Consider the following 40,412-nt stretch of genomic DNA (forward strand, 5'->3'; position numbering starts at 1 on the left):
ATCTCGGCCCGCATCTGAGTGGTCAGCGCGTTCATCTTGTCAGGACGGTTCAATGTCAGAACTGCCAACCCATCCGTGATGTCCAACAGGATCGTTTCGTATTCCATGGAAAGCCTCCCTCGCGCCGTGTTTTGCCGAACCCTGACGCATTCGCGCGTCAAGGAAAAGCGGAACCACGCGTCAGTCTTCGAGAATTTGGCGCAGGTGCTCTTTTTCCTCGTCACTCAGCGCGTCGTTATCACCAAGCTCATGGGCTTTGGATCGATTGCGCAGGAAGGTCCACCCCACGCCTGCCGCGATGAACAACATGATTGGCCCTGCCAGCCACAAAAACACGTTCGATCCGGACGTTGTTGGCTTCAACAACACATACTCACCGTAGCGGTCCACGATGAATGCAATCGCTTCCTCATCCGAGTCACCAGCCACCAGGCGTTCGCGCACCAACAGCCGCAGGTCTCGGGCAAGATCGGCGTTGCTTTCGTCGATGCTCTCGTTCCGGCACACAAGACACCGCAATCCGGTGCTCAGGTCGCGGGCCCGCTGCTCCAACACCGGGTCCTCAAGAACTTCGTCGGGCTGCACGGCAAAAAGTGGCGAGGCCATCAGCAGAAAGATCAGGACAAGACGCTTCATTCGGCAGGCACTCCGCCTGGCGCGGTTTTACGCGCCCCGGCTGCCACGCGGAAACGGCGGTCACACAAGCTGAAGACACCACCCAGTGCCATCATCAAGCACCCCGCCCATATCCAGTTGGCGAACGGTTTGATATAGGTGCGCATAACCCAGCCGCCATCCTGTTGCTGATCCCCGATCACCACATACAAATCCCGCGTAAACCGGTAGTCGATCGCTGCCTCGGTTGTCGGCATGCGCGCAACCGGATAATCGCGCTTCTCGGGCTGCAAGGTCGTCACCGGACGTCCGTTCCTTTCGACAAGCACATCGGCCATAGTCGAGAAGTAGTTCGGTCCCTGAACGCGGCGGACATCCTGCAATGTCAGAGTAAACTGCCCGACATCAAAAGGTTGATTGGGCTGCGCCACGCGAATGTCTTCGACCTCCCACGCCGTCAGGCCCGCAATGGCGAATATTGTGACGCCAAGACCGGTATGGGCGACAGCCTTACCCCAATCAGCGCCCGGCAGCCGCAACAACCGTTTTAGGTTGCCATTGCGCCCTGTGCGGCTCCAGAGATCGAAGATCGCACCGAAGGTGATCCAAGACCCCAGGAACACGCCAGCCGGTCCCAAAGCACTACGTCCGGTCTGCATAGCCCAAACCAGCAACGCCAGTGCCAGAGCCAGCCCAAAGATATACCGCAACGACCAGACGGCCCGTCTCAGGCGCCCTCGTTTCCAGGGCAACATCGCACCAATTGGCAGGACAAGGCCCAGCAGAACCATGAACGGGGTGAAGGCCGCGTTGAAAAACGGCGCTCCGACCGAAAGCTTCCGATCGAACGCCATCTCGGCCACCATTGGCCACATCGTGCCCACGAACACCACGAAACAGCTGACCGCAAGCAGCACATTGTTCACAATCAGTGCGCTTTCGCGGCTCACCATGCCAAACACGCCTTTGGCCTCCATCGCTTGGGCGCGCGCAGCAAACAACGTCAGCGCCCCGCCGATGAACACCACCAAGATCAGCAGGATAAAGATACCGCGTTCAGGGTCGGTCGCGAAGGCATGAACGGATGTCAGCAGGCCTGAACGCACAATGAATGTGCCGATCAGCGAAAACCCGAATGCGATTATGGCCAGCAAAATGGTCCAGCTTTTCAGCGACTCGCGTTTTTCCACTACGATAGCGGAATGCAGCAAAGCCGCCGCCAGCAACCACGGCATGAACGAGGCGTTCTCGACCGGGTCCCAGAACCAGAACCCGCCCCAACCCAGCTCATAGTAGGCCCACCACGATCCCAATGCGATTCCAATCGTGAGGAAGATCCAAGCCGCAAGGGTCCATGGTCGTACCCAACGACCCCACGCTGCGTCGACCCGGCCTTCGATCAGCGCGGCAACGGCAAAGCTGAACGCCATGCTCAGGCCCACATAGCCCAGATACAGAAACGGCGGATGGAAGGCCAAACCCGGGTCTTGCAACAATGGGTTCAGATCGCGCCCGTCAAACGGGGCAATGGCCAGCCGGTCAAACGGGTTCGAGGTGAACAGGATGAAGGCAAAGAACGCCACCGCTACCGAGGATTGCACCGCCAGAACGCGCGCCTTGAGCGTGGGTGGTAAACCGCCACCAAAGAATGCCGCCATAGCGCCGAACAAGGTCACGATCAGCACCCACAACAGCATCGAGCCTTCGTGGTTCCCCCATGTTCCACTGATCTTATAGAGCATTGGTTTCGCCGAGTGACTGTTTTCCACCACGATCCGCAGCGAGAAGTCCGAGGTGGTAAACGCCCAGACCAGTGCGCCAAAGGAAAATGCCGTCAGCAGGAACTGCGTGATTGCCGCCGGTTCCGCAAACAGCATCCAGCCATTCCAGCGCTTCGAGGCACCAATCAGCGGCACCACACTTTGCACGATGGCTACAAAAAAGGCGAGGATAAGGGCGAAGTGGCCAAACTCTGTGATCATGCGAAAGATATACTCCTGAGCGGACCCAAGCACCAATAACTTTCGCCTTATTCAGAGGCACATAGTGTCGCGGCTCATGCCTTGCGCAAGCGCCGCCAGTCCTCCAACGCGGGATTGGCGTCCGATTGACTGACCGCTATCGATAACCCGGCATCAGGGCCAGGATCTGCCACACCCGGACTGTCTGCCCGTAGTTTTCGCAAGGCTTCCAGATTGGCCATCACCGTCGGCGCGCGCAGCATCGTTGCCGAGATATCCCTTTGTAGATTCTGTATTTTAGCCTGATGGCGGGCACCAAAGTAGAAGGACACGATCACCCCTAGAAGCCACCACAGGGGCTCGGGCACCAGGGCTAGCCCCTGCATCCGCGCGGCAAACCATAAAGGATCGACCATGGCGGTGACAAACAAACCCAACGTGCCCAATGCAAGCGCAGGACGGGGCAAGCGGTTCAACCCATCCATGAAACGATCAAAGCCACCTTTGCGCGGGACCTGAAACTCGGCCCCGAACTGTGTCATGGCCTGAGTCTGAACCGCCAGCGCACGGTTACCCCCTGCCTCAGAGTTTTCCCGAAAGATTTCAGCAGTTTCCTGAACGACATTGCGCCCGCCGCCAAACAACAAAGCCAACACGCCCGAGATCAAGCCCATCCTGCGACCCTCCTTTGAAATTCGGCAGCTGTCATGTGGTATCGTGGCGACAAAAACTCCTCGGCGCGTTTGATCCAGCCACCTTTGCCCCCGGCCCGTGTGCGTGCGTATTTGCGTGACGCCGCCCGTCGATCCGCCAGCAGGAAATAGTAGTTCCTGCGCGCCACGCCATACGCATCGCGCAATGTTTTCGGATCCGGCTGCGCTGCGCGGTTACACGCCTGCACAGTTTGCGGGCCGATCATCCCATCCACCGAAATGTCGAACCGCATATCCCGCAGAAGGTTTTGGAGGATTCTGACGGCCTGCGCACCGGCATTTACATACATGTCGAACACCGACGCATGCAGCACCACAGGCAGGCGCGAGATATTTGGTTTCTCAAAGTAGTGTTGAACAAATATATCAACGGCTTGCCGGCGGGTTAGCGATCTGACATCAGCCTTCGTCACAACCCCGTCCCCGGTCAGATCCAGCCCCAGCCGTCGCATCGTATGGATTGTGACGCCAAACTTGGTCGCACCGCCCGGATCATCCGGATCATCCACAAACCCGCCTTCCCGCGCCACAATATCATTGGCGATCTGTCGAACTGCCTGCATGTCACACCCCTAAATCCCGATGCGTCAGACCATCCCGAACAGCAGTTAAGACCAGCACAAAACAAAGGGCGCTGCATGTCCAGAACACGCAACGCCCTAAAACCAATTGTATTGAACCTCAGCTCTCGCCGGGTTCTTTGTAGACGCCCTGCTCCTTCAGGGCATCCATCACCTCTTTCGGCATGTATGTTTCATCATGTTTGGCAAGTATTTCAGTAGCTTCAAAGATACCGTTCACGTAGCTTCCAGTGCCAACCATGCCTTGGTTTTCCGTGAACAGATCCGGCAGAACGCCAGTGAAGGCTACGGGAACGCTTTCCCCACCATCGGTCACGACAAACCGAACGGTTTCACCCTGACCCCGAACGATCGAGCCATCTTCGACCAGCCCACCGATACGAAACACCTCGGTTGGTGACGGTGGCTCTGCAATCACCTGACTGGGCGAGCGGAAAAAGTTGATCCCATCCCGCATCGCATAGCCAATCAACGCCGTCGACACCGTCAGGGCGACAACGGCCACCAGAATGACTTGTATACGGCGACGTTTCTTTAGCGTTTTCATACCGTCCTCATGGGAACAAAGGGGCCATCATCAGACCCTCGGTTTCATCCTCACCTAACATTAGGTTGGCGTTCTGCAAGGCTTGTCCACTGCTACCTTTTGTCAGATTATCCAGTGCCGCGACCACAATCGCGCGACGTTCGATCCGATCAGCAACAACCCCGATATGGCAGAAATTCGAGCCACGCACATGGTGCGTCGACGGCGTCTCACCCATCGGCAACATCTGGATGAAGGGTTCATCCTGATATGCCTTGGCCAGTGTTTCATAAACACTTTGTGGATCACCTTTGACGTAAGTCGTGGCCAAAATCCCCCGGTTGGCCGGAATCAGATGCGGCGTGAACTGTATGTGAACAGCCCGCCCTGCCAGTTTCGAAAATTCCTGATCGAACTCGCCCAAGTGCCTGTGGGTGCCCCCAAGCGCATAAGCGTTCGCGCCTTCGCTCATCTCGGCATGCAGCAGGTTTTCCTTCAATGACCGCCCGGCCCCGGACACGGCACATTTCAGGTCCAGAATGATGTCGTCCAGATCGATGACACCTGCCGTGATCAGCGGTCGCAGAACAAATTGCCCCGTTGCCGCGTTGCAACCCGTGCCAGCCACCAGACGCGTAACGCGGATTTCATCCCGGTAGAACTCGGTCAGGCCATAAACGGCCTCTTCTTGATGCTCGAGCGCGGTGTGTGGATTGCCATACCACTTTTCGTACTCGTCCGCCTCTTGCAGCCGGAAATCAGCCGACAGATCAACGATTTTCAAGGTCTTAGGCAGATCCCTGATCACTTCTTGGCTGGTTTTATGCGGCAATGCGCAAAAGCAAAGGTCGATCTGGGCAAAATCAATCTCGGAAATCTTGCATAGGTCCGGCAGGTCCATGTGGCGCAGATGCGGGAAAACCTGTGCCATCGTTAGGCCCGCCTTACGCTCAGCGGCCAACGCGACGATTTCCATGTTCGGGTGCTCGGCGATCAGCCGCACCAGTTCTGCCCCAGTGTAACCGGATGCGCCCAGAATTGCGATTTTATGGGTCATGTCAGACCTCTTACTTCAGTGTGTCACATATCACGACCGACGATGCGACGGTCTTCGACTTAAGGAAAGTTTCAGGCGCAGTCCTTGACCTAAGTCAGGCCGCCTCGAACGCGATTTGTCGTCGGAGAAACTGGGTTGCCCGGTCACTGACAAAGCTCGGCTTGCCCGTGGTTACAAAACCACCCGCGCCATCGCCCAGCATGTTGGGGTGCCGTTGCAAGTAGTCACCCAGGCTTTCGGCGACCAGATCGCCCTGGCTGAACACCTGAACATCTTGGCCAAGCGCCTTCTGGAACGCATCAGCCATCAACGGATAATGGGTACAGCCCAGAATGGCGGCCTGAGGCTCGGGCATTTTCCGTTTCAGCGCATCCACATGGCTCCGTACCAGCGCTTCGGCCAGGATCATGTCACCCTCTTCGATCGCGTCGACGACGCCCCCACAGGCCTGCGCCTCGACGTCCACACCTATGGCCCGAAACGCCAATTCACGCTGAAAAGCCCGGCTGGAAACGGTGGCAGGTGTCGCGAACAGAGCGACGTGTTTGACCGCAACCTCGCGCGGCGGGCTGTTGTCGCCCCATTGCCGCTCGGTCAGGGCCTCGATCAGGGGTACAAAGACACCCAAAACGCGCTTGCCCTCGGGCACGCCTTCTTCCTGCATCCGTCGTAGTGCCGCAGCGCTGGCGGTGTTGCACGCCAGAATCACCAGATTGCAGCCCCGCGCCCACAAATCCTGAACGGCTTTGCGGGTCAGCTGGTAAATATCATCTGCGTTGCGCACACCGTAGGGTGCGTGCGCATTGTCCGCATAATATAGAAAATCCACGTCCGGCAGATGTTTCTGCGCGGCGTTCAGGACGGTCAAACCGCCCAAACCGGAATCAAAGATGCCTACTGCCATTTGCCCCTTTAGGCGCGATGCCGTTCCTCGAATTCATAGCCGTAGTCATAGGACTTCAACGGCTTCGGAGACAGCTCATACGTGGCTTTGCGCAGGAAATCCATCATCTTGCGCGTATCCTTGCCCATAGGGTCCAGAACATCACGCTGTATGGGTTCGCCGATGACCACTTTGACGGGCGTATCGACGCGTTTTTTGAACTCTTTGATCAACAGACCCATCCGCAGAGTATTGTGCAAATGACTGGCAATCTGGAACAGGCGCGATGTGTGGCCGTCAAAAAACACAGGCACTACAGCTGCATCAGATTTGGCCACCATCCGCGCCGTAAACCCGCGCCAACCGGGATCCATCGGTTGCGAAAACGGCTTGACCGCGGTGCTGACCGTGCCACCGGGGAATACCCCCATCGCCCCGCCTTCGCCCAGATAGTTCAACGCAGTTTTCCGCGTCTCCAGGTTCAGCTTCATCGCCTCTTTTGTTTCGTCGAACGAGATCGGAAGGATAATGCGGTTCAGGTCCTCGGCTTTGCGGAACACACGGTTGGCTAAAATCCGGAAATCACCCCGCGTCTGAGACAGGATATGCCCCATCATCAAACCGTCCAGAATACCATAAGGGTGGTTGGCAATCAGGATCAGCGGACCATCCTTGGGAATATTGGACAATGACCCGCCGACCACGTCCAGCGTCAGCCCATAGCGTTCGACCATAACGGCCCAAAAATCCCGGCCCTTGGCGACCTCTCTCTCGTACCCATCCGCGCGCTTGATCAGACGCAGGCGACCGGTGGTGTTTTCCATCAGTTTGATGACCATCCGCCCGCCTTTGGTCGCGGCCGAATAAGAATAAGAAATGTCACGAACGACATGGCGGCGCGAGGGCATGCGGGTCTCCGGTTTGCTGCCTGCAGTATAAATGCAGGCAGCAATTTTGCCTAGATAACGTGACAAACTTGTGACGCGCTACTCGGCCGCCGCTCGTACTTCCGGGCCTCCACTGCGGATGGTCGCCAGCAATTCTTCGCGTCGTTTGGCCGCTTTTTCTTCATTCGCCATCAGAACCGGCCCGAAACCACGAATGTCCAATGGCAACCGGGCCAGAGCCACGACAGCATCATGTGTGTTCTGCGACAGCAAAGCCAGAACCTCTGTCATGTCTTTTTCGTATTGCCGGATCAAAGCGCGTTCCATTTTCCGCTCTGCTGAATATCCAAAGACATCAAGCGGCGTGCCACGCAAAGACTTCATCTTTGCCAAAAGCTTCAACGGGCCAAGCATCCATTCCCCAAACGCCCGTTTGCGCGGACGGCCATTTCCGCTGGTGCCACCAAAGATCGGTGGGGCCAGATGGAAGGTCATCTTGAAGTCACCATCAAACTCGGACGCGGCTTTGTCACGGCTTGTCAGCAACAGCCGGGCAACCTCGTATTCGTCCTTGTAGGACAGCAGCTTGTGATACCCTTTGGCCACGGCTTCGCGCACCGTCTCATCCGTCACCGAGTCCACCAGTTTGCGATACCTTTTCGCCAGTCGGGCGCTTTGATACGCGCTTAGGTGCTGTTCCCGGAACGCGATGATCTGGTCCAGCGTTTTGGGCAATTCGGTCACGGACGGCGACAGAATGGTCTTGACCTCATCTGGATGCAAAAGCGCCCAACGCCCAAGATCAAAAGCGCGTTTATTGCGCTCAACAGCAGTGCCGTTCAACTCCAGCGCGTGCAGAATGGCCTCGTGGCTAACCGGCAGGATGCCGCGCTGCCAGGCAGCGCCAAACACCATCATGTTCGAATAAATCGAATCCCCCATCAAAGCACGGGCCAGATCGGTCGCATCGAATACTGAAACCCCATCCTTCAACCGCGCCTGCAAAGCCAGTTCAAGCTGATCACTTGGGATGCGGAATTCGGTATCCCGGGTGAAATCGCCCGTCACTGTCTCGTGGTTGTTCACGACTGCGCCTGTTTGGCCCGTTCGCGTCAGACCCAGAGTCTTTGCCCCGGCCGAAACCACCAGATCGCCCCCGATCAGCGCATGCGCTTCGCCAGTTGCAACCCGAATGGCACTGATGTCTTCCGGGCGGTTGGCAATGCGGCAATGGATATGCACGGCGCCACCCTTCTGGGCCAACCCGGCCATCTCCATCATGCCTGCGCCCTTGCCATCAATCTGTGCGGCCTGCGCTAAGACGGCACCAAGTGTCACGACACCCGTACCGCCGACTCCAGTGATCACCACGTTATGCGTGCCCTTGATCTCGGGCAGCACTGGCATCGGCAGATCCGGTAGGTCGATTTCGGTGGTCGCCTCTTTGCGGATCTTCGCGCCTTCCAATGTCACAAAGGACGGGCAGAACCCGTTCACACAGGAAAAGTCCTTGTTGCAACTGGATTGGTCAATCGCCCGTTTGCGGCCCAGTTCCGTCTCCTTGGGAACGATCGAGACACAGTTCGACTGCACGCCACAATCGCCGCAACCCTCGCAAATCTCCGAGTTGATAAAGACGCGTTTGTCCGGGTCGGGGAATGTTCCTCGCTTGCGGCGACGACGCTTTTCGGCGGCACAGGTCTGAACATAAACAATGACCGAGGTGCCCTCGATCTCGCGAAACCGTTCCTGCACTTGCATCAATTCGGCGCGCTCAAAAGTTTCAACACTCGCTGGCAGCGCGGTGAAATTCACGTCTTCCTTTTCGTCATAGACCAATGCGACATCCTTGACGCCCATCGCCTTGACCTCGGCCACGATGCGCTCAGCGGTCAGGTCCCCTTCGTTATCCTGCCCCCCGGTCATTGCGACCGCGTCATTGAACAGGATCTTGAAAGTGATATTTGTGCCCGCCGATAATGCCGCCCGAATGGCCTGCACACCGGAATGGTTATAGGTTCCGTCGCCCAGATTCTGAAAAACGTGCTTGGTGGTCGAAAACGGCTCTTCCCCGATCCAGTTCGCACCTTCACCGCCCATCTGGGTAAAGCCTGTGGTGTTCCGGTCCATCCACTGCACCATGTAGTGGCAGCCGATCCCCGCGTAAGCCCGACTACCTTCCGGCACCTTGGTCGAGCTATTATGCGGACATCCCGAACAGAAATAGGGCAAACGGGTCGCGATCTCTTGGGCGTTATCCGCCCGGCGCGCCTCGGACAGTTTGGACAGCCCTGCCCTCACACCGTCTGTATCGCGCCCCTCTTCGATAAGGATGTCGCCCAGTTTCTCGGCAATCATAATCGGATCAAGTGCGCCCCGTGTCGGGAAAAGTTCTTCGCGGTGCAACGTCCCAGCACCGCCTTTGTACCAGCCATAAACCCGGCGGCCGCGCCGGTCATCAAATATCGCTTCTTTGACCTGAACTTCAATCAATTTGCGCTTTTCTTCCACGATAACAATAAGGTCCAGCCCCTCGGCCCAATCGTGGAACCCGGTCATATCCAACGGGAAGGTTTGACCAACCTTGTAAGTGGTGATCCCCAGCCGCTCGGCCTCGGCCTCATCAATATTGAGCAGAGACAAAGCATGGGTCAGGTCCAACCAGTTCTTGCCTGCCGCAACCAGACCGATTTTGGCGCCGGGTTCGCCCCAGACCCGCTTGTCCAGCTTGTTGGCGCGGGAAAATGTCTCGGCGGCGAACCGTTTGTAATCGATGATCCGCGCTTCTTGCAGATGCGGCGTGTCGCCCAGACGAATGTTCAGCCCACCCTCGGGCATGTCAAAATCTGGAACGGCAAGCTGCATCCGATCAGGGCTGCCATCCACGACCGAGGTCACCTCGATCGTGTCTTTCATCGTCTTGAGACCCACCCAAACCCCGGCAAACCGGCTGAGCGCGAAGCCGTAAATGCCGTAATCCAGAATTTCCTGCACACCAGCAGGGCTGACCACTGGCATATACATATCAACCAGTGACCATTCGGATTGATGCAACACGGTCGAGCTTTCGCCGGTATGGTCATCGCCCATCGCCATCAGCACACCACCATGTTGTGCCGTTCCAGCCATATTGGCGTGACGCATGACATCGCCGGACCGGTCGACGCCAGGGCCTTTGCCGTACCACAGGCCAAAGACGCCATCGAACCGGCCATCGCCACGCAAACCGGCCTGCTGGCTGCCCCAAAGGGCGGTCGCGGCCAAGTCTTCATTCAAACCGTATTGAAAGGTAACGTCGCTTTCCGCCAGTTGCTTCTGCGCGCGGGTCATTTGTAGATCCACCGCACCCAAAGGCGATCCGCGATACCCCGTCACCAGCCCCGCCGTGTTTAGCCCGGCCTGCCGGTCGCGCTCTTTCTGCATCAGCATCAAGCGTACCAGTGCCTGAGTACCGTTCAGAAGAACGGGGTTTTTAGTAAGATCGAACCGGTCGTTTAGCGAAATTTGTGGCTGACTCATCAAACGTCTCCCCTCGTCAGATCAGTGTGCTTCATCTTCGGGCATTTTAGGTCATATATTCTGACCTGCATAGAGGTTATCCCCTGAAAGGTAACGATTTCACTGTTTGAATGTGGAACTTGTTACCTATTTCATATAGGCCTTCCCGAGGATAACGAAAGTTGCGGCGATGGATTGGGACAAGCTTAGAATATTTCACGCGGTTGCAGACGCTGGCAGCCTGACGCACGCAGGCGACAAACTGAATCTGTCGCAATCCGCTGTCAGTCGTCAAATCCGCGCACTGGAAGAATCACTCGACGCGACCCTGTTTCACCGGCACGCGCGCGGCCTGATCCTGACTGAACAGGGCGAGCTATTATTCGATGCCACCTCTGCCATGTCCAAACGTTTGGACGCGGCAGCGGCCCGTATCCGCGACAGCGAGGAAGAGGTCTTTGGCGTTCTGCGCGTAACAACAACCTTCGGCTTTGGCACCCTGTGGCTGGCCCCTCGTCTGCCGAAACTTTATGAACAATATCCCGACCTCAACATTGATTTGATGCTGGAAGAGCGTGTGCTGGACCTGCCCATGCGCGAGGCGGACGTCGCCATTCGCATGAAAGAACCCAGCCAAGCCGATCTTGTCCGCAAGCGCCTGATGACGGTGCAGATGATGCTTTATGCCACGCAGGAATACATCGAAACCCACGGCGGTATGCTGGAAAACCTAGAAGACATCAAAAACCACCGTTTGATTTGTCAAACACCCGCCGCGCCGCAAGTCGGGGCCAGTGCATCGATGGTGGGGCACCTGATGACCTACAACCCCAGGTCACTATTGACCGTCAATAACTACTTCGGCGTTCTGCAAGGGGTTCTGCACAATCTGGGCATCGGCGTTCTGCCCGATTACGTAACCCAGGACTTCCCCCATCTTGTTCCCGTGCTGTCGGATATCGAAACTGCGGATGTGCCAGTTTATCTCGCCTATCCCGAGGAATTGCGCCAATCTCAGCGGGTTGCCGCGTTCCGGGATTTCGTTCAGGATGAAATCATCGCGCAGCGCAAGCAACTGAAGCAAATGGGAAAACTCTAGGTATGCAGCGATCGCATATCGGACATGCCTTAAAGTAAGGTTAAAACATCTTGAACGTTCACAAACTGACACCTAAATGAGCATTCGAAGGCGGTGATGCTGTAACGCTCATCATCTTCATACCTCCCTGTTGGACTACGGCCGAGCTTAGTGCTCGGCCTTTTTTTTGGCCTATCGCCTATTGCGTATCAATAGGCCGCTGAATCTTCTGGGAAAAACGCAGGCGCCCGCCTATGATCACGAAAAAAACCAATTTTTCGTGATCGAGGACAAAACCGATGTTCCACCCATTTCGCATGCTGATGGCGTTGCTGTCAGTGTTACTGCTTTCAGGGCCGCTACACGCGCAAGTGACCGGCACAACAGATTCAACCTCGAGTGTCAGTATCCCCGAGGACCTAACACCTGACCAAGTCGATGGTCTGGTGGCCCGGATGTCGGACGATCAGGTTCGTGCTATTCTGCTGGAACGCCTAGATGCCGTTGCCAAAACACAAGCAGCCGCACAGGAAGATCACGAAGATCCGCTGACCGAGATTAGTGAGATTTGGGCCGAGATGGTCACATCCTGGACCCAGGTCCTAAAGACTTTGCCAAATATCGTGAGCGCACAGCTTACTGCATTTGACAATTTCGCAACGACATTTGGATCAAGCGGTGTGTTTACACTCTTTGGGCTTATCCTGATGGTTCTGGTGGCCGGGTTCATCGCCGAAAAGCTGTTTGGCCTGCTCACCCGAAAGTGGCACGAACAGTCCGACGGTGAAGACGATGCCGATCTCTGGGGCGCAGTCCGATATCTGTTTCGTCGGTTCTGCCGTGAGATCGCCGGGCTGGTTGTTTTCTATGTCGTGATACGTGCACTTGGGCGTGGCCTGCTGACGACGGAACAAATTACTTACGCCGCGCCATTCGTATTCTACCTGATCTGGGTTCCGCGTTTGGGCGCCGCAGCTTCACGTTTCATACTTGCGCCTAACAAGCCACATTATCGGTTGGTGAATATTGACGATCACTGGGCAAAATACCTACACCGGAACCTGATCGGCCTGCTTCTTCTGATCGGTGTCACCTTGTTTGTCGTCCGGTTCAACGCGCTTAACGGCGTCACACCGGCGGACACCCGGATCGGTTTCTGGCTCAATGCTGCGATACACATCTATATTGGTGTGATCGCCTGGACGGCCCGAGAGGGCCTCTCTCAGATGATGCTGGGCACTGATCCTGACCACACCAAGTTCGATGAAGATGTGGCTCATTACTATCCCTACTTCGCGATCGGTGTTTCAGCGGTAATCTGGCTGCTTGTCGAGTTCCTGGTTGCTCAGCGTGATCCGTCGACCCGCGCCCTGCTGTCGAAGGGGCCGCACTTTACCACCATGTTCTGGCTGCTGATTGCGCCTGCGCTGGATACGCTCATTCGGGGTCTGGTACGTCACCTTCAGCCGCCCATGGCCGGTGAAGGTCCGCTGGCCGAACAAGCCTATCGGTCGACCAAACGTAGCTATATCCGAATTGGCCGGGTTCTGGCCGGGTTGTTTGTCGTCTTTATGATTTCACGAACCTGGGAGCTGGATCTGCGTCACGTCGCGTCGGCAGGTATCGGTGCCGAAGTTGGCGGAGCCGTCATCGAGTTCCTCCTGATCATAGCGGTCGGCTACATCATGAACGAAGTTGTTTCGCTGTGGATCAACCGCCGCCTTGCCAGAGAGCAAACGGCTGCTGAGGCACTTGATGAGGAAGCTGGCGGCGAAGGCGGCGGGGCTGGCGGATCGCGTCTGGCCACTGTTCTGCCGCTGCTACGCATTACCGCTCAGGTTACGATTGCCGTGATCTTTGGCCTATTAGCGTTGGGAGCCTTGGGCATCAACATTACGCCCCTGCTGGCCGGTGCCGGTGTTCTGGGTCTTGCTATCGGCTTCGGCGCACAGAAACTGGTGGCAGACATCGTTGGCGGCGTCTTCTTCCTGGTCGACGATGCATTTCGGGTTGGTGAATATGTTGATGTTGGCGGCACAATGGGTACGGTTGAAAAGATCTCGATCCGCTCGATGCAATTGCGACACCATCGCGGTGCGGTTCACACGATCCCCTATGGCGAGATTCAGAAGCTGACCAATTTCAGCCGCGACTGGGTGATTATGAAGCTCAAGTTCACCGTGCCGTTCGACACTGATCCAAACAAGGTCAAGAAGATCTTCAAGAAGATTGGCGCCGAGATGATGGCGGATGAAACCCACAAGGATGGCTTTCTGCAGCCCTTCAAATCGCAAGGTGTGTTCGACTTTGATGATGTAGGCATGATTATCCGCGGCAAGTTCATGGCCAAGCCCGGCAAACAATTCACGCTGCGCAAGGAGATCTTCAATCGGGTCAAGGCCGAGTTCAACGCCAACGGTATCGATTTTGCACGCCGCGAGGTCCGCGTTGCGATTCCAGGTCAGGAAGAGGCCGAGGAATTGACGCATGAACAAAAGTCCGCACTCGCCGCCGCAGCGGGTGACGCGGTTGCCCAACAGGTGCAAAAGGACCAGCAGAAATAGCGCGTCCAAAACCACTCTGAAACCGCACTTAGGGTGTAGACGAAGAGGCGCTATTGCGCCTCTTTGCGTTTGTGCAACACGGAAGATGACCCGCGAAAAACGGGTACAAATCGAACAAAACGCCTTTACCCTTTCCCCCGGCGGCCCCTTCCCCTAAAAGGCGCCAACAATTGCCATCTCGGGGACTGATACAGGATGCAAGAGCCAGCCATCACACCGGATCTGATTGCCGCCCACGGGTTGAAACCCGACGAATACGACATGATCCTCGAGATCATCGGGCGCGAGCCGAGCTTTACCGAGCTGGGCATTTTCTCGGCCATGTGGAATGAGCACTGTTCTTACAAATCCTCCAAGAAATGGCTGCGCACGCTGCCGACATCCGGCCCACAAGTGATCTGCGGACCCGGTGAAAACGCAGGTGTCGTGGATATCGGCGACGGTCAAGCCGTCGTTTTCAAGATGGAAAGCCACAACCATCCGTCATACATCGAACCCTACCAAGGCGCCGCAACCGGAGTTGGTGGCATCCTGCGGGACGTCTTCACCATGGGCGCGCGCCCGATCGCGTCGATGAATGCGCTGTCTTTCGGTGAACCCGGCCACCACAAAACCCGCCAGCTAGTGAACGGTGTCGTTGAAGGCATCGGCGGCTACGGCAACTGTTTTGGCGTGCCATGTGTTGGTGGCGAAGTTCGTTTCCACCCCGCATATAATGGCAATTGCCTTGTGAACGCTTTTGCGGCCGGCCTCGCCGACAGTGACAAGATATTCTACTCCGCCGCCTCGGGTGTTGGCATGCCCGTCGTTTACCTCGGTGCCAAAACAGGCCGGGATGGCGTCGGCGGTGCCACCATGGCGTCAGCAGAATTTGACGACACGATCGAAGAAAAACGCCCCACTGTTCAGGTTGGCGATCCTTTCACCGAAAAGCGCCTGATGGAAGCGACGCTGGAGTTGATGCAAACCGGCGCCGTGATCTCGATCCAGGATATGGGCGCGGCTGGCCTGACCTGTTCCGCTGTGGAAATGGGCGACAAGGGTGGTTTGGGCGTGCGCCTCGATCTCGAAAACGTACCCCAGCGCGAAGAAAACATGACCGCCTATGAGATGATGTTGTCTGAATCTCAGGAACGCATGCTGATGGTCCTCAAGCCCGAACTTGAGGCCGAAGCCCGCGCCGTGTTCGAGAAATGGGACCTCGATTTCGCAATCGTCGGCGAAACCATTGCAGAAGATCGCTTTCTGATCGTCCACAATGGCGAGGTGAAGGCCGATCTGGTTCTGTCAAAGCTGTCCTCGACCGCACCGGAATACGACCGCCCGTGGGAACCGACCCCGGCAGCGGAAGAGTTAGCCGAAGTGCCTCAGATCGACCCAATCGACGGTTTGCGCGCCTTGCTCGCCTCGCCTAACTACGCGGGGAAGCAGTGGGTATATGAACAATACGACACGATGGTCATGGCCGACATTTCCCGCACGCCCGGGCTGGGCGCTGGCATGGTGCGTGTACATGGCACCGACAAGGTGTTGGCCTTCACATCCGACGTGACGCCCCGCTATGTGCGTGCCAATCCGGAAGAAGGCGGCAAACAGGCGGTGGCCGAGGCCTATCGCAACCTGACAGCTGTTGGCGCCAGGCCCTTGGCAACAACCGACAACCTGAACTTCGGCAATCCCGAAAAACCCGAGATTATGGGTCAGTTCGTCGGCGCGATCAAAGGCATCGGCGCTGCCGTGGCCGCGCTGGATATGCCGATCGTATCGGGCAACGTGTCGCTGTATAATGAAACCGACGGTCAGGGGATCTTACCCACCCCAACCATCGGCGCAGTTGGCTTGCTGAGCCACACGGATGAGATCATCGGAAACGAGGTTCGCGATGGCCATGTGGCGCTTGTCATCGGTGAAACAACCGGTCATCTGGGCCAATCCGCGCTGCTGGCCGAGGTCTTCAACCGCGAAGACGGCGACGCCCCGCATGTGGATCTGGAGGCCGAACAGCGCAATGGCGATTTCATCCGCGCCAATCGCGAGATGATCAAGGCCTGCACCGATCTGAGTGACGGCGGCTTGGCACTTGCTGCGTTTGAACTGGCCGAAGCAGCTGGCGTCGGGGTCTGCCTTGACGACGCCTCGACCGAGTTCCTGTTCGGCGAAGATCAGGCTCGCTATCTGGTCGCCTGCAATTTTGATCAAGCCGAGGCATTGATGATTGCCGCCGGTCAGGCGGGCGTTCCATTGGTATCGGTCGGGCGGTTTACCGGCGATAGCGTCCGCATCGGTACATCCGAGGCTCCGCTTGATGAGCTGACTACCACTTTCCGCAATAGTTTTGCCGAAGCCGTTGCCTGATTCAGGCACCAGCACATCAGAAAACCTGCGCCTTCTTCGATGCAGGTTTTGTCTTTTCAAGGCGTCTATCTGACCCTTGCACGCCCCGCCCCGGCGCTCTACATCTTGGGAAAGACCTTCAGGAGAAACCTAAATGCCGATGAGTGCCAACGATATCGAACACCTGCTGCGCGACGCTTTTCCCGATGCGGAGATTCAGGTTGGCGGCAACGACGGGGTACATATGTCGGCCATGGTCATAGACGAGAGTTTTCGCGGCAAAAACCGGGTGCAACAGCAGCGCGCTGTTTATGCAGCCTTGAAAGGTAAGATGGACGGCCCAGATGGTGAATTGCACGCGCTGGCGCTGACCACAAAAGTGCCAGAGTAATATGGATCTTGGGTTTGGCATTGTCATCGGTATCGCAATAGCTGTTACGCTGACTGCACTTTTGGCATGGAGCCGATCCCAAAACGATCCCAAATCAAAGCGAGGATCCCTTCCTGGAAGAGGGCATCACACAATCCACGCAAACTACGAGTCGGGCGGAGCCGGAGGTGGGCATACCACTCAATACCGCGTCCCTAAGGACCCACAAGATTACGCCAAGGCGATGATGCCGAAGAGCAAAGGAAACGCAAAATGAGCGACGTAAAAACCCTGATCGACGAAACCGTCAAAGCCAATACCGTTGTGCTTTATATGAAAGGCACCAAAGAGATGCCCCAATGCGGGTTCTCTTCACGCGTGGCCGGCGTTTTGAACTACATGGGTGTCGAATACACCGATGTGAATGTTCTTGCCGATGAGGGCGTTCGGCAAGGCATCAAGGATTATTCCGACTGGCCGACGGTTCCTCAGCTTTACGTCAAAGGCGAGTTCGTGGGCGGTTGCGACATCATCACCGAAATGACCTTGTCGGGTGAGTTGGACACGCTGTTTGAAGAGAATAGCGTCGAATATAATAAAGAAGCGGCCGACAAAATTCGCGAAGCAAACGCCTGACCAAGGTTAACGGCTGGAGCAATCCTGATAAATGACCTGCTCGCTGGTGGCATCACCTGCCGCCTGATAGCTGATCGATGCGTTCCATCCCTTGGAACGTAGGATGTAGGTTCCCTCACCTTCGGTGGATTCGTACCGAATGCCAGATCCGCTTGCGACCTGGCGCATTGGGACCAGTTTGTTGTCCACTAGCGTCGCTGCTGCGCCCGGCCCGTCAGAGACATTGAAATACGTCACCGGCAACGGTACCCCGTTCTCGCAGGTGAAAGTTACCGACAAAATGTCGATTTCGGCCAGTGCCACCGAAGCGGGTATTGCCATCAACGCACCGCCAGCGATGCTGCGCAGACTGCTCATGGTGCCTTTTTCTCCTCGACGACCGAGGCCAGCGCCTCGGCGCGCGCGGCCAGTTCGGCCAGCGTGTCCGTAACGGACGGAGGAACGACTGCAACCTCGATCCGTTCGGGTTCTGGCAAGGGTGCAGAGCGCAATTCGTTCAGTTTGGCTTCGACTTCGACCAGCTTGGCCTCAAGCGCCTGCACTTTCTCTTCGGTGGCCGCCGTTTTGTCTGCCAGCATCAGGCCAGCCATCAGCAGCATCCGTGATTCCGGCATCCGCCCAATCTGATCTGAAAGAACCTGCGCCTCGTCATCCAGCATCTTGGCGGCTGCTTGCAAAAACGTCTCTTCACCTTCCTGACAGGACACTTCAAAGCCGCGCCCACCGATATGAATGGTCAATTCGGGCATCACTCCACCTCACCTTCTGCCAGTTTCGCCTGCGACAGCAGTGGTTCCAGGCGCGCCAGTACAGCATGTGCCTCGGCCGCATCTGTCGCCTGCGCAGCCCGCGTTGCTTCAAGCTCGGCCACGGTGGCCCGGTTTAGCAATTCAGCATCTGGCACACCGTCTTCAGCCGCAGCTCTTAGTTCGTCAACCGAGCTACGCAATTGCTCATTGGCCTTGCGCATCCTCTGAAGATCATCATCCAGCCGCGACATGGCGGCACCATGGCTGGTACGTTCGGCGCGCAACATCTCTAACTCTGCACTCAGATCGCCAACCCGTTCCGTGTCGGCCAGTTCTGACCGCAACCGGGCGTTTTCCGCTTCGATCTGTTTCGCCTGGGACATCAGCGCCTGAAGTTGTTCCAATTCAGCCCGCAATGGTGCGGGGTCTTCGCGAGCATCCAATTCTGAGCGCAACTTCTCGTTCTCGGCTTTCAAAGCGTCCAGTTCTTCACTGTTTTCAAGCGCAGCTTTGGCATCTGCCAGCTCTGCCCTTGCCGCCTCGACCGATACAAGTTTCGCAGTTGCTTGCGCCAGTTCTTCCCGTAGAGAGTCACTTTCGCTGTCTTCGTCGGATGTTGACCGCAGTTCCTCAAGCTCGTTGCGCAGCTCGTCCGCTTCCTGTTCGTGCTGGTCCTTCAGCACTTTCAACCGCTCTTGAAGTTGAGCATTGGCAACACGCTCTTCTTCCAGCGCCGCCTGCAAAGCTTCGTCCGGAACACCACTGCCCGGGGCTGTGTGTTGCAAGGCCTCAACGCCACTGCCGATACGTTCCATCGCAGCGATGATGCGGTGCTGTAGTTCCTCGATCTGGCTCATGCCCCTGTCACCTCTTTATCAAGGTTCATTCTATTGCGGGATGATCCGAATCAAAACCCGGCCCGCCTGTCCCTAGTCTAACGGAATGCGACAGAAAATACCCACTGTTTGGTTTCAATCACTTGGGCAACACTCTTCAAGCTGGTCAAGCCTGCAACGCCCGGTTCCGCTTGCACTTTGAGGGGTGGATGGTATTGAGCCCGCAATCTGCTTGTAACCCGAAGGAACAACGCCCGTGGACCTGACTGCGCTGCGCAATGCCAACCCCGAACACTGGGACAAAGCTGCGGCCATCCGCACCCTGACCCTTGATGCCGTCGCCGCTGCCAATTCCGGCCATTCCGGTATGCCCATGGGCATGGCTGATGTCGCAACAGTATTGTTCGAAAAGCATCTGAAATTCGACGCTTCAGCCCCAAATTGGCCAGACCGCGACCGGTTTATTCTGTCCGCAGGCCATGGTTCGATGCTGGTTTATTCGCTGCTGTACCTCACGGGTAACGCGGATGTAACACTGGAAGAAATCAAGAACTTCCGCCAGATGGGAGCCAAAACCGCTGGCCACCCGGAAAACTTCCTGATCAACGGTGTCGAAACCACCACGGGCCCATTGGGTCAGGGCATTTCCAACGCTGTGGGCTTTGCCATGGCAGAAGAAATCCAGCGCGCGCACTACGGCAAGAAGGTTGTCGATCATTATACCTATGTGATCGCAGGCGACGGTTGTTTGATGGAAGGTGTCAGCCAGGAAGCGATCACCCTTGCGGGCCGTCACGAGCTGAGCAAGCTGATTGTTTTCTGGGATAACAACAACATCACCATCGACGGCACCGTCGACATGGCCGATCGCACAGATCAGGTGCGCCGCTTTGCAGCCTCGGGCTGGCACGTCATCGAGATTGATGGCCATGATCCCAAAGCAATCGACGCGGCCATTGTCCGGGCGAAAAAGTCGAATAAGCCGACCATGATCGCCTGCGAAAGCCACATCGCCTTGGGCCACGCCGCTCAGGACACCTCCAAGGGGCATGGCGCGCTGACCGATCAGGATCAGTTGAAAGCTGCGAAACAGGCCTATGACTGGCCTCACGACGCATTCGAGGTTCCCGCCAACGTCAAAGCGGCATGGGAAGCCATTGGTGCCCGTGGTGCGGATGAACGTGCCGCCTGGGAAGAGCGTTTCTCGCAATTGTCCGAGCGCAAGCAGGGTGAGTTCAACCGCGCTTATGCGTTTGACGCACCCAGAAAGCTGGCCGGTGCCATCCGCGCGTTCAAAAAGCAGATGTCGGAAGATCAGCCGAAACTGGCCACCCGTGCGTCTTCGGAAAAGGTTCTGAACGTCGTCAACCCGATCATGACCGAAACAGTTGGCGGCTCAGCAGACCTGACCGGGTCGAACAACACCAAATCGGCCGATATGAGCGTGTTCCTGCCGGAAAATCGCAAGGGTCGTTACATTCACTACGGGATTCGCGAACACGGTATGGCTGCAGCGATGAACGGCATGGCTCTGCATGGTGGTATCCGCCCCTATGGCGGGACATTCATGGCGTTTACCGACTATGCCCGCCCGTCCATGCGGCTGGCTGCGTTGATGAAGGTGCCCAGCGTGTTCGTGATGACACACGATTCAATCGGTTTGGGTGAAGACGGCCCAACACACCAGCCAGTCGAACATCTGGCGATCTCGCGGGCAACGCCGAACACCTATGTGTTCCGCCCCGCTGATACGATCGAGACCGCCGAAGCCTGGGAACTGGCGCTGACGTTCAAGGACAGCCCCTCGGTCCTGTCGCTGACACGCCAAGGCGTGCCGACCGTGCGCACAGAACACAAAACCAAGAACCTGACCGCCCAGGGTGCCTATGTTCTTGCCGAGGCCGATAACAAGCGTCAGGCCATCCTGATCGCAACCGGTTCAGAAGTGTCGCTGGCCATGGAAGCCAAAGCAATGCTCGAGGCCGAAGGCATCGGCACGCGTGTCGTTTCCATGCCATGTATGGAATTGTTCGCCGAACAAGATGACGCCTACCGCAAGCGCATTCTGCCGGGCGGTGCCGTCCGTGTTGGTATCGAGGCCGCGGTGCGCGCTGGCGGATGGGATCGCTGGCTGCTGGGTGAGCGGGGCCGCGAGACCAAGTCGGATTTCGTCGGCATGTCGAGCTTTGGCGCATCCGCGCCGGCCGGTGAGCTGTATAAGCATTTCGGTATCACCGCAGAGGCGACAGTTGCCAAGGTCAAAGACTTGTTGGGCTAGTTGCCTACCTGGTGCGACTAATCGGAAGGGCGGCACTTGCCGCCCTTTTCTATTTTGCCGCCGCTCCCGCTTGCCCCTTCAGTGCATCATAGGCACGCTGGGCGTAGTCAACCCGCAGCTCATATTGGCCACGTGCGACAATAAACTCGGGTGCTTCGATCCCTGCCGCCGAAAACACCTGTCTCAGATGCGCGCCTGATAGCAGGATGTAGTCTGCTGATTGACCACTGAACCTGTTGAACATCCGCCCGCCAAACCATATTCGGCGTTTTCGGGCCTGTCCGGCTGAGTGCAAACGAAAATGCAAAACGCCAAAGAGAGCTTCAGAGTCGAATGGCAACAAGTCAGCAGCGGCGCTTATGCTTGAGACGGCTAGGGCGAAACCGTCGGCGGCGGCGTTATGCATCCCCTTTTGTGTTGGGCTTGGCCCAGAGACGATCCGAATAATTGGGCGGTCAGCCATGCCGGACTGGTTCCGCATTGCTAGTGCGAGTCGGATTTGCGGGACATCATCGGAGCGACGATCTTCGTCGCGACTGGAATCAGCGCCAGTCCCCATGCCAGCCCGAAAATACCATCCATCGTGGCCTTGGCTGTCCATTCGACAAACCCTTCCCATTGGGCGGAAACCGAATGGCCAACGGCGTAAGCCAGGTCATGGATATGATGCCCCAGCCAACCAAAGCCTAGAACTTCCATTCCGTGAATGATGATGGAGCCACCGACCCATAGCATCGCGGCCGTACCGACGATTGACAGCGTCTTCATGACGCCAGGCATTGCCTTGACCAACCCACGTCCCAACCCGCGCCCAATTGGAGTTGGCGCGTTATTGGCCAGATAGAGCCCGACATCGTCCATTTTCACGATCAGGGCGACCGAACCATAGACGGCCAGTGTCACGCCAAGACCTACAACCGCAAGCGTGGCGGCCTGCATCCATATATTCGGCGCCTCAATTGCCGCCAGCGCGATCGTCATGATTTCGGCTGACAGAATAAAGTCCGTTTTGATCGCGCCTTTGACCTTCTGTTCCTCCAGATGTCCCGGGTCGGGGTTTTTTAAGTCTTCCTCGATCACGTGACTGCCATGTGGGAACAACACATGGAAAATCTTCTCGGCCCCCTCAAAACACAGATACGATCCCCCGATCATCAACAAAGGCGTAATGAGCCAGGGCGCAAAATTGGCCAGCAACAACGCAACCGGCAAAAGCAGAACAATCTTGTTGAACACGGAACCACGAGCGATGCGCCAGATGATCGGCAACTCCCGTGCTGGCGCGAATCCCTGAACGTATTTCGGTGTCACCGCTGCATCATCGATAATGACACCCGCAGTCTTGGCCCCCGCCTTTCCTGCTGCTGCAACAACATCGTCGACAGAAGACGCCGCAACCTTGGCGATTCCCGCCACATCGTCCAAAAGGGCCAACAGACCACTCATCGCGCGTCCTTTCCTGTCACCTGTCGCATCTGGAACCTACCTGATCCCACGGCTAGCGCAAGCGTTAGCGCAACCGGGGTAGGTTTGCGCTAACACCTTAAAAATATGCCATTTTTGCCCTTTTGAGATTCCCCATTCGCCGTTATATGGCGTGAAAAGCAAGCGCATTTGGAGACGTCAGATGACCATCAAGGTCGGTATTAATGGTTTTGGTCGGATTGGCCGCTGTACCCTGTCGCACATCGCCGCATCGGCGCGAAACGACATTGAAGTGATCAAGGTGAACGCGACCGGACCTTTGGAAACCTCGGCGCACTTGCTGAAATACGACAGTATCCATGGGCGTTTTCCACGCGACGTATCCATCAACGGCAACACCATGGACCTGGGCCGCGGCCCGATGGAGATGTTTTCGACCTATGACATGAATGAGTTGGACTGGGATGGCTGCGATGTCGTTCTGGAATGCACCGGCAAGTTCAACGATGGGCGCAAAGCCAAAACCCACATGGAGCGTGGCGCACGAAAAGTTCTACTGTCGGCACCGGGCATCAACGTCGACAAGACCATCGTCTTTGGCGTGAACCACAACAGCTTGACCGCCAATGACAACATGGTGTCCAACGGCTCTTGCACCACGAACTGCCTTGCACCGCTTGCCAAGGTTCTTGACGAAGGTATTGGCATCGAACACGGCATCATGACCACGATCCACGCCTATACCGGCGACCAGCCGACATTGGACCGTCGCCACAGCGACCTGTACCGCGCCCGCGCGGCTGCAATGTCAATGATCCCCACCACTACAGGCGCTGCCGCCGCGCTGGGAGAAGTGTTGCCGAATCTTAAAGGTCGTCTGGACGGATCTGCAATCCGTGTACCGACGCCAAATGTATCCGCTGTTGATCTGAGTTTCCGCGCTGCGCGCGACGTGACCGTCGAGGAAGTGAACGCGATTGCACAGAAAGCCGCTCAAGGTCCGATGCAACGCGTTCTGGGCTACGAGCCCGCACCGCTGGTGTCGACAGATTTCAATCACACCGAAGAAAGCTCAATCTTCGCACCCGACCAGACCCGCGTCGTCGATGGCCGCATGGTGCGCGTTCTGGCCTGGTACGATAACGAATGGGGCTTCTCGGTCCGTATGGCCGATGTGGCCGTTGCCATGGGTCGTCTTAACTGACTTTCCCGTGATCGCTTGAACAGCTTCGCCCGCTCAGGTTATCTGGGCGGGCGTTTTCGTTCGGGGACAGGATGACAAATCAAATCGCCATCTGGCTCGGAATACTGCTTATTGGTGGTATGATGATTGACTACGCAATGTTCGGACCCGAGCATTTGTTGTTTCTTAGCAAAAAACTTTACGCCTTTCTGGACTGGCTTGCGTTCTGGCGATGACAGAGGTTTCGCTTGACTTTTCCGCTTATCTGATCTTGTTAGCGCTAACTACACTTTAACCGATGCCAACAGGCTATTCAGACGGAGCGCACCATGACACTCAAACTGGCAATCAACGGCTTTGGACGGATCGGGCGTGGTGTTTTGCGCGCGGTCATGGAATCGGACCGCACAGATGTGGAAATCGTCGCGATCAACGATCTGGCGAAGCCCGAGATGAACGCTCATCTGTTTGAATTCGACAGTGTGCACGGGCGTTACAGCAAGCCGGTCACCCTGACCGAGGCCGGTCTGGACGTGGGCGCAGGTCCGATCCGCCTGACCAGCGAGCGGGACCCTGAAGCGCTGAATTGGTCCGATGTGGACGTGGTTCTGGAATGTACCGGCGTTTTCCGCACGCGCGAAGCGGCCGAGCGTCACTTTGAAAACGGATCAAAGAAAGTTCTGATTTCGGCGCCAGCGCGGGGCGATGGCGGCGTTAAGACGGTGGTCTTCGGCGTTAACGATCACGAGCTGACTGCAGCAGACACCGTTGTGTCGAACGCATCTTGCACAACAAACTGCCTATCGCCTGTTGCAGCGGCACTGGATGCCGGTTTGGGCATCCTGCACGGCAATATGACAACGGTTCACGCCTACACGGCAAGTCAGCCGGTGCACGACACTGCAGGCAAAGACCCCTATTTGTCGCGCGCGGCAGCCCTGTCCATGATCCCGACCACCACCGGTGCGGCCTCGGCTGTTGGTTTGGTTCTGCCGCAGCTGGCCGGCAAGCTGACCGGTCAGGCCATTCGTGTGCCAACGCCAAATGTCTCAGTCGTCGATCTGGTCGCTGAGGTCTCGCGCCCCACCACCGAAGACGAAGTAAACGCGCTGTTTGTCGAAGCCGCTGCAAAGATTCCAGGTATCCTGGCGGCGGAAAAGCGACCGCTTGTGTCCATGGACTTCAACCACGACGCGCACAGCTCCACCGTTTCGCTGGCCGAAACCAAAGTCACGGATGGCACGCTTGTGCGCGTTCTAGCGTGGTATGACAATGAATGGGGCTTTTCGAACCGGATGCTGGACACAGCCGCCGCGATGGGCGCCCTAACCTAACCTCTCGCGCAATGCTATATTGACGCGGGGCGTGACGAATTTCGACACGTCCCCGTCCAGCCGCGCGATTTCCTTGACCAGTTTCGAAGCGATGGCCTGATGCCGCGCCTCGGCCATCAGGAATACCGTCTCGATCGAGTCGTCCAAAGCCCGGTTCATGCCAACCATCTGAAATTCGTATTCAAAATCTGCCACAGCCCGCAGGCCACGCACGATGATCTGCGCACCGACGTCTCGGGCACAGTTAATCAGCAGGTTCTCGAATGGATGGGCGACAATTTCCGTTTGTGTCTGCTCAGACAGATGCGCGCATTCCGCCTCAATCATGGCCACGCGTTCTTCCAGCGCAAACAGCGGGCCCTTGTCGCGGTTGATGGCGACACCAATCACCAGCTTGTCCACCAAGGCCGACGCGCGACGGATAATGTCGATATGACCCAGGGTGATCGGATCAAAAGTTCCAGGATACAATCCAACCCGCATCGCGCCCTCCTGCGCAATAAAATTTCTGCGCAAGCAAACACAACTCTGCTGCGGCTGCAAGGGGCCTCAAACAAGGCCCTTGTTGTCAGTGCCCCATGATCATGCCTTCAAGCGCATCTTTCTCCATAGCAAGTTCTGCCAGTTGCGCTTTGACCACATCTCCCAGGGTCACGATTCCCACCAACTTGCCTTCTTCGACGATGGGCATATGGCGAAAACGACCTTCGGTCATACGAGACATGATGTCCTGAACGGTTGTCTGGCGGGTCGCGGTTACCAGCTTCACTGTCATGTAGGCGCTTACTGGCTGGGTCAGGCAACCGCTGCCACTTTTGGCCAGTTCGCGGACAATATCGCGCTCAGACAAAATCCCAGCAGCCGTTTGCCCGTCATCGTCTGAGACGACCACCGTGCCGATGCGTTTTTCTGCCAGTACCTTTGCCGCTTCGGAAACTGTGGCTGTCGAACCGACTGTCACGACCCCATCCGCTGCCTTTGACTTGAGAATGGCCTGAACAAGCATAGGGAAAAACCTCCGGAATAACGTACTGTTTTACAAAGCGTTGCGCGATTGTCGTGACCTGTCAAGTTTCGGCAGCGGCTTCCAGCCGCGCCACCTCGTCGCGGATACCGCGTGTCAGGGCCTCGGCGAAGCGGTTCAACCGCTCGTTGCGCTGATCCCCCTGATGCCTGACCAGATAAAAACTTCGGGTCAAACTCACTTGATCCGTCAGGATTTTCTGCAGATTCGGATGAAAAGGTAGCGTGAAGTCATGTGCCACACATAGGCCGGTCCCTGACGACACCTGCCGCAGCTGGACCGAGACAGAGTTCGATGCAAGCGCGACACGGTCAACGCCAATATCGTTCAGATAGTCCAGCTCGCGGTCAAAGATCATGTCGGGAATGTAGCCAATCAGACGGTGCTGACTTAGGTCCGCCACCGACTGAATTGGACCCTTGCGGTCCAGATAGTCCTGTGTGGCAACCATATGCAGTTTGTAGTCGCTGATCTTTTTGACCAACAACTTACCGGCCGTGGGTGCACTGACGGTGACGGCCATATCCGCCTCGCGTCGTGACAGGTTGATGATCCGGGGCAAGGCCAGAATCTGAATATCCAGATCGGGGTTCGCGTCACTGATCTTTGCACAAACCTGTGGCAGCAGGTAATTGGCGCTGCCATCTGGGGCCCCAATCCTGATTTGGCCGCTTAACGATTTGGTTGATCCAGTCATGGCACCAGCCGCAGCGCGCATCGCCTCTTCAGCTTGCAGCCCATGTTCCAGCAATCGCTCTCCGGCCGCCGTCAGCACATAGCCCTGTTGGGATTTGGTGAACAGCAACGCGTCCAGCGTCGTTTCCAGCCGGGCAATGCGCCGACCCACCGTTGCAGGATCAATCTTGAGGATGCGCCCCGCAGAGGACAGGCTTTCTTCTCGCGCGACGGCCAGAAAGATTCGTATGTCATCCCAATTCGGGTTCATCCCAGTCTCTTTTGCATTTTTGCAAAGCTCTTTTGGGATATTGCCTCTGTTCCCGGGATTTCTGCAAGCCTATTCTGCGGCCAACTTTATCGGAGGAGAATTCGATGCAAGACCTGACCCACTTCATCAATGGCGAGTACGTCGCTGGCGCTTCTGGCCGTTTTGACGATGTCTTCAACCCGGCAACGGGCGAAGTTCAGTACAAATGCCCGATGGCCAGCGCCGCAGAAACAACGGCCGCCATTGAACAGGCTGCTATAGCCCAACCCGCATGGGGCGCAACCAACCCCCAAAAGCGCGCCCGCGTGATGATGGCGATGGTTGGCCTTATGAACCGTGATATGGAAAAGCTGGCCGAAGCGTTGAGCCGCGAGCATGGCAAGACCATCCCAGACGCCAAAGGCGATCTTCAGCGTGGTCTGGAAGTGATCGAGTACTGCATTGGCGCACCTCAGATGCTGAAAGGCGAGTATACAGACAGTGCCGGACCTGGCATCGACATGTACTCGATGCGCCAGCCACTAGGTGTTGTGGCATCTATCATGCCGTTCAACTTCCCCGCCATGATGCCTCTGTGGCACGTCGGCCCTGCCCTAGCCTGCGGCAACGCTGTCGTCCTGAAACCGTCTGAGCGGGATCCCTCCGTTCCGCTGATGCTGGCCGAACTGTTTGTCGAGGCTGGCCTGCCCAAGGGCGTATTCCAAGTCGTCAATGGCGACAAAGAAGCCGTCGACACCCTGCTGGACAGCGAGATCATTCAGGGTGTGTCCTTCGTCGGCTCAACCCCGATTGCGCAGTACATCTATTCCCGCGCAACAGCGAACGGTAAGCGTGCGCAGTGCTTTGGTGGCGCCAAGAACCACATGATCGTGATGCCCGATGCAGATATGGATCAGGCCGCTGATGCTTTGGTTGGTGCCGGATTTGGTGCGGCGGGCGAACGTTGCATGGCTGTCTCTGTTGCCGTGCCAGTGGGCGACGAAACTGCTGATGCCCTGATTGAAAAACTGGTGCCTCGCATCGAAAAGCTAAAAGTCGGCCCCTACACGTCTGGCGATGACGTGGATATGGGCCCGGTTGTGACCGGCGCCGCCAAAGAGCGCATTCTGGGCCTGATCAATTCCGGTGTGGAACAGGGTGCGAAGCTGGTTGTCGACAACCGAGACTTCAGCCTGCAAGGCTATGAGGACGGCTTCTTTGTTGGCCCACACTTGTTTGACCACGTGACGCCTGCCATGGACATCTACCGTCAGGAGATCTTCGGCCCCGTCCTGTCGACTGTACGTGCAGGATCTTACGAAGAAGCGCTGAAACTGGCCATGGATCATGAATATGGCAACGGCACCGCGATCTTTACCCGCGATGGCGACACGGCACGTGACTTTGCCAGCCGGGTGAATATCGGCATGGTTGGCATTAACGTACCGATCCCAGTACCGCTGGCCTACCACACCTTTGGCGGTTGGAAGAAATCCATGTTCGGCGATCTGAACCAGCATGGTGCTGACAGCTTCAAGTTCTATACCCGCACCAAAACCGTCACGGCCCGCTGGCCGTCGGGCATCAAAGAAGGTGGCGAGTTTAACTTCAAGGCCATGGACTAAGGTTCCGGCCACATCAAGTCCGAAGGCCGCCTCATCGGGCGGCCTTTCTCGTTCCATGATCAGGTAAGAACGATAAAGAAACTCGACAAACTCAAAGGCCTGCATGCGTGTCTTTGAAGTGTCCGATAGATCGAAACCTCATGTCCGCACACAAGGGAAACATCGTCGGCACCGGCGGATTTCCGTTCATTTCATCGTAAGTTCACGAAAATTTCAGGTTGAATGTCTGGCTCTTCCCCACAACACGCCATAAATTGCACCAAAACCCGAGCGGTCTTTGAGGAGGCTCACGTGTCCAATTCTCGTATTACTCGCCGTAAGGCCCTGTTAGGCGTTGCTTCGGCTTTGGCCGTTCCGTCTCTGGCCCGGGCGCAAAGCATCGATGCATTCCCACAAACGGAAGAAGCCATCAGCACCCAGCTTCCGGTGCGCCGCAACGTATCGTCGTTTTCTCAACAAAACTGGCAAGATCATTTCGATCAACTTGGCGTAGGCTGCTTGTTGGCCGACATCACCAGCCGAGCGGTGCATTATTGGGCGGCTGATGGTTCGTACAAGTTATACCCCAGCTCGGTCCCGATGAGCGAAGAGCTGACCAAGCGCGGCTATACCAAAGTCGTGCGCAAAACAGAGTTCCCCAGCTGGACCCCGACCGCCTCGATGCGGGAACGTGATCCAGAGCTACCCGTGCGTATGGAAGGTGGCGATCCTGGAAACCCGTTGGGTACGCGGGCGATGTATCTGGATTGGCCGGCTTATCTGGTGCACGGCACCCATGACACCCGCAAGATTGGACGCCAAAGTTCGTCCGGCTGCATTGGTCTGTATAATCAGCATGTCGAGGAATTGTATCCTCTGGTGCAAATCGGCACGCAGGTCCGACTGGTATAATCAAAAAGCCCCGGCCAAATGGACCGGGGCTTTTGTTTGCAAAGCCGTCAGTCTTATTCAGGAATGATAACCGCGTCGATGACGTGGATAACGCCATTGCTGGCTTCGATATCGGCCTGAACGACCTCGGCACCGTTGACCTTCACACCGTTTCTGGCGTTGACGCTTAGCCGATCGCCCTGAACAGTCAGGACCTTCGCACGTTTGCCAGCGATGTCACCGGACATCACTTTGGCCGGTACGACGTGATACGTAAGGATTTCAACAAGCTGATCCTTGTTCTCGGGCAGCAAAAGGGTTTCCACGGTGCCTTCTGGCAGCGCAGCAAATGCTTCGTCTGTTGGGGCAAATACAGTGAACGGTCCGCTTCCCTTAAGCGTATCAACCAGGCCTGCGGCCTGAACGGCGGCGACCAATGTGTTAAATGACCCTGCGGAAACGGCGGTGTCGACAATGTCTGCGGCCTGGGCCTTCAGTGGCATTGCAAATGCGAGTGCGGCGGCGGCCCCCATAAATGTACGACGGAACATGGCTGTCTTCTCCTCTCCAGCTTGTTATGGAAAGGGTTACGGGCTTTGCTCAGACCCGGATCACTTTAGATCAAACTTCTTTGACCCGAACCCAGATGCTTTGAGCGCGACCATCGCGCAGAAACGGCAGGGCTTTGACGGCATCAGGGCGGGCCTGTTGCAGGAAAAACCCGGGCCAAAGCATTGAATACCCACCAGATTGCAGCAGAGCATGCAGCATGTACTGCTCGCCCCAGCCAGGGCAATCATAGAAAAACCGTTTGGGATATTCGTAGGGCAAGAAAACATCGTGCACATGGATCACCACACCCGACTTCAGCGCAGGGATGATCCGGCAAAACAGATGGGCGACATCATTGCTCATCCGCACAACGTGGCTGGAATCGATGAATAGAATGTCCCCGGCCTCAAGCTGATCGAACAGCGCGGGGTCGACCTCTTCGAGCCGTTTTTGTTCAAACTGATCGACGACGTGGGCGATGTCGGCGCGTGGATAGGGGTCAATCGCGGTGATCTGGGTTTGCAAACGACCATCGATGACTGCCTGCCGGGTGACACGCGTAGAGTTTCCGCACCCGACCTCGATCACGCGTTTTGGCTGATACCTGCGGACCATCAGATACAACGCATCCGCATCGGGGCTGTCATAATATCCGTTGCCGATGCGATATCCGGTCTGGTTCTGCGCCGGGTCCTTCAACGCGGTCAGAGCGTCCGCATGCTGCTGGTATTCCTTGGTCAGTTGCCCGACATCAAAGCTCTCCATGCCCGGAGACAAGGCGTAAGCAGGTTTGGTCAATCCCCCTGCCCGCTCAAAGCTCTCAAGCCGCGCGCGTTCGTCGCGTTCCGTGACCTTGTCGACCAGCTTTACACCAAACCGGTCAAGGGCGGCGTTGATCCGTGGAAATTTTCTGGGTTTCACGCGGCAGGCTCCGATTTGGTACTTTGCGACTGTCGCTCCATACCGTTGCTTGCCCGGCCTCTGCAAGAACCAGAACCTCAAACCCTTGGCAAAACGTTGATTTCCGTATTCACTGGTCCGACACAGGAAGAGGAGGTCCGCGAATGCAGCAGGATTTCACGCTGGGCATCGAAGAAGAATACCTGCTGGTTGATCGCGACAGCCTGCAACTGACCGAAGCACCCGAAGCCCTGATGGATGCCTGTCAGTCCGATTTCGAAGGTCAAGTTAGCCCTGAATTCCTGCAATGTCAGATCGAAGTCGGCACCCGCCCCCATACGACGATCAGCAGTGCGCGCGAGGATCTGAAACGTCTGCGATCGTGTGTCTCTGAGCATGCCGCTGCGTATAACTTGAGCCCCATCGCAGTATCCTGTCACCCTTTTGCGAACTGGAAGGATCAGCATCACACCCGCAAGGAACGCTATGATGCGCTGCAACACGCGCTGGGCGGGGTCGCCCGGCGAATGCTGATTTGTGGCATGCATGTGCACGTTGGCGTTGCGGATCAGGCCCTGCGGGCAGACCTGATGCCTCAGCTGTCCTATTTTCTGCCGCATCTTCTGGCCTTGTCTACATCTTCCCCCTTCTGGAATGGCGAAGACACCGGGCTGTCGTCGTATCGTCTGACTGTATTCGACAATCTGCCGCGTACCGGTTTGCCGCCGGACTTTGACAGCTGGGCTGAATACGAGCGTACAACCGGAATTCTGGTCGATTTGGGCGTTATCGAAGATACGTCGAAAATCTGGTGGGACCTGCGTCCCTCACACCGGTTCCCGACGCTTGAAACCCGCATCATGGATGTGCAGCCGCGTTTAGAACACACGCTGTCACTGGCTGCATTGGTTCAGGCGTTAACTCGGATGCTTTGCCGCTTGAAAGACCGCAACCTGCGCTGGCGTCAGTATGATCGATTTTTGGTCGGTGAAAATCGCTGGCGTGCGCAGCGCTACGGTGTTGGTGAAGGACTCATCGATTTTGGTGACCGTTCCATCAAACCAATGGCCGAACTGATCGGAGATTTAATGGGCCTTCTGGCCGAAGATTCCGAAGCCCTGGGCACCATGAAAGAACTCGCGCGTTTACGGCAGATTGCTGAAAACGGCACCTCCGCAACCCGTCAACGCCGTATTCATGCCGAGGCAGCGGCCAAGGACGAGGATCCGGGCAAAGCAGTTGTTCGGCATCTGATCGAAGAATTTCACGCCGATCTTTAAGGGTTTGTTGATCTGCGCAGTACTTCCAGATGAATTCGCGCCGAACGATTGCTGACCCTGCAAAATTTCTGTAACGATTGGGAAATAAACAACCGTTCAATTCTTAGCCGACGGGAGGGAGCGCTATGGATTTCGCGCTGAGCGAGGAACAAACAGCCATCTTTGACATGGCTTACGCTTTTGGGCAGGAAAACATCGCCCCATTTGCCCGCCAGTGGGAATCAGATGGCACGATCCCAAAGGATCTGTGGCCCATGATTGGAGAGCTTGGATTTGGGGCGCTATACGTCTCGGAAGACGGCGGCGGATCCGGTCTGACCCGATTGGATGCAACGCTGGTGTTCGAGGCATTGTCGATGGCCTGCCCCTCGGTTGCCGCGTTTCTGTCAATCCACAACATGTGCGCCAAGATGTTGGACAGCTTTGCGGATGATGACCTCAAATCCCGCATAATGCCCGGCGTGCTGACTATGAACACCGTACTAAGCTATTGCCTGACCGAACCCGGATCGGGCTCGGACGCTGCAGCGCTGAAAACCCGCGCAGAACGCACCAATGAAGGCTATACGCTGAACGGAACCAAAGCATTTATCTCGGGCGGCGGGTATTCTGACGCTTATGTCTGCATGGTCCGCACCGGTCAGGACGGACCCAAGGGCATTTCCACGGTGTATGTCGAAGATGGCACCCCGGGTCTTAGCTTTGGCGCCTTAGAGAAGAAGATGGGGTGGTTAAGCCAACCCACAGCGCAAGTGCAATTCGACGATTGCAAGATTCCATCCGGCAATTTGGTCGGAACCGAGGGCGACGGTTTCAAGTACGCCATGATGGGCCTGGATGGCGGCCGTTTGAACATCGCATCCTGTTCGCTGGGCGCAGCCCAGGCAGGTTTGGACATGACGGTGCAATACATGTCCGAGCGCAAAGCCTTCGGCAAATCCATCGACCAGTTTCAGGCTTTGCAGTTCCGCCTGGCGGACATGGAGATCGAGCTGCAGGCCGCCCGCACGTTCCTTCGGCAGGCGGCGTGGAAACTGGATCAGGGCGCGCTGGATGCCACCAAGTTCTGCGCCATGGCCAAGAAGTTCGTGACCGAGACCGGATCAAATGTGGTTGATCAATGTTTGCAACTACATGGTGGCTACGGCTATCTAGCGGATTACGGGATCGAAAAGCTTGTGCGCGATCTGCGGGTGCACCAGATATTGGAAGGCACTAATGAGATCATGCGCGTGATCGTCGCGCGACAGATGCTTGCCGAGAGCTGAGGGCCCAATGTCTGACATCGATATCCGCACGACTGGCCGTGCGGGGCGCATCACCCTGACGCGCCCAAAGGCTCTGAATGCACTGACTTATGAGATGTGCATGGCCATCGATACCGCCCTGCGCAACTGGCGCGAGGACGATGCGGTAGACCTGATCATATTAGACGCCGAGGGCGACAAAGCGTTTTGCGCAGGCGGGGATATCGCCGAGCTGTATGAAACCGGTACCAAGGGAGAATTCGGTTTTGGCCAGACATTCTGGCGCGACGAATATCGCCTGAACGCGTTAATCTTTGAATATCCTAAACCGGTGGTCAGTTTCTTGCAGGGCTTCACCATGGGCGGCGGCGTCGGTGTTGGCTGTCATGGTAATCATCGCATTGTCGGCGAAAGCTCCAAAATCTCGATGCCCGAATGCTCGATCGGTCTGGTGCCGGATGTGGGTGGCACGCTGATGCTGGCGCTGGCACCCGGAAGACTTGGTGAGTTTCTGGGTATGACCGGTCATCGCATGGGACCTGCGGATGCTATCCTCGCCGGGTTTGCCGATCACTTCATCCCGCTTGCGCACTGGTCTGACCTGATCGAAATGCTGGAAGCCTCAGGTAACGCGGACCTGCTGCAGGACCATGCGGAAACCCCGCCGGAAGGTAAACTCTCAAGCATGCAAAGTGATATCGACCAAGCCTTTGGCGGCGAAACGCTTGGCGACATACTGATCAACCTCAGGGACAGCGATCGGGATTTCGCGTCCAATACGTTAGACGCGCTGCAGCGCAATGCGCCTTTGTCGATGGCCTGCACGGTTGAAATGCTGCACCGTTTGCGCGGCCCTGCCCTAACCATGCGCCGCGCATTGGAGATGGAATACCGGTTCACCTCTCGGGCAATGGAACATGGCGACTTTCTGGAAGGCATCCGCGCCCAGATCATCGACAAGGACCGCAACCCGAACTGGCAGTTCGCGGACCTGAGCGTTCCAGCGGCGGCCGTTTCAAAAATGCTGCAGCCACTGGGTGCGGACGCGCTGACATTCGAGGAGGAATAAGGCATGCAAATCGGATTCATTGGGCTAGGAAACATGGGTGCGCCAATGGCAGCCAATCTGGCCAAAGCTGGTCATCAGGTTCGCGGCTTTGACACGGCCGGTGTGGTTGTTGAGGGTGTGACACAGGCTCAGATTGCTACAGAGGCCGTCGCAGACACGGACGCCGTGATCACCATGTTGCCCAACGGGGCCATTCTGCGAACGGTGGCTGATCAGATCATACCTCGCATGAAGCAGGGTGCCGTGTTTATTGACTGCTCGACAGTAGATGTAGACAGCGCGCGTGCTGTGGCCGATCAGGCGACCTCTGCCGGGTTGCTGTCAGTCGACGCACCTGTGTCCGGTGGCATAGGTGGAGCGTCTGCAGGCACCCTGACCTTCATGGCAGGCGGCTCGGGGGAAGCCTTTGCCAAGGCTGATCCACTGTTCGACATCATGGGCCAAAAGGCGGTTCATTGCGGCGAGGCCGGCTCCGGACAGGCGGCCAAGATCTGCAACAACATGATCCTCGGTGTCACCATGATCGCAACCTGCGAGGCTTTCGCGCTGGCCGACAAGTTGGGTTTGGATCGTCAGAAGATGTTTGATGTTGTCAGCACGTCATCAGGCTACAGCTGGACAATGAACGCGTATTGCCCTGCCCCCGGTATTGGCCCGAACAGCCCGGCAGACAACGGGTATCAACCCGGATTCGCAGCGGAACTGATGCTGAAAGACCTACGGCTCAGCCAACAGGCTGCCGACAGCGCCGATGCCGACACCCCTATGGGCCAGACAGCAACCGCGCTTTACGAACAGTTTGTCGAAAACGAAGACGGCAATGGGCAGGATTTTTCGGCGATGTTGCCGCGGTTCGAAAAACGGGGGCGGCGGTAAATGCGAGCCATGGTTACGGCCGAATTGTACACAATTCCAGCCTGCGTCAGTTAACGATAGCGGACTCAAGAAACTGCTTTGTCTCGTCATCAGCAGGGAATATCAGTTCAATTCGCAACTCGGACAAGGCGATATCTTCCGCTGTGCCGAACTGACTGATCGTCGAAAACAAGGATAAGGTTCGGTCCCCGAACCGGTAGCTCGTCGGAATGAATGCGGGTCTGATTGACGTCTGGACCGGTGCGTCATCAGCAACGCTGCATAAACGGTCGATCATCGCCTCAAGCTTGCGGTCGGTTCCGACATGCGCGTTTTCAGCCCGAAGTCTTAAGATCATGTGCTGCACCACTTCAGAGTGGTTCAGCAAAGCCCCCCGAACTGCAGGATTGTCTATCAGCGCTTCAATCATGTTATCCCCTTGCCCAATGCCAAGGACGCCCAGCAACAACCCGGCGCTTTTGTTCATTTGAACCACCTCCCAATGTCGGTTCAAGGCAAACCCCGGATAAGGATCATGCCGGTTCAACGTCCATTCCACCGCCTGACGCACCGGGCGCATGTCAGCGTCTGAAAGGTCGCGCGTTTTGTACGCCGGGCTTAGTCCAGCTGCAGTCAACAAGGTGTTGCGGGCAGAAAACGGCACCTCTAGCTCATCGCACAGCCGAAACACCATGCCGCGACTGGGACGAGACCGTCCAGTTTCCAGAAACGAAATGTGCCGCGAGGATACGCCCGCACTTAAACCCAGCTCCAGTTGGCTCATGCGCCGTGTGGTTCGCCATTCCTTCAGGGCCGTGCCGAACTCTGCACTCATATCAGACCTTTCTTTCGCATTAACAAAGTAACACGCCAAAAAGCGAATGCACTTACCTGGAAGGTAATTGTTTCACCGCATCGAAGGCCGCAGCTTGTGCACAGACAATCGAAACGGAGATCACACATGACACATACGCGCGCAACACAACTGCTTCGGGGCGCATCAGCAATTTGCATTGCTTTTGGAGTGCTGATGTTTCTGTCGCTGCCATTCCAACTGGGTTCACTTTTTGGCTTGTTTCTGGACCTTGCACATCTGCCAATTGATGGCAGACAAACATTCACATCTGACAGTGAACTTCTATTAGGGGCGATCAGTGGCGGCTTGTTGACGGGATTGGGTGTGATAACTTGGCAGGTTACCAACCATGTCTACGCGACAAATCCCGAAATCGGCGGACGGATCATGATGTACGGCCTCATCAGCTGGTTCGTCATTGACAGTACGGGGTCAATCTTTGCAGGCGCGTGGTTCAACGTGGTTTTGAACTCCGGCTTCTTGGCGTTGTTTGTGGTTCCGATCCAAATGGCCCATAACGCTAAACCCATGCTTTCCGCCTAAAGGCTCGAGGGCGCTGGCCTAGTTCCAGCGCCCACAACTACTCGGCTGCAACACGCTTGGGCTTCAACATCGATTTCAGGTAACGGCCAGTGTAACTGTGTTCTGCCTCGGCAACTTTCTCGGGCGTACCTTCAGCGACGATCTGGCCGCCGCCATCTCCGCCCTCGGGACCTATATCGATGATCCAGTCAGCGGTTTTGACGACATCCAGATTGTGTTCGATCACGACAACAGTATTGCCCTGCTCGACCAGTTCATGAAGCACTTCCAACAGCTTACGTACATCTTCAAAGTGCAATCCCGTCGTCGGTTCATCCAGGATATACAGCGTTCGACCGGTTGATCGCTTGCTGAGCTCTTTCGACAGCTTCACCCGCTGCGCTTCACCACCAGAAAGCGTCGTCGCCTGTTGACCAACTTTGATATAGCCAAGACCCACACGGGCCAAGGCATCCATTTTATCGCGGATCGACGGGACTGCCTTGAAGAATTCCTGCGCGTCTTCGACAGTCATATCAAGAACATCGGCGATAGACTTACCTTTGAACTTGATCTCCAGCGTTTCGCGGTTGTATCGCGCGCCCTTGCAGGTCTCACAGGTCACGTAAACATCGGGCAAAAAGTGCATCTCAATCTTAATGACACCGTCGCCCTGACATGCTTCGCATCGTCCGCCTTTGACGTTAAAGCTGAACCGACCAGGTTTGTATCCGCGCGCCTTGGCCTCGGGCAGACCGGCAAACCAGTCGCGGATCGGGGTGAAAGCCCCGGTGTAAGTCGCTGGATTTGAACGCGGAGTTCGCCCGATGGGTCGCTGATCAATGTCGATGACCTTATCCAGATGTTCTAACCCTTTGATCGTTTCGCACGGCGCAGGCGTCTGACGCGCCCCGTTCAGACGCATCGAGGCGGTCTTGAACAACGTTTCGATGGTCAGGGTCGACTTCCCGCCACCGGAGACACCAGTCACACACACAAATTTCGCCAATGGAAACGCGGCAGTGACATTTTTCAGATTGTTGCCGGTCGCTTTCACAACCGAGACTTTCTTCTTGTTGCCCTTGCGTCTCGTGGCTGGCACCGCAATCTCACGCGTCCCAGCCAGATACTGCCCGGTCACCGAGGCTGCATCCGCCGCAATCTCGGCCGGTGTTCCTTGGCTGACCACCTGACCACCGTGCACGCCGGCTCCGGGGCCAATATCAAAGACGTAATCAGCCTCGCGGATCGCTTCTTCGTCATGTTCGACGACGATGACCGTATTTCCCTGATCGCGCAGGTTCTTGAGCGTACCCAACAGCCGGTCATTGTCGCGCTGGTGCAAACCAATTGAGGGTTCGTCGAGCACGTACAATACGCCCGTCAGCCCAGACCCAATCTGGGATGCCAACCGGATGCGCTGGCTCTCGCCTCCCGACAAAGTCCCACTTGAACGTGACAAGGTAAGATACTCTAATCCAACGTTATTCAGGAATCCCAATCGCTCGCGAATTTCCTTGAGAATAGCGCGGGCGATTTCGTTCTTCTGAGCATTCAAATGGTTGGGTGCGTCCTCGACCCAAGCCAAGGCCTCTCTGATCGACATCTGGACCACCTGGCCCACATGAAGGCCTGACATCTTGACGGCCAAAGCCTCAGCCCGCAGGCGGAAACCATTGCACGCGCCACAGGGACGGTTGTTCTGATACCGCTCGAACTCCTCCCGGATCCAGGCGCTGTCGGTCTCGCGATAGCGCCGCTCCATATTCGGGATCACGCCTTCGAAACTACGCGTAACCTGATAGACCCTTCCGCCTTCATCGTAGCGGAACTGGATTTCTTCATCGCCTGAACCGCGTAAAAACACCTGCTGAACCTTTTCAGGCAGATCTTTCCAAGGCGTGTTCTTGTCAAAATCATAGTGACGCGCGATCGCTTCAATCGTCTGCAGAAAGTACGGTGACTTCCCCTTGCGCCATGGTGCCAACGCGCCATCATACAGTTTAAGCGTCTGGTCCGGCACGACGAGACGTTCGTCAAAGAACAGTTCAACCCCCAACCCATCGCAATCCGGACAGGCCCCAAAAGGCGCGTTGAACGAAAACAGGCGCGGTTCGATCTCAGGGATCGTGAAGCCACTGACGGGGCATGCAAAATTCTCGCTGAAGGTGATGCGTTCCGGATCGCCTTCCTTGGGCGCAGTTTCCAGAACCGCGATACCGTCGGCCAGATCCAAAGCGGTGCGCAAGCTGTCGGCCAGCCGCGTTTCCATACCCTCACGCACGACCAGACGGTCCACGACGACATCAATATCGTGCCGGAATTTCTTGTCCAGCGTGGGCGGTTCGTCCAGCTCGTAGAACTCGCCATCTACCTTGACGCGTTGGAACCCCTGTTTGCGGAGTTCGAGGAACTCCTTTTTGTATTCGCCCTTGCGATCTCGCACGATAGGGGCAAGCAGGTAACCACGCGTCCCCTCCTCCATCGTCATTATGCGATCAACCATGTCCTGAACTTGCTGCGCCTCAATCGGCAGGCCAGTAGCCGGGCTGAATGGCGTGCCAGCACGGGCAAACAACAGGCGCATGTAGTCGTAGATCTCGGTGACCGTGCCAACAGTCGAACGCGGGTTCTTGGAGGTTGTTTTCTGTTCGATGGAAATCGCCGGGGATAGACCGCTGATGTGATCCACATCAGGCTTTTCCATCATGTCCAGAAACTGACGCGCATAGGCCGATAGGCTTTCGACATAGCGACGTTGCCCTTCAGCGTAGATGGTATCAAACGCCAGCGACGACTTGCCCGAACCGGACAACCCGGTAATCACAACCAGCTGATCGCGCGGAATATCCACGTCGATGCCTTTTAGGTTATGTTCGCGCGCGCCGCGCACCTCGATATTCTTCAGCTCAGCCATTTCGGCCCCCAACAAATAAGTTTCTTAGAGATAGGCGAGTGGCGCTGAGTCTCCAATAGAAAAATTAGAACAAAGTGTGAACGAACAGGTTTTCGCCGAACAGGTTCCTGTTTCCAGGGCGATCCACAACTTCATAAAGAGCCGCCCTGTTGAAGGCGTCGTCCAAGTGTCAACATTTTGAAGAAAGTGGCGCGGTTGACGGGGCTCGAACCCGCGACCCCCGGCGTGACAGGCCGGTACTCTAACCATCTGAGCTACAACC

The 40,412-nt window shown here is 56.6% G+C and carries 38 protein-coding genes (1 of these 38 running past the window's edge); 16 read left to right on the top strand and 22 right to left on the bottom strand.

The genetic code is table 11. From position 1 onward, the window contains the following. From Q1B21_RS13455 to Q1B21_RS13500, 10 genes are all read right to left on the bottom strand, one after another. On the bottom strand, nt 1-107 hold the beginning of the coding sequence (locus tag Q1B21_RS13455; protein ID WP_299075126.1) for an enoyl-CoA hydratase-related protein. It extends 670 nt beyond the left edge of the window; the window shows 107 of its 777 coding nt (coding positions 1-107); it begins with the start codon at nt 105-107; its stop codon lies beyond the left edge, outside the window. A 73-nt stretch (nt 108-180) separates the two neighbouring features. Next, on the bottom strand, nt 181-636 hold the full coding sequence (locus tag Q1B21_RS13460; protein ID WP_298935682.1) for a cytochrome c-type biogenesis protein: 456 nt from the start codon (nt 634-636) through the stop codon (nt 181-183). Continuing rightward, complete coding sequence (locus Q1B21_RS13465) at nt 633-2,597, bottom strand: heme lyase CcmF/NrfE family subunit (RefSeq protein ID WP_299890010.1); 1,965 nt, start codon at nt 2,595-2,597, stop codon at nt 633-635. Before Q1B21_RS13465 ends, Q1B21_RS13460 begins: the two co-directional genes overlap by 4 nt. A 74-nt stretch (nt 2,598-2,671) precedes the next feature. Continuing rightward, nucleotides 2,672-3,250: a holin family protein gene (locus Q1B21_RS13470; protein ID WP_299890012.1), complete on the bottom strand. Its 579-nt coding sequence runs from the start codon at nt 3,248-3,250 to the stop codon at nt 2,672-2,674. After that, nucleotides 3,241-3,852, bottom strand: a complete 612-nt coding sequence (locus tag Q1B21_RS13475; protein WP_299890014.1) for a holin-associated N-acetylmuramidase — start codon at nt 3,850-3,852, stop codon at nt 3,241-3,243. Before Q1B21_RS13475 ends, Q1B21_RS13470 begins: the two co-directional genes overlap by 10 nt. Nucleotides 3,853-3,970: 118 nt before the next feature. Further along, complete coding sequence (gene ccmE / locus Q1B21_RS13480; RefSeq protein ID WP_299890016.1) at nt 3,971-4,417, bottom strand: cytochrome c maturation protein CcmE; 447 nt, start codon at nt 4,415-4,417, stop codon at nt 3,971-3,973. A 7-nt stretch (nt 4,418-4,424) separates the two neighbouring features. Further along, a complete protein-coding gene (argC, locus tag Q1B21_RS13485) occupies nt 4,425-5,453 on the bottom strand; it encodes an N-acetyl-gamma-glutamyl-phosphate reductase (protein WP_299890018.1) in 1,029 nt (342 codons plus the stop codon). A 94-nt stretch (nt 5,454-5,547) separates the two neighbouring features. Beyond that, nucleotides 5,548-6,357, bottom strand: coding sequence for a glutamate racemase (locus Q1B21_RS13490; RefSeq protein ID WP_298935695.1), 810 nt, complete (start codon nt 6,355-6,357; stop codon nt 5,548-5,550). Between the two features lie 8 nt (nt 6,358-6,365). Continuing rightward, nucleotides 6,366-7,244, bottom strand: coding sequence for a lysophospholipid acyltransferase family protein (locus Q1B21_RS13495; protein WP_298935698.1), 879 nt, complete (start codon nt 7,242-7,244; stop codon nt 6,366-6,368). 78 nt (nt 7,245-7,322) lie between these two features. Continuing rightward, nucleotides 7,323-10,742 carry an indolepyruvate ferredoxin oxidoreductase family protein gene (locus Q1B21_RS13500; protein ID WP_299890020.1) on the bottom strand — a complete coding sequence of 1,140 codons (3,420 nt, stop codon included), beginning with the start codon at nt 10,740-10,742 and terminating at the stop codon, nt 7,323-7,325. Nucleotides 10,743-10,911: 169 nt separating this feature from the next. On the opposite strand from Q1B21_RS13500, the gene Q1B21_RS13505 reads away from it, so the two are divergent. The 5 genes from Q1B21_RS13505 (at nt 10,912) to grxD (ending at nt 17,703) form a co-directional block, all read left to right on the top strand. Then, a complete protein-coding gene (locus Q1B21_RS13505; RefSeq protein WP_298935702.1) occupies nt 10,912-11,820 on the top strand; it encodes a LysR family transcriptional regulator in 909 nt (302 codons plus the stop codon). 278 nt (nt 11,821-12,098) lie between these two features. Beyond that, entirely contained in the window at nt 12,099-14,363 is a 2,265-nt protein-coding gene (locus Q1B21_RS13510) for a mechanosensitive ion channel family protein (RefSeq protein ID WP_299890023.1), read from the top strand. Nucleotides 14,364-14,558: 195 nt separating this feature from the next. Further along, complete coding sequence (gene purL / locus Q1B21_RS13515) at nt 14,559-16,718, top strand: phosphoribosylformylglycinamidine synthase subunit PurL (RefSeq protein ID WP_299890025.1); 2,160 nt, start codon at nt 14,559-14,561, stop codon at nt 16,716-16,718. A 133-nt stretch (nt 16,719-16,851) separates the two neighbouring features. After that, a complete protein-coding gene (locus Q1B21_RS13520; protein ID WP_299890026.1) occupies nt 16,852-17,088 on the top strand; it encodes a BolA/IbaG family iron-sulfur metabolism protein in 237 nt (78 codons plus the stop codon). 252 nt (nt 17,089-17,340) lie between these two features. Further along, the gene (gene grxD / locus Q1B21_RS13525) at nt 17,341-17,703 is read left to right on the top strand and encodes a Grx4 family monothiol glutaredoxin (RefSeq protein WP_299890028.1); all 363 of its coding nucleotides are present in this window, start codon (nt 17,341-17,343) and stop codon (nt 17,701-17,703) included. Nucleotides 17,704-17,709: 6 nt separating this feature from the next. Here grxD and Q1B21_RS13530 read toward each other — a convergent pair whose 3' ends face one another. The 3 genes from Q1B21_RS13530 to Q1B21_RS13540 are packed head-to-tail and all read right to left on the bottom strand — an operon-like array spanning nt 17,710 to nt 19,309. Then, nucleotides 17,710-18,060, bottom strand: a complete 351-nt coding sequence (locus tag Q1B21_RS13530) for an MliC family protein (RefSeq protein ID WP_298935712.1) — start codon at nt 18,058-18,060, stop codon at nt 17,710-17,712. Then, nucleotides 18,057-18,452: a cell division protein ZapA gene (locus tag Q1B21_RS13535; protein WP_299890059.1), complete on the bottom strand. Its 396-nt coding sequence runs from the start codon at nt 18,450-18,452 to the stop codon at nt 18,057-18,059. The genes Q1B21_RS13530 and Q1B21_RS13535 overlap by 4 nt, the downstream gene beginning before the upstream one ends. Beyond that, the gene (locus tag Q1B21_RS13540) at nt 18,452-19,309 is read right to left on the bottom strand and encodes a hypothetical protein (RefSeq protein ID WP_299890061.1); all 858 of its coding nucleotides are present in this window, start codon (nt 19,307-19,309) and stop codon (nt 18,452-18,454) included. The genes Q1B21_RS13535 and Q1B21_RS13540 overlap by 1 nt, the downstream gene beginning before the upstream one ends. Before the next feature lie 235 nt (nt 19,310-19,544). Here Q1B21_RS13540 and tkt point away from each other — a divergent pair, with 235 nt between their 5' ends. After that, nucleotides 19,545-21,566: a transketolase gene (gene tkt, locus Q1B21_RS13545; RefSeq protein ID WP_299890063.1), complete on the top strand. Its 2,022-nt coding sequence runs from the start codon at nt 19,545-19,547 to the stop codon at nt 21,564-21,566. A 49-nt stretch (nt 21,567-21,615) separates the two neighbouring features. Here the strand turns inward: tkt and Q1B21_RS13550 are convergent, their stop codons facing one another. Both Q1B21_RS13550 and Q1B21_RS13555 read right to left on the bottom strand, forming a co-directional pair. Then, on the bottom strand, nt 21,616-22,029 hold the full coding sequence (locus Q1B21_RS13550) for a hypothetical protein (RefSeq protein ID WP_299890065.1): 414 nt from the start codon (nt 22,027-22,029) through the stop codon (nt 21,616-21,618). Nucleotides 22,030-22,049: 20 nt separating this feature from the next. After that, complete coding sequence (locus Q1B21_RS13555) at nt 22,050-23,012, bottom strand: DUF808 domain-containing protein (protein ID WP_299890067.1); 963 nt, start codon at nt 23,010-23,012, stop codon at nt 22,050-22,052. A gap of 181 nt (nt 23,013-23,193) precedes the next feature. On the opposite strand from Q1B21_RS13555, the gene gap (Q1B21_RS13560) reads away from it, so the two are divergent. The 3 genes from gap (Q1B21_RS13560) (at nt 23,194) to gap (Q1B21_RS13570) (ending at nt 25,508) form a co-directional block, all read left to right on the top strand. After that, the gene (gap, locus tag Q1B21_RS13560) at nt 23,194-24,195 is read left to right on the top strand and encodes a type I glyceraldehyde-3-phosphate dehydrogenase (RefSeq protein WP_298935724.1); all 1,002 of its coding nucleotides are present in this window, start codon (nt 23,194-23,196) and stop codon (nt 24,193-24,195) included. Between the two features lie 71 nt (nt 24,196-24,266). Continuing rightward, a complete protein-coding gene (locus Q1B21_RS13565; protein ID WP_299075088.1) occupies nt 24,267-24,410 on the top strand; it encodes a hypothetical protein in 144 nt (47 codons plus the stop codon). A gap of 93 nt (nt 24,411-24,503) precedes the next feature. Then, nucleotides 24,504-25,508 (top strand): type I glyceraldehyde-3-phosphate dehydrogenase, encoded by a 1,005-nt coding sequence (gap, locus tag Q1B21_RS13570; protein WP_299890070.1) that lies wholly within the window; start codon nt 24,504-24,506, stop codon nt 25,506-25,508. Here gap (Q1B21_RS13570) and coaD read toward each other — a convergent pair. From coaD to Q1B21_RS13585, 3 genes are all read right to left on the bottom strand, one after another. Further along, nucleotides 25,500-25,991, bottom strand: a complete 492-nt coding sequence (gene coaD / locus Q1B21_RS13575; protein ID WP_298935727.1) for a pantetheine-phosphate adenylyltransferase — start codon at nt 25,989-25,991, stop codon at nt 25,500-25,502. The genes gap (Q1B21_RS13570) and coaD overlap by 9 nt on opposite strands. 85 nt (nt 25,992-26,076) lie before the next feature. Beyond that, nucleotides 26,077-26,514: a CBS domain-containing protein gene (locus Q1B21_RS13580; RefSeq protein ID WP_299890072.1), complete on the bottom strand. Its 438-nt coding sequence runs from the start codon at nt 26,512-26,514 to the stop codon at nt 26,077-26,079. A 61-nt stretch (nt 26,515-26,575) separates the two neighbouring features. Further along, nucleotides 26,576-27,478 (bottom strand): LysR family transcriptional regulator, encoded by a 903-nt coding sequence (locus Q1B21_RS13585; protein ID WP_298935731.1) that lies wholly within the window; start codon nt 27,476-27,478, stop codon nt 26,576-26,578. Between the two features lie 104 nt (nt 27,479-27,582). On the opposite strand from Q1B21_RS13585, the gene Q1B21_RS13590 reads away from it, so the two are divergent. Together Q1B21_RS13590 and Q1B21_RS13595 are read left to right on the top strand one after the other, a co-directional pair. Continuing rightward, nucleotides 27,583-29,082 (top strand): CoA-acylating methylmalonate-semialdehyde dehydrogenase, encoded by a 1,500-nt coding sequence (locus tag Q1B21_RS13590; RefSeq protein ID WP_299890075.1) that lies wholly within the window; start codon nt 27,583-27,585, stop codon nt 29,080-29,082. A 291-nt stretch (nt 29,083-29,373) separates the two neighbouring features. Continuing rightward, nucleotides 29,374-29,973: a L,D-transpeptidase gene (locus tag Q1B21_RS13595; protein ID WP_298935733.1), complete on the top strand. Its 600-nt coding sequence runs from the start codon at nt 29,374-29,376 to the stop codon at nt 29,971-29,973. Between the two features lie 53 nt (nt 29,974-30,026). On the opposite strand, the gene Q1B21_RS13600 is transcribed toward Q1B21_RS13595, so the two are convergent. Both Q1B21_RS13600 and Q1B21_RS13605 read right to left on the bottom strand, forming a co-directional pair. Further along, the gene (locus Q1B21_RS13600) at nt 30,027-30,503 is read right to left on the bottom strand and encodes a fasciclin domain-containing protein (RefSeq protein ID WP_298935734.1); all 477 of its coding nucleotides are present in this window, start codon (nt 30,501-30,503) and stop codon (nt 30,027-30,029) included. A gap of 70 nt (nt 30,504-30,573) precedes the next feature. Further along, on the bottom strand, nt 30,574-31,425 hold the full coding sequence (locus Q1B21_RS13605) for a class I SAM-dependent methyltransferase (protein WP_299890078.1): 852 nt from the start codon (nt 31,423-31,425) through the stop codon (nt 30,574-30,576). Between the two features lie 143 nt (nt 31,426-31,568). Here Q1B21_RS13605 and Q1B21_RS13610 point away from each other — a divergent pair, with 143 nt between their 5' ends. The 4 genes from Q1B21_RS13610 (at nt 31,569) to mmsB (ending at nt 35,876) form a co-directional block, all read left to right on the top strand. Next, nucleotides 31,569-32,684 (top strand): carboxylate-amine ligase, encoded by a 1,116-nt coding sequence (locus tag Q1B21_RS13610; protein WP_298935736.1) that lies wholly within the window; start codon nt 31,569-31,571, stop codon nt 32,682-32,684. A 125-nt stretch (nt 32,685-32,809) separates the two neighbouring features. Next, nucleotides 32,810-33,952: an acyl-CoA dehydrogenase family protein gene (locus Q1B21_RS13615; protein WP_299890080.1), complete on the top strand. Its 1,143-nt coding sequence runs from the start codon at nt 32,810-32,812 to the stop codon at nt 33,950-33,952. A gap of 7 nt (nt 33,953-33,959) precedes the next feature. Then, nucleotides 33,960-35,000 carry an enoyl-CoA hydratase/isomerase family protein gene (locus tag Q1B21_RS13620; RefSeq protein ID WP_299890082.1) on the top strand — a complete coding sequence of 347 codons (1,041 nt, stop codon included), beginning with the start codon at nt 33,960-33,962 and terminating at the stop codon, nt 34,998-35,000. A gap of 3 nt (nt 35,001-35,003) precedes the next feature. Then, on the top strand, nt 35,004-35,876 hold the full coding sequence (gene mmsB, locus Q1B21_RS13625) for a 3-hydroxyisobutyrate dehydrogenase (RefSeq protein WP_299890084.1): 873 nt from the start codon (nt 35,004-35,006) through the stop codon (nt 35,874-35,876). 46 nt (nt 35,877-35,922) lie between these two features. Here the strand turns inward: mmsB and Q1B21_RS13630 are convergent, their stop codons facing one another. Continuing rightward, entirely contained in the window at nt 35,923-36,690 is a 768-nt protein-coding gene (locus Q1B21_RS13630) for a helix-turn-helix transcriptional regulator (protein ID WP_299890086.1), read from the bottom strand. A 126-nt stretch (nt 36,691-36,816) separates the two neighbouring features. Here Q1B21_RS13630 and Q1B21_RS13635 point away from each other — a divergent pair, with 126 nt between their 5' ends. Next, nucleotides 36,817-37,254 carry an excinuclease ABC subunit A gene (locus Q1B21_RS13635; protein WP_299890088.1) on the top strand — a complete coding sequence of 146 codons (438 nt, stop codon included), beginning with the start codon at nt 36,817-36,819 and terminating at the stop codon, nt 37,252-37,254. A gap of 37 nt (nt 37,255-37,291) precedes the next feature. On the opposite strand, the gene uvrA is transcribed toward Q1B21_RS13635, so the two are convergent. Further along, nucleotides 37,292-40,150, bottom strand: coding sequence for an excinuclease ABC subunit UvrA (gene uvrA, locus Q1B21_RS13640; RefSeq protein ID WP_299890090.1), 2,859 nt, complete (start codon nt 40,148-40,150; stop codon nt 37,292-37,294). Nucleotides 40,151-40,412 lie beyond the last annotated feature (262 nt).

The organism is uncultured Ruegeria sp., from assembly GCF_947504215.1.
Classification (GTDB): domain Bacteria; phylum Pseudomonadota; class Alphaproteobacteria; order Rhodobacterales; family Rhodobacteraceae; genus Ruegeria.

What these genes read in the sequence shown, in the direction of transcription:
- Q1B21_RS13585 (WP_298935731.1), bottom strand. Translation starts at nt 27,478, where the DNA reads ATGAACCCGAATTGGGATGACATACGAATCTTTCTGGCCGTCGCGCGA.
- uvrA (WP_299890090.1), bottom strand. Translation starts at nt 40,150, where the DNA reads ATGGCTGAGCTGAAGAATATCGAGGTGCGCGGCGCGCGCGAACATAAC.
- Q1B21_RS13550 (WP_299890065.1), bottom strand. Translation starts at nt 22,029, where the DNA reads ATGGCTGACCGCCCAATTATTCGGATCGTCTCTGGGCCAAGCCCAACA.
- Q1B21_RS13520 (WP_299890026.1), top strand. Translation starts at nt 16,852, where the DNA reads ATGCCGATGAGTGCCAACGATATCGAACACCTGCTGCGCGACGCTTTT.
- Q1B21_RS13510 (WP_299890023.1), top strand. Translation starts at nt 12,099, where the DNA reads ATGTTCCACCCATTTCGCATGCTGATGGCGTTGCTGTCAGTGTTACTG.
- Q1B21_RS13460 (WP_298935682.1), bottom strand. Translation starts at nt 636, where the DNA reads ATGAAGCGTCTTGTCCTGATCTTTCTGCTGATGGCCTCGCCACTTTTT.
- gap (WP_298935724.1), top strand. Translation starts at nt 23,194, where the DNA reads ATGACCATCAAGGTCGGTATTAATGGTTTTGGTCGGATTGGCCGCTGT.
- coaD (WP_298935727.1), bottom strand. Translation starts at nt 25,991, where the DNA reads ATGCGGGTTGGATTGTATCCTGGAACTTTTGATCCGATCACCCTGGGT.
- Q1B21_RS13540 (WP_299890061.1), bottom strand. Translation starts at nt 19,309, where the DNA reads ATGAGCCAGATCGAGGAACTACAGCACCGCATCATCGCTGCGATGGAA.
- Q1B21_RS13590 (WP_299890075.1), top strand. Translation starts at nt 27,583, where the DNA reads ATGCAAGACCTGACCCACTTCATCAATGGCGAGTACGTCGCTGGCGCT.
- Q1B21_RS13535 (WP_299890059.1), bottom strand. Translation starts at nt 18,452, where the DNA reads ATGCCCGAATTGACCATTCATATCGGTGGGCGCGGCTTTGAAGTGTCC.
- Q1B21_RS13635 (WP_299890088.1), top strand. Translation starts at nt 36,817, where the DNA reads ATGACACATACGCGCGCAACACAACTGCTTCGGGGCGCATCAGCAATT.
- Q1B21_RS13495 (WP_298935698.1), bottom strand. Translation starts at nt 7,244, where the DNA reads ATGCCCTCGCGCCGCCATGTCGTTCGTGACATTTCTTATTCTTATTCG.
- mmsB (WP_299890084.1), top strand. Translation starts at nt 35,004, where the DNA reads ATGCAAATCGGATTCATTGGGCTAGGAAACATGGGTGCGCCAATGGCA.
- Q1B21_RS13470 (WP_299890012.1), bottom strand. Translation starts at nt 3,250, where the DNA reads ATGGGCTTGATCTCGGGCGTGTTGGCTTTGTTGTTTGGCGGCGGGCGC.
- gap (WP_299890070.1), top strand. Translation starts at nt 24,504, where the DNA reads ATGACACTCAAACTGGCAATCAACGGCTTTGGACGGATCGGGCGTGGT.
- Q1B21_RS13530 (WP_298935712.1), bottom strand. Translation starts at nt 18,060, where the DNA reads ATGAGCAGTCTGCGCAGCATCGCTGGCGGTGCGTTGATGGCAATACCC.
- Q1B21_RS13565 (WP_299075088.1), top strand. Translation starts at nt 24,267, where the DNA reads ATGACAAATCAAATCGCCATCTGGCTCGGAATACTGCTTATTGGTGGT.
- Q1B21_RS13610 (WP_298935736.1), top strand. Translation starts at nt 31,569, where the DNA reads ATGCAGCAGGATTTCACGCTGGGCATCGAAGAAGAATACCTGCTGGTT.
- Q1B21_RS13475 (WP_299890014.1), bottom strand. Translation starts at nt 3,852, where the DNA reads ATGCAGGCAGTTCGACAGATCGCCAATGATATTGTGGCGCGGGAAGGC.
- Q1B21_RS13465 (WP_299890010.1), bottom strand. Translation starts at nt 2,597, where the DNA reads ATGATCACAGAGTTTGGCCACTTCGCCCTTATCCTCGCCTTTTTTGTA.
- Q1B21_RS13620 (WP_299890082.1), top strand. Translation starts at nt 33,960, where the DNA reads ATGTCTGACATCGATATCCGCACGACTGGCCGTGCGGGGCGCATCACC.
- ccmE (WP_299890016.1), bottom strand. Translation starts at nt 4,417, where the DNA reads ATGAAAACGCTAAAGAAACGTCGCCGTATACAAGTCATTCTGGTGGCC.
- Q1B21_RS13615 (WP_299890080.1), top strand. Translation starts at nt 32,810, where the DNA reads ATGGATTTCGCGCTGAGCGAGGAACAAACAGCCATCTTTGACATGGCT.
- Q1B21_RS13555 (WP_299890067.1), bottom strand. Translation starts at nt 23,012, where the DNA reads ATGAGTGGTCTGTTGGCCCTTTTGGACGATGTGGCGGGAATCGCCAAG.
- grxD (WP_299890028.1), top strand. Translation starts at nt 17,341, where the DNA reads ATGAGCGACGTAAAAACCCTGATCGACGAAACCGTCAAAGCCAATACC.
- purL (WP_299890025.1), top strand. Translation starts at nt 14,559, where the DNA reads ATGCAAGAGCCAGCCATCACACCGGATCTGATTGCCGCCCACGGGTTG.
- Q1B21_RS13600 (WP_298935734.1), bottom strand. Translation starts at nt 30,503, where the DNA reads ATGTTCCGTCGTACATTTATGGGGGCCGCCGCCGCACTCGCATTTGCA.
- argC (WP_299890018.1), bottom strand. Translation starts at nt 5,453, where the DNA reads ATGACCCATAAAATCGCAATTCTGGGCGCATCCGGTTACACTGGGGCA.
- Q1B21_RS13580 (WP_299890072.1), bottom strand. Translation starts at nt 26,514, where the DNA reads ATGCTTGTTCAGGCCATTCTCAAGTCAAAGGCAGCGGATGGGGTCGTG.
- Q1B21_RS13630 (WP_299890086.1), bottom strand. Translation starts at nt 36,690, where the DNA reads ATGAGTGCAGAGTTCGGCACGGCCCTGAAGGAATGGCGAACCACACGG.
- Q1B21_RS13505 (WP_298935702.1), top strand. Translation starts at nt 10,912, where the DNA reads ATGGATTGGGACAAGCTTAGAATATTTCACGCGGTTGCAGACGCTGGC.
- Q1B21_RS13500 (WP_299890020.1), bottom strand. Translation starts at nt 10,742, where the DNA reads ATGAGTCAGCCACAAATTTCGCTAAACGACCGGTTCGATCTTACTAAA.
- Q1B21_RS13490 (WP_298935695.1), bottom strand. Translation starts at nt 6,357, where the DNA reads ATGGCAGTAGGCATCTTTGATTCCGGTTTGGGCGGTTTGACCGTCCTG.